Genomic DNA, 41,720 nt, shown 5'->3' with positions numbered 1-41,720 from the left:
GGGTGGGATACATCGCGTTGCATTGCAGGAGTGGCAAGGGTTTTGTTGGGTGTCTATCGGCTACAGACGATTGGGTTGAGGTTCAAAACCCAGATAGCCTCGTGGGGTGATCATCCAATCTGCATGGAAGCGGGTGCTTTGGTTGCCGATGATGACGGTTGTCAGCATGTCAATGGGTTCGTCTAGCAGGTTTGCCAGGGTTGTGAGGGTGATCTGTTCGTCGGCGCGGTAGGCGGCACGAACGAGCGCAACGGGTGTATTTGCAGGGCGATGGCTAAGAAAAATTTGTTGGGCGATCGCAATTTGTTGGGTGCGAGATTGCGATCGCGGATTATAGAGTGATGTAACAAAGTCGGCATGGGCGGCTGCATTCAGACGTTTTTCGATCACCTCCCACGGTGTGAGCAGATCGCTGAGGCTGATGGCGCAAAAGTCGTGCATTAATGGTGCACCCACGCGAGAAGCAGCAGCTTGCATCGCTGTAATTCCAGGGAAAACCTGGAGAGCAGGGGTTTTGCCATCCCACTGGAGGGCTTGCAGTTGCTCTAGCACTAGCCCTGCCATGCCGTAAATGCCGCAGTCGCCGGAGGAAATAACGGCGACGGTTAAACCCCACTGCGCCAGGGCGATCGCCCGTTCGGCTCGCTGCCGCTCTTGGGTGATGGGCAATGCTTCGATGATTTGTCCGGGGCGCAGCAGGGGTGCAATCAACTCAATATAGAGTGAATAGCCAATGACTATATCGGCCTGAGCGATCGCAGTTTGAGCCGCAGGTGTCATTTGCGCCAGTTGCCCCGGCCCGGTGCCCACCAGCCACAGGTTGCCGCTGCGTCCAGTAAATTCGTGCTGAGTCTGAGCTATGGCAACGGTTACAGCTCCGGGTTGTCCGTCCATTCGCACAATTTGCTTGGGCACTCGCAGATTAATTGCAGGTGTATCGCGTTGCTCTACCTGGGGCACCTCCAGTCCTGCTGCCAGTAAGGCGGCGGCTTCTGCCACGCTGGGGGTGCCCACTTCTGCCTCCACAACAGTGGATGGCGTAGGAACCGGAACCGAGCGTAAGCGGTCGGCGGGGAAACACCGCAGCGGCAGGTGGCGATCGCGGCAAAATTCCACAAGACCGACTTCATCGGCTTTGAGATCAATGGTGGCAATCCCGGCGATCGCCCCGTCTGCCAGGTGATGCGCCTGTAGCACTCGCTGAACGGCTGTTTCGATCACGAGTTGAGGCGTGCCGCGTTCGCACCCAATGCCAACCCACAGCACGCGAGGATGCCACTGCACCTTTGGAAAATCGGATTCTGGCGAGAATGTTCGCTGAAGTGGGCTAATCCAAACGCGAGCGGCAGGTGGGGTGGCAGCCGGTTGCACGGTTGCCGAATGCTCTGGAAAGCCAAACTCAAACGGATGGCCGCTGGGTAAACTGGACTGCCACAGGGTTGAACCCGCTTCTTGAATCACCTGCACTGTTCCCTGGCGAGCGATCGCGGCACTTACCCCCGTCCAATCACCCGTTCCCCGTTGCCACCCGAACGGCACTCCCAGTACGTCAATTCCCGGCAGTTGCAGATGGTTGGCGCTGCCAGTCAGTACGGCTGTTGCGTTCAGGTATAGGGCGATCGATCGGGTAAGGCGATCGGCTCCGGCCTGGTGCCCACCACACAGGCTGATCACAAACTGCCCTGCTGTATCTACCACCACCACGGCAGGGTCAGAGGATTTGTCGTGCAACAGGGGGGCAATCAGCCGCGTGACGGCTCCGGTCGCCAGGCCAAATACAAGGCTCTGGTGCGTTGTCCACAACTCGGCCAGATGGGCTTTCAGCGGTTGGTTGAACGATTGCAAATTGGCAGAATGGGTAGAGTGAATTTGAGACACGATCGCCTCTGGCACCCATAGCGTCATGGCCTCGGACTGGCAGAGCGACAGGAGGGTTTGGGCTGCGGTTGGTGTTGTGGCAATGGCAGCGATCGGTTGAAACTCTTCGAACAGCAAAGGAAACTCGCACTACTAAACGATTCGTTTACAAGTGTACGACTTGCTCTTCGCTACCTTCAGGGGTCACGGGTGTATTGGTAAATGAGCGGCTTCTGCAATCGCTTATGGGCTGGCTTATTGCAGTGCGTATCAGCTAGGTGAACGAACTGACCCTATTTCTTGTTAAATATATTCATCAAACCGATGCGCTAGTAGCGTTTGGTCTCTGAAATGTGTTACCTGTATGGATGGTCAGTTGCACGATTGTAAGCCAGCAATTTAGCTTTGGAAATCTTGACGTTCGCTTCCATGCCAGTCCTACCCCACTGTGCTAATCCACTGCAAGATCAAAAGACGCTTTATCAATTTCTTCTAGTATGTCAACAGCAATCAATTGAGAAGAATCATCCCCAATTGGTGAGTATTGCTTTAAACATTGATCCGGTTGATCCGCTTGCTGCTTTACATGAATTAGCAAAGCCAGATCAACCGCATTTTTATTTAGAAAATCGTTTGCGTGGAGAAGCGATCGCTGCTCTCTCTTCCGCTAAACTTCTACAAACTGATGGAACTCAGCGGTTTGTCTCTGCCCAACATTTTATTCACAAGTATCATCCTCATTTCATTTCAAATGCTTCAATAAACGGAGCGGTTTCAACACCCCGTTTCTTTTGCAGTTTTACGTTTTTTGATGAACCGTTAGAGCCATGTTCAGTTTTTCCATCGGCTACTGTTTTCTTGCCCCAATGGCAAATTATTCGTCAGCAAAATCAGTGCATTAGCCAGACGAATCTATTCATTCATTCTGAGCTTAATTTAGAGTCTTTAACTGAAACCATTTGGCATCAATTTCAAACTATTCGTCTGGCAAAATATAGTTTGTTGGATTGGCCCGATCGCCTCAGAGATCACCTGAGCAAATGGACTATTACGGATACAAACGATTTTCAATCCGCCGTGGCTGCGGTACTCAGCGAAATTCAGCAACAGCACTACGACAAGCTGGTTTTGGCTCATGCGGTAGATGTAACCTCGCGCTTTCCGTTTCAGCCCCTTCAGTCTCTCCACCATTTGCGCCAGCGACACCCCGACTGTTACGTATTTTCCACCAGCAGTGGGCAAGGGCCTAGCTTTATTGGAGCCAGTCCCGAACGGCTGATTAGCATCAACGACGGGTTGCTAATTACGGATGCTCTGGCCGGTTCAGCTCCGCGCGGTAAAACGCTGGCCGACGATCAGACGTTTGCCCATCGGCTATTTAGCAGCCACAAAGAACGGCACGAACATCAGGTCGTGGTTGATTTTATTACAGAACGATTGGCACAGCTTGGCCTGATACCAGCCTTTGCTTCTACACCGGGATTGCTGCAACTGTCAAACATTCAGCATTTGCATACGCCAATTCAGGCTAAAGTCCCCGCTGATTTGCATCCGTTGGAGATTGTAGCCGAGCTGCACCCTACTCCTGCGGTGGCTGGTCTGCCCAGGGATATTGTCTGTGAGCAAATTCACCACCACGAAACCTTTGGGCGATCGCTTTACGCTGCACCCCTGGGATGGGTGGATGGTCACGGTAATGCTGAATTCATTGTCGGCATTCGCTCTGCTCTCATTTCGGGACATCACGCCCGTCTTTACGCAGGGGCAGGGATTGTAGCGGGTTCGCAACCAGAGCGCGAGTTGGCCGAGGTAAAGCTAAAACTGCAAGCGCTGCTGCAATCATTGGTTTAAGATGCTCTTTGCTGAATCAGTCTTATGGCGAGCGCTGGCAACCGTGCAACATCCTTCTGCGTGTCGCCGAACTGTTTCGGCCTACTGCTGAGTAAGTGCCTTTAACCCGACCAGTTGCGCTCGAACTCTTGACGTTGTTCGGCCAATTCTACTCGAAACTCCTGAAATCCCGTGTTATACCCTCAGTGAGCCGACCGATCTGGTCGATCAAAGTGTCGAGTTTGTCGTGTCTGGTCGGGTTAGTGCTGCTCGTTATATGTTCTTGGTGCGAGCAATCGAAACTGAGAGAGTCAGCAGGTCAATTGTTACATGCGCTTACGGAGTTGAGTATAGTGATTCGTTTCGAATTGAGCGCGCCCCTCCTGATGGAGCAATGTTGGTCAGTATCATAATCAGAAGCAGTGGGGAAGCAATATGGTAGACAAAGCACTTTTAGAACAATTTCGGCAAGCATATCGCGATCTCGAACTGTTTCCGTTGCTCACCGCTGAGCAAATTGAAGCCTTTCGGGTCGACTACAGCGGTGATACGGTGATTAGATTAGAACAGGCAGTTGAGAATGCTCCACCCAATGGCAAGGTAATTTTTGCAGGACATCGTGGTTGTGGCAAATCGACGCTGTTGGCAAAATTTGCTCGGCAGATGATGCAGCAGGGATATTTTGTTGTCTTTTTCTCGATCGCCGATCTGATTGAAATGTCAGCCGTTAACCATGTCAATATTTTGTACACAATCGCCCTTAGCTTGCTCAGCAAAGCCACTGAACGGCAGGTTGCTATTCCCGAGGAGACGCGCAAATCGTTGTTGGATTGGTTCACTACAACGCAAACCGACATTGTAACGAAAGAACTTAAACAAGAGGTTGGAGTGGGGGGCGACTTTTTTAAGCTGTTTACTGCCAAGCTCAAGAATGAGGACACCTTCCGTGAAGAAATTAGAAAAACATATCAAAACAGAATCGGAGATTTGGCCAAGAAAGCTGATGAAATTGCAGGATTCATTCAAGCTGCAACAAAAAAAGAAGTATTAGTTGTAATTGATGACCTGGATAAACTCGATCTAGAACTGGTTGAAAATATTTATAAAGACAACATCAATTCACTGTTTTTGCCCAAATTTCGGATTGTGTTTACAATTCCGATTTCGGCGATCCGCAATAATGACGTGCTGGCCGTGTTGCAATCGATTGGGCCACGAATTCAGTTGATGTCGGTTTCTAAGTTTTACAATAGAGTAGAGAGCCACAAGCCAGATTCTGTGCCACAAGAGAGCAAAGTTGACCTGTTTTTACAGGTGTTGTATAAGCGAATCCCGGATGATTTGATCGAGCCAGCTACTGCTCGAAACGTTGTACTAAAAAGTGGCGGTGTGATTCGAGAATTGGTACGGATTGCTAGGGAATGCTGTAACGAGTGTACATTTTTAATTCGAACGGAACCCGATCGACAGGATATCAAAATCAATGATGATGTGTTGACGGCAGCCCTCAAGAATTTGCGGAACGAATTTGCCCGTCCGTTGGGCATGAACCTCTACAATCTGCTAGCAGAAACCTACAAAAATTTAAAGCCTGCCGATGCCAAAAGTCCAGAGTTTTTGTCGCTACTGCACGGACTGTATGTGTTGGAATATGAAAATGATGATTTGTGGTATGACATTCATCCAATTGTGGTGGATTTGCTCAAGCGCGAGAACCTAATTTAAAGGTGGAATGACCTATGCAAGCGGTTGATGCTGAACCCGACAACTGGCGGAATTATCAGAAACTGATGGCTGCACTGGAGTCCAGTGAAGGCATTCTGAATTTGCTGATTGCCGTTTGCGACGATCGCAACTTACGAGAAGACTTAATTCAACAGTATGAGGCAGAGTTACAACAGCAGGGTATTCGTCCCTATCGGGTACGGTTGCCGTGGCAACAACCCAGCTTGCGGTCAACGCTACTGCAACTGGTGCAAAGCGATGACTATTTGCAGCAGGGCTATCCAGCAGCGATTACGGTGTTGGGTATAGATGACCTGATTACTGTGAAGCTAGATGCCGAACGATCAGAACAGGAACGTTTTTTCTTTTCGCTGCAATGGACGCGAGAATCACTACGAGAGTTTCGCTATCCCATTGTGCTGTGGCTTACCAATCCGGTGTTGGTGCGAATGGCGCAACGGGCACCCGATTTTTGGAGCTGGCGCGGTGGTGTGTTTTGGTTCACAGGACAGGTCAAGGCCAACGAACCCGTCGCCGCGATGCCATTGCCGACTTTCTCAATCACCAGTAGAGCGGATAGCGATGGTCTGCCACTGGAGGAGTTGAAGCAACTGATTGCCACCACCGAAGCGGAGCAGGGCAGCAATGCTCCCATTTTGGCGACGCTTTACGACAGTTTAGGGCGAACCTATGCAAGTCGATGGCTCAAAGGTCAAGCGATCGATCACCCTCAAGAACGTCAGCTCGGTATTCAAGCCCTTGAGAAAGCCATCGCGTTACAAACAGAACTGGGGTTAGAAGCCGATTTGGTTTCTAGCTTTGAGCGCTTAGGTGATTTGTACTTCAGGCTGAGAGATAATGTATCTAAGGCACTTGAACTGTATCAGCACGCTTATGATCTAGCCAAGAAGTTGGGCGATCGGCTGGGAGAAGCCCATGCTCTCAAAGCAATCGGCGATGTCTTAGAATTCCTTGATCGGCGTAGCGAGGCACTTGACAACTATGAGCAGGCGTTGAACTTCTATTGTGAGTTGGGTGATCGCCTGGGAGAAGCCTATACTCTTTTGGCGATCGGCGATGTCTTGCGATTCCTGAGACGAAGTGGCGAGGCATTGGCTAACTACGAACAGGCGCTGAGCCTCTATCGCGAGTTGGGCGATCGACTGGGAGAAGCTCATACCCTGAAAGAGATCGGCGGTGTCTTGCGATTCCTTGCTCGTCATACTGAGGCACTGGCCAACTATGAACAGGCGCTGAGCCTTTATCGCGAGTTGGGCGATCGACTGGGAGAAGCTCATACCCTAGCTGCGATCGGCGATATCTTGCGATTCCTTGCTCGTCATACTGAGGCGTTGGCTAACTATGAACAGGCGCTGAGCCTCTATCGCGAGATCAACTCTCGGTTTGATGAAGCCCATACCCTGCTGGCGATCGGCGATGTCTTGCAACGCCTAAAACGAAGTAATGAGGCGTTGGCCAACTATGAACAGGCGCTGAATCTTTATCGCGAGATCAACTCTCGACTGGGAGAAGCCAATACCTTGGCTGCGATTGGCGATGTCTTGCGATTCCTTAACCGAAATAGTAAGGCACTTTCTAACTATGAGCAGGCGCTGAGCTTCTATCGCGAGGTGGGTGACCGACTGGGAGAAGCCCGTACCTTGAAGGAGATAGGCCAGCTTTACTTTTCTCAAGGACATTATCAGCAGTCTATTGAGCTTTATCAACAGTCGCTAAATATTAGTCATCAAATTGGCGATCGCTACAATGAAGCTGTCACTTTATACATATTGGCGCACGCATTGGTACGAGTCGATCAAAAGTGGGAAGCTGTCAACGCTTATCAAGACGCTCGAAACTTATTCGACAGGCTTGGCTTTCAGAATGATGTCGAGAAGTGTAATGCAGTAATTCTGAACATTGGACAGAAGATTGTGGTTGAGCGTCACACAGCACCTCAAATTGGTGATGATTCCTTGCCCAAAAATCAAAAATGTCGCAGTGGTGGCTTTTTAAGGTGGTTAGTAGCCTGCTGGCAGATCTTTCGTCGTTGGTTCAGGTGACAGTAACTGAGAGACGATGTAGAGCGATCACCCTTTAGACTGGTTGTTGACGTTTGGGACAGAAACTCTCCGCCTTCATCATCAGACCATCAAGAATAATACGAAATCACAGGTGTACCCGGCTGATGGACGTGAGAACGGGCATCGATGCGAGTAAGGTGAGAAGAGGATTGAACCGTACTACTCTCATCGAATGCCGATCGACTTCCGCAACACCAACACCGTTTGGGCTTCTGTTTTAGTTGAAACACTATACCGCCTGGGGTTAACCACTGCCGTCATTTGTCCGGGGTCGCGATCGGCTCCATTGGCGATCGCTTTTGCCCAACATCCTACCGTTGAAGCTATTCCGGTATTGGATGAACGCTGCGCCGCGTTTTTTGCCCTGGGTCTTGCCCGCCAAACCAGACGACCAACCGCCTTGATCTGCACCTCTGGCACAGCCGGGGCAAACTTTTATCCCGCTGTCATTGAAGCCAGAGAAAGCCGCATACCGTTACTGGTCTTGACGGCCGATCGCCCCCCCGAACTGCGTGAGTGTAACGCAGGGCAAACCGTAGATCAACAAAAACTATACGGCAGCTACCCCAACTGGTACAGCGAACTTGCCGTTCCAGCGCTCGATCGGGCGCTGCTGGCGTATCTGCGACAAACGCTGGTTCATGCCTGGGAGCGATCGCAGTACCCTGTACCAGGAGTCGTTCACCTCAACCTTCCCTTCCGCGATCCGCTAATTCCCATACCGCAACCCGCCGCTCAAGCCTTTGCCGCAGACTTTGATTTAGACCATTTTTTTCACCCGGATATCAAACAGGCGGAACCTCGGTCTGCTGCTGTTCCTGATATAGCGGCATTCATTGCCCGTTTGAAGTCTCATAGCCCTTCGGGTAGCCCTGGTGACGGCATCATCATTGCCGGAGTAGCGCAACCCCGATCGCCCAGGGAGTATTGTGACGCGATCGCCTATCTTGCCAAAACCCTTGGCTTTCCGGTCTTAGCAGAAGGACTCTCGCCCGTTCGCAATTATGTTGAGCTGAATCCTTATATCATTACCACCTATGACCCACTGCTGCGCCATGCCGAAACGGCTGAACGGCTGGCTCCCAAATTGCTGATCCGTGTTGGTGAAATGCCAACCAGCAAGGAACTGCGGCAATGGTTAACCCACACACAGCCATTGCAGTGGATCATTGACGAGGGCGATCGCAATCTTGATCCGCTGTCATTAAAAACCGTTCATTGGCGATTGTCCATTGAGCAATTAGCGGCCGCATTGCAAAGCCATTTAAGCCATCAAGACCCGCCGTTTCTGCGTCCGCCTATCTCCACGGCCTATCTGGATGATTGGCTGACGGTTAATGCCACCATCAGACAACGTATGGATACTCAATTCCACAACACAGAGCGCTTATTTGAAGGGAAAGTGGTCTGGATGCTCTCACAATGCTTACCAGCCCAAACGCCCTTATTCATTGCCAACAGCACGCCAGTACGGGATATGGAATGGTTTTGGCAACCGGGCGATCGCCAAATTCAACCCTTTGTTAATCGTGGCGCAAACGGCATTGATGGCACACTGTCTACAGCCTTGGGACTGGCACACCGCAACCAGAGCAGCGTTTTACTTACGGGCGATTTAGCCTTGCTGCATGATACGAACGGTTTTTTGCTACGACACCATTTTCAAGGACATTTAACCATTGTGTTAATGAATAACAATGGAGGCGGCATCTTTGAACTGTTGCCGATCGCCCAATTTGATCCGCCGTTTGAGGAGTATTTTGCAACTCCACAATTCATTGATTTTGCCCAATTGTGTACAACCTACGGCGTTGAACATATCCGCATTCAATCGTGGCAAGAGTTAGCTCAACGGCTAAATCCCCTTCCGGTGAGTGGTATTCGCGTGTTGGAAATAGTGAGCGATCGCAAAATAGATGCACAGATGCGGCTGGAGATCTTAAATGAGATCTCCAGCCGCGACCGTCAATAATTCTGCTCGACTCGCAACGTCCAACCGTTAATGAACCGCTAAACTAAGCAGTGAGGTTACTCTATTGAGCAATTCTACACTCGAAAACCCTTTGGTTAGATAATCCGTTGCCCCCAACCGTTTGGCTTCATTAGACCATTCTTCTGATAACCGCGACGAAATGACAAGGATAGGGATACTAAGTCCAGATTGTCGGCAATGGTTAACCAGCGTAAAGCCGTCCATATTGGGCATTTCAATGTCTGTAATGACTAGATGAGGATTGGGATGATCTTGTAGCCAGTTCCAGGCATCTCGTCCATCCACACAGGTATGGGTAACATAACCGGAGGCATTAAGAGTGGCTTCCAACCGCCGCCGCATGAGTGCGGCATCATCAACAATTAAAATGGTTGGAGCAATACTGCGTTCCTCCAAAAAGTTCTCTGGAGGCTCTGGCTCTAGTGGGTCATGAGGCGCTGCTGCGATCGCTCTAGCAGGATCAGACAATACCCATTTTACTAAAGCACGAGATTCCAACACTGGAGTTAAAGCACCGTTCGTTTGCAGATTAACACCAATTAATCCCTCTGGTGCAATTAATGGTGCTGGCAATGGGCTGATGAGCAGGTCAGTTTGTTCTAACAGTTCGTCGGCCAGTAGCCAAACGCCCTGCCGCATGTCTTGATCGTCCACATAAATGCAAATCGTTGTTTCTACCACCGGACGACGAATAGAACGACATTGCCAATACTCCAATACATCTAACGCCGGTATTGGTTTGGTTTCCTGAATCGTCCATGAGTAAACACAATCAGGATCATTCACCGGGGTTGCCGTTAGATTGCTAAACAGGTTAATTGTTTTAACATCATCAACCGGAAGGGCAAAGGTGTGGTCGCCCGATCGCACCACAAGACAGGAAACGAGCAAACGAGGCACCGGAAAGTGGAAGGAAAAAATGGTTCCTTTACCAATACTGGTGTAGAGGTTAAGCCGTCCTCCCAGGCGAGCCACCTGAGCGGCCACCACATCCATGCCGATTCCCCGCCCAGACAAATCATTAACATTGGTTTCAGAACTAAAGCCCGGTTGGCAAATGACAGCCAGCAAGTCGGCAGAGGTCTGTGTACTGGTTAGCGGTAACCCCAGGTTGGTTGCTCTCGCTTGAATGAGTTCAGCCTCAATACCCCGACCATCATCACTAAACTCAAGCAGAAAGGCATTGCCCTGTCGCCGTAAGGACAATGCGATCGTACCTTGCTCTGGCTTTCCCTGAGCCACTCGCTCAGCGGCAGTCTCCAACCCGTGACCGTACGCATTGCGAATTAGATGAAGTATCGCAGGTTCCAGATCTCGTACAATACGAACATCAAGCTCAGTTTTTTCGCCTTGAATCACCAGTTGCGCTGGTTTGCCATAGCGGGTAATTAAGTCGCGAAGTACAGCCTTGGCTCGAAACATTAAACTCTGAAACGGCACAAGACGGCTATCTTCAACCGTGTTTTGTAGTTTAAGAATATTGTTATCAAGGCTACGTAAATTATCCCCAACTTGTTGAGTTGTCCTTCCGGCTTCTGCTCCAACTTCAGACAAGCGCAGATTTGTTTCTAACAGGCGATTAATGACCGTATATCCCTGACGATAGCGTTCCGGGCTGGGACCTTGCGAGGCAATCTGTGCATCGTTCTTCAACTGATCCAAAAGAGCATAGTCATCTTGAATCTGTCGTAGATGAGCAATGTATTGAACGCCCTCCTGAGCAAGCGCTACAAGTTGGGCAACTTGAGTTTGCAGCGTTTGATAAAAGCCTTGAGCGGTACGAAGCGCCAGCAGGGTTTCTACTAAATGTTGAGAGGATTGATTGAGCTTGTCTAAAGGAACCGGAATCTGCACCTTCTCGATATCGGACACAGAATTTGGTTTTGGTGAACTGACGTTTGCCAGAACAGGAGCCGCCAAACTATCTGGAACCCTGTTTAGGCTAAAAGGCAATTCCTGCGTGTGGTGTGGCAGAGCAGCATCTCCATTGGGAGGAGTGGATTGTTTTAACCAGCTTTGGTCGCTCAAATCCACGGTCTGCTTTTCCTGACTCTCCGATGCAAGAGGGGAAACAACTGCTTCAAGATCAACCAATTCTTCGTCCTGAACGTGTTCCTCTAGCTCATGTTCCTCTGACTCGTATTCTTCCTCATGTTCATCAAAGAAGCTAGCCGCTTCTGCCAACTCTGCCAGTTCTGCTAGTTCTGGTGATTCTATTAGTTCTGGTAATTCTATTAGTTCGGGTGATTCTGTTAATTCTGCTGATTCTGTATGATGGGGTTCCTCGGCCTCATATTCTGCTTCACGTTCATCAAAGAAACTAATCGTTTCTGTTAATTCTGCTGGTTCTGTATGATGGGGTTCCTCGGCCTCGTATTCTGCTTCACGTTCATCAAAGAAACTAATCGTTTCTGCTAACTCTGCCAGCTCTGTTGGTTCTGTATGATGGGGTTCCTCGGCCTCGTATTCTGCTTCACGTTCATCAAAGAAGCTAACCGTTTCTGCTAACTCTGCCAGCTCTGTTGGTTCTGGTGATTCTATTGGTTCTGATGACTCTATCTGCTCGTGTTCCTCGGCCTCGTATTCTGCCTCATGTTCATCAAAGAAGCTAACCGTTTCTGCTAACTCTGCTAGTTCTGGTGATTCTATTGGTTCTGATGACTCTATCTGCTCGTGTTCCTCGGCCTCATATTCTGTCTCATATTCATCAAAGAAGCTAACCGTTTCTGCCAACTCTGCCAGCTCTGTTGGTTCTGGTGATTCTATTGGTTCTGATGACTCTATCTGCTCGTGTTCCTCGGCCTCGTATTCTGCCTCATGTTCATCAAAGAAGCTAACCGTTTCTGCTAACTCTGCTAGTTCTGTTAGTTCTACTGATTCTGTTGGTTCTGATGACTCTATCTGCTCGTGTTCCTCGGCCTCGTATTCTGCTTCACTTTCATCAAAGAAGCTAACCGTTTCTGCTAACTCTGCTAGTTCTGTTAGTTCTACTGATTCTGTTAGTTCTACTGACTCTACTGATTCTGTATGATGGGGTTCCTCGGCCTCATATTCTGCTTCACTTTCATCAAAGAAGCTAACCGTTTCTGCTAACTCTGTTAGTTCTGGTGATTCTGTTTGATGGGGTTCCTCGGCTCCGAATTCTGCTTCACGTTCATCAAAGAAGCTAACCGTTTCTGCCAACTCTGCCAGCTCTGTTAGTTCTGCTGATTCTGTTAGTTCTGATGACTCTATCTGCTCGTGTTCTTCGGCCTCGTATTCTGCTTCATGTTCATCAAAGAAACTAATCGTTTCTGCCAGTTCTGCCAGTTCTGTTAGTTCTGGTGATTCTGTTAGTTCTACTGATTCTGTTTGATGGTGTTCTTTGGCCTCATGTTCATCAAAGAAGCTAACCGTTTCTACCAATTCTGCTAGTTCTGGTGACTCTATCTGCTCGTGTTCTTTGGTTTCGTATTCTGCTTCATGTTCATCAAAGAAACTAATCGTTTCTGCCAGTTCTGCCAGTTCTGCCAGTTCTGTTAGTTCTGCTGATTCTGTTAATTCTAGTGACTCTATCTGCTCGTGTTCTTTGGTTTCGTATTGTGCCTCACGTTCATCAGAGAAACCAACCGTTTCTGCTAACTCTGCTAACTCTGCTAACTCTGCTAATTCTGCCAGTTCTGCTAGTTTTGTTTGATCGTGTTCGTCAGACTCGAATTCTGCTTCACGTTCATCAAATGAACTAACCGTTTCTGTCAGCTCTACCAATTCTTCTGGTTCTGTTAATTCTGCTGGTTCTGTTAATTCTGTTTGCTGGTATTCTTCGGCCTCATATTCTGCTTCATGTTCATCAAAGAAACTAATTGCTTCTGCCAGTTCTGCCAGTTCTGTTAGTTCTACTAATTCTATCTGCTCGTGTTCGTCAGACTCGAATTCTGCTTCACGTTCATCAGAGAAACTAACCGTTTCTGCTAGTTCTGTTAATTCTGCTGATTCTGCTGATTCTGTCGGATGGTGTTCTTCGGCCTCATGTTCATCAAAGAAACTAATCGTTTCTGCTAGTTCTGTTAATTCTGCTGATTCTGTTGGATGGTGTTCTTCGGCCTCATGTTCATCAAAGAAACTAATCGTTTCTGCTAGTTCTGCTGATTCTATTGGGTCATCCCAGATAGACGAGAGATCCAGACCTTCAATTTCAAATCCTGCTGAAGCTGGCTGATTCAATTCCTCTAAGAACGCACCTTCCTTAAAGATTTCTTCCTGGACAAAATCATCTGACCAAATATCATCCGGTTCAAATTCAACGAAGGATTCAACAGCAGGCTCAGAGGCTATTAACGGTTGGTCTGGGGCTAATGGCTCAGTGGCGATCGCCTCTACATCATCATCTGGATCATCCAACCAGACATCAAATTGCTCCTGTTCAATGAATAAGGGAGCGGCAGAAATAGAGGGATCTAACGATAGCGCATCTAATTGCTCAATCCCCATATCCGACAGAATACTCAAAGCATCTTGAATCTCCAGAGCCGCTTTCTGCTCCTCATCGTATTGCTGGCTGGGGTCTTCATCGGTTAGATCAAAGGATTGGAAAGCAAAGAAAACAGGACTACCATTCCGCTGGGCACAACTTTTGAGCGCCTGAAATAACCGAATCCACTGCGATCGCCACACAGCATTTTCGGGGTGGGTAAACAACTGCTGTGCCTGGTTCAGCAGGTCTTCCCAACCAGAGGCAAACCCCAACTCTTGGCCAATCTGTTGGAGTTGAGTTAGAGTCTGTCGGGCTTCAATGATCGTGGTAGCCGGTACGCTCCCAGTACGGGGCAGCCGTTCCAGAGCAATTTCTAGCTCCAGCACCACCAAATCAAGCCCTTGTTCTGCAAACTCCTTTTGAATTTGTCGTTGTTCATTCCATTGCGGCAGGTATCGCTCACGAATCTCTTGATGAATGGCGCGAATGCGGCTGAGAATAGGTTCAACATCAGCCGTTGGCTGGAAGCTTAGCGTTCCACTCAACAGTTCTCCTGCTTCTAGCAGAGCTAAATTCAAATACTGATCGGTTGTGGGTGGAGGCAGGTCTAGAAAGCGCAAATCAGACAGGACATCTTCTAACGCACTGGCACAATACAACATGGGTTCAGCCGCAACAGTAACAGCACCCCCCTTAATTGTGTGAACACAACGATAGAGTTCCTGAATATCGGCCTTCCAGGAGTGCGGGCAGAGCTGCTGAACAATATCGCTATATCTTTGCAGGTAGGTCTGCGTATCCAGGATAAACAGGCCAGATAGCTCTTGTTGCAGTTGAGCATCAGCGATCGCCTCTACTCCATTAGCTGGATCAATTTCTGGACTCGACATAATCAGAGATTCAAAGACAGCATTGAACGAACCGAGAGGCTAATCATCAGGCTGGCTAGCCGTGATATCAACCGTAAGATGATGATCTGAGTCAGTAGGAGCCAATCCAGTGGTAGAACTTGGAATCAATGCCAGCACTGGACGGTCGATCAACTCTGGCTTAGGCTGATTTTGAGGCTGTAGCTGAAAGAAATTCACATTTTGCAGCAAGGTTTTGGCTAACTGCTCAATCTGCCTTGCCTGCCGTTGGGTGAGGTCAACCCGGCTGAGCGTTTCATCTGAAATTGTAGAAATTTCCAGAACGGACTGTAATGTGGTTTGAGCCGAACCAGCGATCGCCTGACTCGATTGAGACACTTGCTCTCCCAGTTGCATGACCTGTTCATTAACAGAACGAACAGTGTCAAACGCCTGCTGGGATTGATGTACCCCAGCGGTAAAACTTGTTATTTGATGGCTCATTCCCTGCACATCGTGGCTAAGACCAGACACCACCGTGTGGATTTGATCGGTTCGCTGTTGCAGCATTACCAAACTTTGATTAGTCTGGGTTGCTAGAGTGTTAACCTGAGCGGCGATCGTCTCAAACTCGCGAGTAATAACCGAAAGTTGCGCCGGGTCTTGCTGTGCCGCAGCACGGCTAGCCAGCATCGATGCATTCACCGCCAGAATTCGGGTCATGGCTGCAATCCGCTTTTGGTCTTTGGCAAATTGACCCGCCAGCTCAATGTAGTTGGTCAAAGTATGCGTGCGCTTCACGATTTGATCCATACCTTGCTGCAACACATCAATGCCTTTCGTCATACCAACAATTTCGTGCTGCCCTTGATCGATCGCCACCTGCGCCAATTGCACCGCTTGATTAGTTTGCACTGCTCGTTTGGCTGCATCTTGAGAAAGGAGATTAACGTTTTCCATCAAGTGTTGCACCCGAGCCACCGAGTGAGTTTGCGACTGAGCATTCTCTGCTACTGCGATCGACAATCGTTCCAGATTTCCGGCTCCTCTCACAACCCGTTCCGATGCCGTGGCAATGGTTGCCAAAATCCGTTCCAGCCGTTCAATTAAGCGGTTTAGCGTATCAGCAATGGCTCCAGTGACATGGGGGTTAACCTGTGCAGATACCGTCAAATTGCCATGCTCAACGGCAGACACAACATCAAGAATATCTTCAATTTCAGCCTGTAAAGCTCGGCTCTCTTCCTCAGTTAATGCCGCCTGCTGCAATCGCTCTTCTGCACGAACCAGGTAAGCCACCTCCTGACGAATTCGCTCCTCATTTGCTTTGAGTTGCTTTAACAGGTGAAAGAATGAAGTGGTGACTCGCCCAATCTCATCTTGATTTTGTTGCAATGTCACAATGTCTGCATCTGCCTCGGCCAACCGATTGCATTCATCTAAAATGGGTCGCAGACGGCGATTTAAATATCGCACGGAGAGAGCCACCGTCAACGCGAGCAACACCGCAACGACAAGCGTTCCTACAACTGTAACGACAGCTACACGGTTAAACACCACATCGTAAGGCACAAACGCCACGGCAATCCAGTTACTGCCTGCAACGGGAGCATAGGCCCAATAGCCTTGTTCGCTCTCAACCAAACCAGATCTTGCAGCATTGACTTTAGGCCAGATGGACGCTAAATCAGGAATCGACTGATAGGTTTGCGGTTGATCAACACTCTCCGAACCGGATGGGTTAACGATCACCTCACCGGACTCTGTGAGGAGAGCAATGAACCCATTGTCGTATAGAACCGGAGTTTCAATTGCCGTAGTGAGCGAGGTTCGGTCAATATCCACAAACACCGTTCCCAACCATTTACCCTGACCATCAAAAATGGGAGTGTAATGGGTAGCTTGAACCCGATCGCCAGAGGTATAGGGTTTCGTCCACAGATCCCGTTGAGCTAAAAAGTAGGTTTGATAGCGATCGGTTTCAGGATAAAAACTGCCTGCCTGGTTGCCACTCACAAATCGAATCGTATCATTGGGTGCTGCCAGCAACTGACCAGCCTCCTCAGACTCACCTGAATCGGTATGGAAGTATGAGAAGAACCACGGTTCTGCGGGTAAAACCCCATTCAGGCTTTGACCAAACCCCAAACCCATGACAAAGTCAGGTCTGGATTTAAACAGCTCTAACGTGAGCCGATGAAACGTGTCTGGCGTTTGTGCTTTACGAACATGCAGGGTTAAAAGGCTCGCTTGCAGCGATTTTGCTAAAAGTTCAGCTTGCCCCAGGGTATTTTCAACCACATGAACTCTATCAGTTAGCGTCTGCTGAATCTCTTGCTCAGCCTGAAATTTCACAATTTCGCCAAAGAGAAATGCAATACCAACAATTCCGACCAACGCCGACCCCATGATTGGGATAAACAATTTAGTGCCGATGGAACCACGCCGCAATTGATTAACGACCGGATTGTACAGCACTCTGGTTGTAAAACGAGAGGCACCAAATGGTGTGGGACGAGCTTTAGAGGGCTTGGAGGAGGTAAATTGCATAGATTCAATCGAAGTGGATATAGATCAGGAGAAGCAAGCGATCGCAGCACAAACGCACCTTTAGCACCCAAAACCTGTTCATTTCTTAAACCAAATCAGCCAGCACTAACCAGGCTCAATGCCGTCATTGAAACAGAGATGGCGTTGGTGAGAATGGAAATTCCATAGAGGCACCGTTCAACCCATGATTTAATTCGTCGTCTGGTTCATTATTCAATTCATTACCTGGTTCATCATCTATATCAATTGGTTCATCACTCAATTCATCATCCAATTCATCACTCAATTCATCATCCAATTCATCACTCAATTTGCCATTTAGCTCATTCCTTGGCTTCACATCGAGCGTAATTGTTTCAGTTAGAGAGAGATCCACTCGTTCTTGCGGCACTAGCAACGACGCATGGGCAGATGGTACCTGGAAGAACTGCACACTTTGAAGGAGTTGAGTCGATAAAACATCAATTCGATCCGATTGCATTTGAGAGGTTTGAGTCAGGTCGGCGGTTTTAGCAGCAAGCCCTGCAATATCCTGCATCACCTGTGCTGTGGCTTCAGCCGCTTTAACAATCCGCTGGTTAAAATGCGCCACCGATCGCCCCGCTTGCACAGCTTCACCTGTCACAGTCTGCACTCGGCTAAACACCTGGCTAGATTGTTCAACCCCTTGCGTAAACTGGCTGACCAACTTACCCATGCTTTGCACATCGGCATCTACAGATGAAACTACGCTGTGAATTTGGGCACTACTTTGTTCGAGAGCCGTTAATCCTTCATTGGTTTGCTGAGCCAACTTGTTTACCTGTTCAGCAATGGAATCAAACTCGCGGGCTACCACAATAAACTGTCTGGGATCACGCTGTTCAGACGCTCTTGCCGCCACCAATGAAGCATTCAGCGCCAAGGTTTGGGTAATAAAAGCAATCTGGCTTTGATCTTGGACAAATTGATCGGCTAATCCCACAAACTCTCCCAGGGTCTTCATCCGCTGTACCATGCGGTTTGTGCCGTCCTGTAACACGTTAATTCCCTGTATCAACTCGGCGATCGCCTCTTGTCCAGAAGCCACGGTTTTAGATACTGTCTGCAACGACTTGCTAGATAGATTCACTTTCTCAACCGATCCTCGGGCAGATTGCTCGACCTGCTTGGTCAACTGTATGACCTGATTTACCCCCTCAGATTGCTGCTGAGCATTGCTGGCAACCGTCCTCGTCAGTTCTTTTTGCTGATTAGCATTCTGTGACACCTGATGCGCGGCCTCTAACACCTGGTTCAAAACTTGTCCTAACCGCTCAATTAACTGGTTAAAAACATCCGCCAGCACCCCTGTAACGCGATCGCTAACCTGAGCTTGAACCGTTAAGTCGCCCTCTCCTGCCTGCGAAACCACATCCAGCAGATGCCCCACTTCGCTTTGCAACGTCTCGCTTTCTACCGCCAATGAAATTAAACTGGCGATTGAATAGACAAAGGTTTGCTCTCCAGGCTGCCAGACTCGCGTTTCTTCTACCTGATCACACCGGATAATGCCAATGGTGCGATCGCCAATCTGAATCGGCACGATCAAGATAGCCTGTGTGTTGGGTGGTATTAACTTGGCGGCTAACAATTCCTGGCTGGCTGAGTCGGTTTCAACATCATCGATCGCCACCAACGCATCCGCTCTTAAGGAGTGAAAATAGTTGGGCAAGTATGCCGCCTGATATTGGCTTCCGCCAGAGTGCCGTTGCGAACTCTGATCAAACTGATCCAGGCTGGTTAGCTCACTGCGATCGCTATTGTAGAGCCAGACACTCACCCTCTCTATGTTCAGGGTTTTGGCAATTACTTCTGTAAACGTTTTAGCGGCTGCTTTAGTGTTTCCTTGAATTAAGGCTTCATCCCTGGACAGGTTAAACAATACCTCATTCTCTCGCCTGAGCTGAGCTGCATTTTGCCGTAACGTTATCAGCAACATCTGGATCTGATCGGCCATCAGGTTAAGGTTGGCACCCAGAGTTGCCACTTCATCATTGCCGCGAAATGACAGACGAGTCTCAAAATCGCCCTGGCTAAATTGCTCCACGGCGATCGCTGCATCTTCAATGGGTTTAAGTCCCCGGTTGGCAATAATAGCCGCGACAGTGCCCACCACCGCCACACTCAGCAAGCTTCCCAATCCAATTGTTCGGAGGAGGACATTTTGAATGGCAAACGCTTTGTCAAACTCAACTTCGAGCAGCACAGTCCAGCCTGTATCCGGTACATCGTCGAACGCTGGGAGGGGAGCATAGCCAAGGAGTTCCTTCTCGTCATCCAGCGCATCTACCGTTTGCAAGACACCCACCGTACCCGCTTGCCGAACGTCACTTAAACCAGGGAAAATCTCGTCTGCATTTTTGCCAATATGAAGGCTTTCTCCCTCGCTGGCGGCCTCTTCATTCTCAGCCAGTTGTTCAGCCGACGGTGGAGCATCGGCTCCTAACTCTTCTTCCGTTTCATCCGAAGCAAAGATGGTACCGTTGGCATCCACCAGGTGAAACTGAAAGGGTTGTTCTAAGTCTTCCTGCCCTTGCTGTCCCGACTTTAGCGCAGTCACCTCTAGAAATGTTGTCACCGGAATCCGAGTCCGCACCACTCCAATAATGTCATTGCTGTCACTATCCCGTACGGGCGCTGCAAAGAATACAACCTCCTGTCCAGCCGACTCTGAGAAGCGGGGTTGAGAAATGAAGGTTTGCCCCTGGATAGCAGCCTGGAAGTAATCATCATCAGCGTGTGAGCCAAGCGGACTTGCTCCGCCTGAGATTGCAATATCGTCACCGTTGGCATCCAGAAAGGCAACGCTTTCATAGGTTTTCTTAGTTTCAACGAAGTCGTTGAGAAAGGCTTTCATCTCCGCAGTCGATACGGTTGTACGCACCCCCGCGTTTGCAAAGATGGGTTCTTTCGCTAACGTATTGACATCTCTAAACCGATCCGCGAGAAAGTAGCCTAACTCATTGGAAATAATTCGGACTTGAGTTCGTTGCGTGTCTTCAATCCAGGTTGAAACTGTACGGCCAACCGCCACATAGCCAATGGTACCGATCAACAGAACCGGGAGCGTGCCAATGGCCATAGCAACCAGCATGGACTTAAACCGAAGGCTAGACCATATAGAACGCTGAGGAGCCTCAAACTGAGAAGCCACCGGCTCAGAAAGATCGGGCGTGGGGGGTGAGGTAGACCTGGTAAGCGATGTCATCATGGAATTACCTGTAATAAACCTAGTTGATGGCGTTAGACCAACGTTGAGCAGGCTGCCAGTCTTGCTGTGGAATGTCTTCAACGTCAAAGCGACGAATGGTGGGTTGGGCCGTTAGTAGTTCTTCGGCTGAAATATTGCCTACTACTTGCTCAACCACCAGCCCTACCCCTGAAAGGGACTTAACCGATTGGTTCAAACGAATGACTTGCAGGATCTCTTTTGTTACCAGCGGACGAAATACTGGATCGACGTTGTTGGTCAAACTGGCCTGGTAGGAAAACAAAGGAACAATCTCACCGCGATGATGAAACACTCCCAAAATGGTCGAGGTATAGAACGGCAAAGATAACACTTGCGATCGCTCAACCCTAATAATTTCAGCAACCCACTGGGATGGAAAGGCAATCTGCTGTTGGCCTACTTTCGTCAGCAGGTAACGTTCCTGCCACGACGTTGTGGCAGACAGCAAATCTGATTCAACCTCCATTGGTTTTAAACTGTCCATAAGCCCTTCAGATTTTCTGCAACACTTGTTCCAGGCGCTCACGGGTGAGTGGCTTGGCTAAATAATCATTAGCTCCGGTTCGCTTTAGCCCGTAATTGATCTCTACCGTCGTTTTTTTACTGGAATAAAGAACAACATGCTGATTGGCTGTACGGTTATTCGATCGCACTTCTCGAAGAAACTTGTAGCCATCTTTATCGGGCATCACAATGTCTAGAAACACAGAGGAATAGTTTCCGGTTGCCAGTTTTTCCAGGATTCCGGCGGTACTCTCGTAGGCTTCAACTTGATGCCCTAACCGTTCCAATAAAGACGATAAAAAATGGCGATCGACCGCACTGTCATCAACTACTAAAAACTGCATACGTCCTCCTATGCTAGATTGTCGCCAAGCCGATAACTGCGTTCAAATGGCTGAACTGCTTTATCTGCCTGTTGCTGCTTGTGGAGCGGCACCAGTTCGGTCAATATCATCTGTAGCTCCAGTTGAAATTGCGGTACTTCTTCCGGGGTCAAGGGTTTAGAGAGAAACTTGCAGCCACTCCACCGGGCACGCCAGTTATTAGAAAGCGTTTTTTCAGCCGTTAATATAATGAGTGGAACGGAAGCCAGTTCTGGCTGCCGCCGAATTTGCTTAACCAACACAAACCCATTAATGACGGGCATATTGACATCTAGAAAAATAATGCCAGGGTTGCTACAAGTTAGAGTTTGCAGCGCAACAACCGGATTCTCGAAGGAACGCACTGAATATCCCCAACCGCTAACTAACCGCTCAAACTGTTTCAGTAAAAGCGGTGAATCATCTACAACAAAAACGGTAGGAGTTTCAGTCCGAGCAGGAGGCTCCAGAGCAACTAATCCCTGACGAATCAGTTTGGTGAACACCTTGGCAATGTCCAGCGGATCTTGCGCCAGGGTTACTGCAATTTCACTTAAGGGTTGGTTGTCTGATACTAATGACTCTAACCGCTGTCTTTGTGCGGTTGTTAAATTGATATGATCCATGACCTTCATATTCAGGCTTGGAATATGATCCATCGATGGAATGTGAGACTGCAAGCTGTGCCAGGATGTTTGTCGTTCGATCGCTTCCGTTAGCAGTTCTTCGACGCCAAACCCCACAATGGGCACTTGCAGATCTAGCGGGGAAACGGGCAAAAATTGGGCATCGCCTGCTGTATCAAACAAATATTGATCGAAATCAGACAGCAGTTGTAGCCGCAATGCTCTACGCATCTCCTCTGCACTAATCAACTTCTGCTGATGTAAGCTGACCAACAGTTTCCGCAACAGTGCTGGATGCGTGTCCCTGTGGTCTACGCTGAATTGTTTTTCTAAATCTTGAACGGCCTGTTTAACGGTATCGCGACGTAAATGAGAACTATACCGTCGAAACAGTTTCAGAAGGCCATCGCAGGAAAGCGGTTGAGTGCCAGAGCAAACCACGCGTCCCTGAAACACGGTGAGATACCATGTCTCAATTGGATTGGTTTTGCAGGATGAGAACGTACATAGCCAGTATCCAGTCAGTGTTTCCTTGGTTAATTGAACCAGTTTTTGGGGCAACTCCTGCGTTTGAAAGGCAAAACAATAGGATGCCGATATCGTCATAAAACTATCAACAGGTGGAGGGAATATGGCGGACGTTCGCGCCTACTTATAGTTAGGCCGCAGCATTCCTCACTCGGCTGCACGCTATAGCCAGCCTGGGAAGAATGGTCGAAACGGCATAATCACCCTGAATTGAAATCAAACGCTTGCGATTCGCTTGGAGAAAAAGATGCAGTGCGATCGCGTTATTCAAATTGGTCTAATGATTTGCGAGGTTCTAATCAGTCCAAAATCGGAAAACCTCAGACTAATTAGCTTAGTGCACCAATACTCGAAATTAGCAGTACACCCCAGTACTCGAAGTATATATCATACTCTTTAAATCGATATTCACATCAGTAAACACCACTTTTCTTAGGAATCAGCCTTATTCTGCTTTTGCAAACAAGGCAAACTTAAGAGGGAATTCAGAGGGGCTAAGTGATACTAAAGCCGCACCCGCACGGGTACGACGGTTCAAACACCCCTGACCTAACAGCACTTAAAGAATTACATTCAAACAAAAAATATCCAAAAGAGTTACTAATCATCCTTACTCCAGCGACCTGTGTTCGACAGGAGGTTTGCAAAATCTTTAAGATCGGATACTAAACTATCGAGTGCTTACTGCTAAATAGTGCATTAGATTACTGTGAGAGTGGCTAGATCGTGCCAACCTCACGACCGAGTCGCTCACTTGTTCGTTATGCGGCTATAGGGTTCAATTGGTGCTGCCAAACCCAGGTGAAGGAACTTACGACCAACCGAGTCGTCACCTTCGTTTGTTTCCACACCTTAACCAAACTCGTTTTTATTGTCGTTTGCGTAGCTGCTGTAGACTTAGCTATCTTTCCGGTTATTGTTGGATTGTGCCATTCGTGCGCTCTAATCGCTGTGTCCTGTCGTTGTCAATGCGAGGCTGCTCAGGACGAGACTGGCTCATACCCGCTCCAATCGACGGTGTTAAGCTGCTGACAGGCTGTTTTCCTTCAGTGTTGATGGTCAACGGTTCGCTTGAGGGGCTACCAGCGATCTTCGCTATTCACCAAGATTTTTTGGCAGTCCGCTCCAGGCGAATTGTTATGCTGCCTATGCTGTAACCCTTGCAGTTGTTGAATTAGGAGCAATTGGCTCAAAATGTAATACCATAATTTGCTCTGGACGTAGCCCAAGAGACTCATATGTGCGTCCGCTACGATCGCTGAACTCTATTTCAAATGCTGTCCCACCAGCCAAAATCTCAACAACTGTACCTACCTGCCCCCGCCACAAATTGTATTGAGGGAAATCGACTATCAAAGCGACCACATCAAGTAACTTGACTGTATCAGTTGTCATTTCATATCACCTCCAAGAGCTACAGAGGGGCTGAATAACCGTTTTGAGCAGTCTAACAACCTCAAATAGCGTCTGCTGCTACTTCAAATTTAATTGCGGTTAATTGAGTAAACATCACGATCCCAGAGACTATGCCTGGGTCAACTCATTGAAACTATGGAAAAGGGTTACGGGAATACGTAAGGGCTCTCAGCCTTGATGTGTTGCGATCGCCGACCCCCTAACTCAAATACAGGGTTCCTTATTGCTCACCGATACAGTTGGTTTTATTAAAGTAACTGAAGCAGATGCCCTGTTACACATTATGGACTTATCATATCCTGCGTGGGAAAGCCATATTCATTCAGTAGCAGAAGTATTAGCAGCTTTACCGACTCTTCCTGATCCAGATTTAGCAATATCTACCCTACTCGTATTTAACAAACGAGATCGAGTCAAGAGTGAAGTATTGGCGATCGCCCGCTATCTTCAAGAGCGGTTGTCAGTTTAGTGGTTGCATAAGATGCAGATTGAGCGGAGCCGAAATCTGCATCTTGGGAATGTTTTAGTTAGTTCAAGTCTGTGTACTTCTGAAGTTAGAGTCACAAAATGATTAACCAAGAATTAGCAACAACTACAACCGTTTATTGCTGAGTGTGATTTAATGCTGGAACCAGAATGTGCCCTGAGTAACCTAAACTGGTGTATTGTTCGAGGACGTGGTGGGCGATCGCCTCTCCTCTCCCAGCCCTTACCAGAGCCACACACGCACCGCCGAATCCGGCTCCAGTTAGCCGTGCTCCCAATACATCAGGTGTTTTTTGCAGAATGTCCACCAGATGATCAAGTCCAGCCACAGATACTTCATAATCATCTCGGAGGCTGGCGTGAGAAGCATTCATCAACTCACCAAATCGTTCTGCTGAAACACCTTGGCGCACTTCCAATACTCGATTGTTTTCAGTCACGACATGCCGCGCGCGTCGTCGCCAGGGTTCGGGTAAAGTTTCTACGGCTTCCGGGTCGGTTACATCTCTGAGTGCTTTGATCTTTAGCAGTCGGGATGCTTCCTCACATTCGGCTCGACGCTGGTTGTAGCCACTCGTTGCTAGCTTTCGAGGAATGCCGCTATCAATTACAACAACTTCCGTATCCTGAGGGAGCGGAATCTTTTGGCGTTCAAGCGTTCGAGTATCTAAAAACAGTAGATGTTGCGGATCGGCCAGACTGGATGCCATCTGATCCATAATGCCGCAGTTAACCCCGGCATACTGAATTTCTGCCTGCTGTCCCAGTTGGGCAATTTTCACATCATCCAAATCAAGCTGAAGGAGCGATCGCAACCCTCGTAACATCGCAACTTCCAATGCGGCACTGCTCGACAACCCAGAACCAATCGGCACAGCCGAGGTCACAAACACATTCATCGGTGGAATTGAGTGTCTCATCTGCTCCAACAGGCGTATGCAGCCCCAAACATAGCTAGCAAATCCCTGTAGCTTTGAGGAAGAATCCATGTTGGAATCGGTAATGTCAACCCGCTCCTCTAATTCTGCGGAATAAAAGTGATGTTGATTGGTTGAGCTGAAACCGAGAAAAACAGTTGTTTCTTGGGGAATAGCGGTAGGCAGAACAAAGCCATCATTGTAATCTGTGTGTTCACCCAGCAAATTTACTCGTCCTGGAGCGCTGGACTGAACCGTAGGGGCTGCGTCAAAGATCTGTTGAAAATCCATAAGCCGTAATCATCTGCCTGATCTTGACTGTCTAAGCTTGACCCTCAGGCAAGCCTTTTGCTTGCCATCGTGGGTTCCTCACCTTTCTAGCGGTAGAGGTCTGGCGCGTCCACTTACATCAACGCTTTGCCAGTTGGGGTCAAAGGTAAGATTTTCTGAACCGCCACTGGTCAGCACAAAGGTATCTTCAACTTTTGCTCCTGGCAGGCTGGGGTTCCAGGCTAAGACCATGTTTTCAGCTAGAGGCTCGGTGGTGGTTGGTGTGGCAATCACCTCTCGTGCCAGATAGCCTGCGGTGCCGCCCTGATGATGTTCCTGAATGGCATGGGAATAGCCTCGCTGTGTGTAGGCTTGGGCGATCGCCCCATACACTTCACTCAAAGGCACACCTGGTTTAGACGCATCCAGGGTTGCTGCTTCGACTTCTCGCACTTGTTGATGCAACTTAGCCTGCTCTGGTGACAATCCACCAAAGTAAACAAAGCGGGTGAGGCTGGCAACCAATCCATACCCCCGCGCACAAAAGACCAGCATGGCAATTTGCCCAAGTGTTTCGTGAGTAGGCACAGGATGGCGATAGAGCGGCAATCGTTTTTCCCCGGCTGCTAGCGTTAGTGCGGGATGTAACCCTCTTGCCCACATTGCTTCGGCTCCGGCTCCGGCAAGCTGACATTCCGTCCAGGTGGGTTGAGCTTCAAACAACACTTCTGTCATCGCTTCACTCGCTAAGCGCCCAACCAGACGGTATCGCTCCAATTCACTGGGCAACATGGTTCGCTTATGGGCCATTAACGATGCTGGAAGAGGCAGTTCTGTGAGGGAGGGGCGATCGCCCAATGACGAAGAAGGCTTATCACTAAGAATCTTGCCGCCTTTAGTCACTTCTTGCACAAAAGTCTCTCGTACGGTTGCATCCGCCCAGGGATAGGTAAAAAGTTTGTAGCCTCCGGCTGACTCATTACGCCCTGGAAGCTCCTCATCAATGAATCGTTGTGCCTCGATTTCATCTGCCAACAACCACGCATCATCAGCCGTTACCAGAACCTCTGCGGCTCCGGTTTCCGCTGCCAGCAATACGGTGTGTGTTGCTCCAGCAGTTGCCCAGGAAAACCAATCGGTGCCGCGTAACCGTAGCCCCATCACACCATCACCCAAAGCCGTTCGCATCAGCTTCAATTTGTGAGCGATTTCAGCAGCATAGTGAGTTTTGAACAATGCGTTTTGAACTGAGGCAGAGATCATAATTTTAGATGAGTGTTGAGTACAACCTGATGAAAAGCGAGTTCGTCTTATTTCGTCTTATACGGTGTGTAATTTCTCCAAGTTGATGTGTACAGCCTGTAATTCTTTCGCCTTTTCCTCCGGTAGCGCATCATTGGCAAACATTCCGGCTGCTAGTTCGGTGCCAGCCAGATGTTTAAGCCGTTCTGAAGTGCGATAAGGAGGATAGAATTCGGCGTGGAGATGCCATTCTGGATGAAGTTGACCATCCGTAGGAGCCTGAAACCATGCCATTAAATAGGGGAACGGTCGATTCCACAGTCCATCATATTTTAAAGTGATAGTTTTCAAAGCTCTAGCCAGCCCGTGACGCTGTTCTGGAGTGAGTTCGAGAAAGGTTGGCACGGGTTGAATGGGAGCCAACCAAACTTCGTAGGGATAACGGGCGCAAACTGGGACAAAGGCGATCGCCCACTCATCCTGGTACAAAATTCGCTGATTGTCCTTTATTTCCTGCTGAATCAGATCTTGCAACAGTCCCCGCTGATGCTGTTCGTAGTACGCCTGCTGGCAGGATTGCATCCGCGCAGGGACAGGCGGCACAAACGGATAAGCATAAATTTGTCCATGCGGATGATGAAGCGTTACACCAACTTCCACGCCTTTGTTTTCAAAGGGCAGCACATACTGGATTTGAGCCATGCTTCCTAAGCGACGAGTGCGATCGCCCCACACCTGCAACAGCAATTCCAAATGATCCAGTTCTAAAGAACCGAGATAAGCTTGCGGGTCTTGGGTAAACACCACTACTTCACAAGCTCCATTTGCAGGCAATGTCTCAACAATCTGAGTGGGCGCATCGTGAACATCTGGGGTCATTGACGGAAAACGGTTTTCAAACACCGCCACGTCATAATGACCCTGGGGAAGTTCAGTCGGAAACTGGGAATTATGAGTAGGAGCCAGTGGATTGTACTCTGGCGGCGGCATAAACGTCCGTCCCTGACGATGACTGGCATAGGCAACCCACTCACCTCGTAGCGGATGCCAGCGCAAGTGAGGACTTGCTCGCACCGATTCATTGCTTGGACTGGGAGCCTGAAGGGTCGTGGCAATAGGAGTGCGGCTGTACAAAGTCAGCGTTCGTCCATCTGGCTTTAATAACTCCTGAGAATGCATCTCTGGACACAAGTATGGGATGGATCAAGCTTGCTGCCTCGCGCTGTTTCAAACATTCCCTTAAAGGCTGGTTCTTTCAATAGAAAACCATATCAGAGGACACAAATTTTTGTGGTTCGAACCGAGCAATTTTACGGCTGAGTTTCTGATTGTTCACTCCACAGGGAGAAGGAATTCAAACTTTTTTATAACCTAAGCAGGAAACTCTCCGCCACCTCTATCTAAAGGAATCAATTTAAAGGAATAACAAAAGCGCTCCTTCTTTGTTCGCTTCTTGTAAAGGCAGCATTTGAATTTATGCCTGAGTTGCAGCAACAGTGAAATGATTCAAGCTACAAGTGCTGCCAACTTTTTTCAAATGGCTCGTGGCACTCGTGTCCTTTCAACCCTCGTTATGGTTTCAACAAGACTTTAATGCAGTTATCTTGCTTGTGTTTGAAGATCTCATAACCCTGTTTAGCTTCCGCTAACGGCAAGTGATGAGTAAACACAACCGACGGATCAATTTCTCCCTGCACAACGCGATCGACCAGCATAGGAATGTACTTTTGGCCAAACATCTGTCCCATGCGGAAGGTTAGCCCTTTGTTCATTGCTGCTCCCATGGGCATCTTGTCAAGGAAGCCTGCATAAACTCCCATAATCGACAGGGTGCCTCCCTTGGCACAAGACACAATCATTTGCCGCAGTACGTGGGGGCGATCGGTTTCCAGCCGCACAGATTGCTTAGCTTTATCATAAAACCCTTCTAAACCCATGCCGTGCGCTTCCATGCCAACCGCATCAATGCAGGCATCGGGGCCGCGCCCGCCCGTCATCTCCTTGAGTGCTTCCCCTGCGTCTACTTCTTCATAGTTGATGACCTCGGCGTTACCAAACTCTTGCGCCATTTTTAGCCGTTCAGGGATGCGATCGATCGCAATTACTCTTTCTGCTCCCAGCATGTAAGCGCTGCGAATCGTAAATAGCCCTACCGGGCCACATCCCCAGACAGCCACAATCTCTCCTGGCTGAATGTTACACAAGTCTGCTCCCATAAACCCCGTTGGGAAGGCATCAGAAATGGGCAACAACTGCTCGTCAGTGAGTTCTTTAGGAACGGGAATTGCCCCGTGGTCGGCAAAGGGAACCCGTACATATTCTGCTTGTGCGCCCGCATAACCACCAAACAAATGAGAATAGCCGAAAATGCCTGCTGTGCCAAAGCCAAACAACGGTTCTTGCATCCAGCTATTGGGGTTAGAGTTATCGCAAAGCGACCACTTTTGATGCTGACAATAACGACATTGACCACAACCAATGATCGAAGAAACAACAACGCGATCGCCCACCTTCAGTTTCCTGACCTCTGAGCCAATCTCAACCACTTCCCCCATGAACTCGTGTCCGATGATATCTCCTGCCTGCATGGAGGGGATATAGCCATCATAAATATGCAAATCGGAACCACAAATAGTAGTGGCTGTCACCTTCAAAATGGCATCACGGGGGTTAAGAATCTTAGGATCGGGAACCGTCTCAACCCGAACATCATTGGCACCGTGCCAGCATACTGCTTTCATTGGCTCACAAAAAATAAGTTAGATTTTGATACCTGCCAAGGTAACAGCGCTGATTAAGGCTATCCCGTAGGAAAGAGAGTCTTGCTCGGTCAGGGTAAGCTGGGTCACGCTCGTCAATCGGTCAGTCATACAAGTAACGTTCGTCTACATCGTGTTGCTGCAACGCCGGGAGGAGTGTATCGCCAAAAGGGGCTAATGGTAAAACGATAAAGCCAGCAACCTGACTGGTTGTATTCTTTTCTAAATTAATTTTCTAGATGCGGTATTTTCGGCTCGAAGTCCTCCTGCTCAATCGCTGATACGATCGCTTATCAATCGCTGCGTAGCGAAGATACTGTTGGCAAACCATGACTTAACACCTTGAAAGCCTTCAATCTTCATTTCCCTGCTGAAATTAATTGAGTTTTGTAAGTCAGACAATGACAGAATTGCAGCTCAATTATGAAGAAATGATTCACCAACAGTGTCTATGCTCTAATTAACCTCAGTGAGCGGTTGAAGTGACGCTTAGAACCCCCTCGCAGCGCTTTTCTCTAAGACTTTGCGAAGGTCATAGCGATCGAGGTTCATCACTTTATCCCACGCTGCCACAAAGTCGCGCACAAACTTAGGCTGCGAGTCCACACATCCGTAGACTTCCGCCAGGGCTCGTAACTGAGCGTTTGAACCAAAGATGAGATCGACACGGGTGCCGGTCCACTTAAGTTCGCCCGTTTTGCGATCGCGTCCCTCAAACACTTCTTCTGCCTCCGAGACGGCCTTCCAGCCCGTGCCCAGGTCGAGCAGGTTCACAAAGAAGTCATTGGTCAACGTCTCTGGCCGATCGGTAAAGACACCATGCTTAGCCCCTTCAACGTTCGCACCCAGGACGCGCAAGCCGCCCAAGAGAACCGTCATCTGCGGGGCTGACAGGCTCAACAACTGTGCCCGATCAACCAGCACCTCCTCGAGCGATTCGCTGTGTTTGCCGCTGGAGTAGTTGCGGAACCCGTCTGCGGTTGGCTCAAGAGGAGCAAAGGACTCAACATCCGTTTTCTCCTGCGATGCATCCATACGTCCCGGCGTGAAGGGAACCGTCACGTCATGACCCGCGTTCTTCGCCGCCTGTTCAATGGCCGCACATCCGCCCAGAACAATCAAGTCGGCCAGCGAAACCCGCTTTCCGCCCGATTGTGAACGGTTAAACTCCTGCTGGATCGTCTCCAGGGTTTGCAGCACCGTTGCCAGTTGAGTCGGCTGGTTGACTTCCCAATCCTTCTGCGGTGCAAGACGAATACGTGCCCCATTCGCGCCACCGCGCATATCGGAACAGCGGAACGTTGATGCCGATGCCCAGGCCGTCGAAACCAGTTGGGAAACAGACAGTCCCGAAGCGAGAATCTTACCTTTGAGAGCGGTAATATCCTGCTCATCAATCAATTCATGATCGACTGGAGGAATAGGATCTTGCCACAGGAACTCTTCCTGGGGAACCTCGGAGCCAAGATAGCGCGATCGCGGCCCCATATCGCGGTGCGTTAGCTTGAACCATGCCTTGGCGAACTTATCTGCGAACTCATCCGGATTATCGCGGTAACGCCGCGCAATTTGCTCGTAGATGGGGTCCATCTTCATGGCCATATCCGCCGTGGTCATCATGGGGGCGTGCCGTTTCGACGGATCGTGTGCGTCGGGCACCGTATCCGCACCCGCGTCGCCCTTGGGCTTCCACTGCCACGCGCCAGCCGGACTCTTTGTTAACTCCCAATCATATTGGAACAGGGTTTCGAGATAGCTATTGTCCCACTGCGTCGGAGTGGGTGTCCATGCGCCTTCAATCCCGCTGGTGATCGCATCAACGCCAACCCCCGTGTTGAAGGTGTTCTTCCAGCCAAGACCCTGATCCACAATGGTGGCTCCCCCAGGTTCAGCCCCAACGTGCGTTGCCTCACCCGCACCGTGGCATTTGCCAAAGGTGTGCCCTCCGGCGGTGAGCGCAACGGTCTCCTCGTCGTTCATCGCCATCCGACCAAAGGTCTCGCGAATATCGCGTCCCGAGCCAACCGGGTCAGGTTCGCCATCTGGCCCTTCCGGGTTCACGTAGATTAGCCCCATCTGAACGGCAGCGAGAGGGTTCAGAAGCACTCGATCTTCTTCGTAACGCTCATTGCCAAGCCAGGTTTTCTCAGAACCCCAGTAGATGTCTTCCTCTGGCTCCCAGACATCCACACGCCCACCGGCAAAGCCAATCGTCTTAAAGCCCATCGACTCCAGGGCACAGTTGCCCGCAAAGATCATGAGGTCGGCCCACGAAATTTTGTTGCCGTATTTCTGCTTGATAGGCCAAAGCAACATGCGCGCCTTATCAAGGTTGGCATTGTCAGGCCAACTGTTGAGGGGCTCAAACCGCTGGCTACCCGAACCTGCGCCGCCGCGACCGTCGCCAATCCGATATGTGCCTGCGCTGTGCCAGGCCATCCGGATAAACAGCGGCCCATAATGGCCGTAGTCGGCTGGCCACCATTCCTGAGAGGTGGTCATCAGCTCGAAGATATCTGCCCTGAGGGCAGCTAAGTCGAGGCTCTTAAACTCCTCAGCGTAATTGAATTCCTCACCCATAGGATTAGCTTTGGCTGAGTGCTGGTGGAGGACGCTCAGATTTAGATAGTTCGGCCACCAGTCCCGGTTCCCCGTCACATGACGAGCCTGACGTTTCTGACCTGCGCCCGTAAACGGGCATCCGCTTTCGCTGCTCATAGTGTCTCCTGTTGAGTGTCGCGGTATAGATTTTTGATGTACTGCGGGTTATTGCAAACAGATAACACATGAGCAATTATGAGGATCATTGATGAGAAATATAATCGAAGAAAAATATAATTAACGTTAGGATTCGAAACAATGAACTTGTAATTCGAAACAATCGGTTATACCGCTAGCCAAAGAGTAATCTGATACAAGCATACCTATCTATAAAAACGCCAACTCCAGCTCACAAGTTGGTATTCACCTGGAGGATCTCTAGAGGATCTATATAAGCATTGAAGGGTAGCTTATTGCTCAGACTTTTTCAGTGACTAAAAGTTGGTGGCGATCGCTGTAAAAGATTTCAAAGTTATTTGCTCTCTTAATCTTCGCTTCTACTTTCAGTAGATCTGAATCTCAAATAGGCCAAAACGGTCAGAGGATGTTTTAAAGGTCTGATCTGTTACCCGGTAGGTGTAGGGGCGAAGCATTCGGTAGATAATGTCTCGGTTGTTCCAGCCATCCTGATTCGCAGCTTGCTTCATCGCAGAGTATGCTTCGCCCCTACCGAGACGTAAAAGATACGTTTCAAACACCCTCTCGATGGTTTCCGACTCAGGCTTTAGAACGCTGCAAGCATCATGGAATGCCACCGACATGGAAAAAGACAGGAGCGTATTCTAAAGTGCTAGGGCGTGTTTTAAATCCCGGAAGTCCCAACTTTATAGATTTTTGAACGATTCAAAGTCCCCCAAAATTGGGGGATTTAGGGGGCAAAAAGCACAATGTAACCGAGCAATCAGGAGTTTTAAAACACGCCCTAGAACTACCAGTGCAAACGGGTTTTAGAATTTGAATAAAGTTGCGCTAAGGGTAGCCAAAGAGAGCCGCCGTCGAGAGGACTCTCAACTAGAAGGCTGTATCCCTCCCTTCATCGCTGAATTCTTTTTACATGAAGTGCGACCATTGGCAGATAAATAGAATTGGTAATCGTGATCTGCATTTTGACGAGATTCCGTGTAGGTTGAGCACTACGAGCGCTATTTGGAAGTTCTCCGACTCTAGATAGTTGGAAGAAGGGTAAACCCTGGTGAGAGTGATAGATAACTCTATATATCTTGTTCCTTGAGATGCCCCTCAACCCTGGATCTCGACCAATACAGCGGTCTAAAAGTCCCCAACTGGCAGGGGAACTGCGCGATACAATGCGGCGATCGCAGGAAACGTTCGCCGACGAATCAGGCATGACTGCCATAATGAACCCCTGGGAAACTCGCATTTTGCGAGGAAAGCTCAATCTTAATGTCAGTTCCATTGACTTAGCCGTTACCATTCAAGGCGCGATCGAAACCGTGCGACTCGCGGCCGAAGCCAAATCTATTACGGTAGAAGCCAACCTGGATTCTGAAGTCGGCTCTGTTGCTGGCGACTCAACCCGGTTACAGCAAGTGGTGTGGAATTTGCTCTCCAATGCGGTGAAGTTCACCCCCTCAGGTGGACGAGTAGAGGTGCGATTATAGCAGGTTGATCATCAGGCGCAAATCACCGTTAGCGACAACGGCAAAGGCATTGCAGCCGATTTCCTCTCCAGTGTATTTGATTATTTTCGCCAGGAGAATGGCGCAACCACTCGTCAATTTGGCGGTTTGGGGTTAGGGTTGGCGATCGTCCGTCACTTAGTCGAGCTACACGGTGGCACCGTGACCGCCGCCAGTGCAGGCGAAGGGTTGGGAGCTACGTTTACAGTCAAACTGCCGCTACTGGAGCGACCCAAGGATAGAGAGACGGAAGGACAGGGAGAGCCTCACCGACTCACCCACTCATCGACCCTGTCACTCTCTTTACAAATCCTGGTGATTGATGATGAACCCGATTCGCGTGATTTTGTGGCGTTTGTCCTGGAGCAGGCAGGAGCGACCGTAATCACTGCTACAACCGCAACTGAGGGATTGGTAGCCTTGACGCAATTTCTGCCCGATGTGCTTGTAAGCGACGTTGGTATGCTCGATATCAATGGCTATATGCTGATGCAGCAAGTCCGAGCATTGCCAGCAGACCAGGGAGGACAGGTAAAAGCGATCGCGCTCACTGCGTATGCCGGAGATTTCAACCGACAACGGGCATTGCAATCCGGATTTCAGCAGCATGTGAGTAAACCTGTGGAGCCAGAAGAGTTAGTCAGAGCCATTCATGCTCTGCTCACGGGCTAGAACCCGACTCGCCTAAATCCACAACCGTCTCTCCTAGTTCATCCGAGGTAGACCGATCCCAAGCTAACCGAGAGGAATTGGTTGATCGCATCTCACAGATCAGTCCCATGGATGAGATGATCGATCTGCCAAGGATCGCGAATTAAATAACCTATCAATGGCAACATTTACCGATACGGGCGTGGCATTCGGCCAATAGTTCTGGAACAAGGGTAAGGGCTTTTGACCGAATGCCACGCCCCTACACAAGGAATTACACCTTAATAAATTCGCGTTCCTCAGCTAGATCTAAGCACCTTGGCGGAGCTAAACCAAGCCATATGTTGCTTGTGCTGTTAAAACCATCACATTACTATTTGTGAGTCTATGTGACTCAAAGCGAGACAGACGAGCGGTACTAGTAATTTGAAATTACTAACCAGATCGTTTATATACTTCAAATGCCTGAAACTACCGCAGAGTAGTTCATGCCAAGCAGGGTGCAATCACCAAACGAACACTTGTTCTGCAATACTTCATACAGGTGATTGACTGTGATAGCTCAACATAATTTCCTTTTAGTTATTTTCTCCATTTTCATTGCTGTTGTTGCTTCTTATACAACCATAGAGTTGATGAAAAGAATTTCATTCAGCCAAACTGACAGTGCGGTTCTTCTGAGTTGGCTGGTCATCAGCGCTTTTACGATAGGAACAGGGATTTGGTCAATGCATTTTGTTGCAATGCTGGCCTATCAATTGCCTTTTTCGGTCAGTTACGATTATTCCATCGTCATCCTCTCCTGGATTGCAGCAATTATTGCTTCTGGCATTGCCGTTTATAGTTTGAAGCAGGGATTTACCGATTGGGTTTCAGTTGCAATTCCTGGACTGCTGATGGGAGCAGGCATTGGAGCCATGCATTACATCGGCATGGCGGCCATGGAGGTTGCTGGAGCACGGATGAAATACAACTATTGGATTGTGGCACTTTCGGTCTTGGTTGCGGTTACGGTTGCCAGTTTTGCACTGTTGCTGGTCAATTACATCCGCAACGGTGACAGGCGTAAGGAATTAAAACTGGGTGCTGCATTGATTATGGGAACAGCCATTAGTGGATTGCACTATACCGGAATGGCCGCTGTTCAATTTACCAGGATAGAAAGTGCCTTATCGGCTGCCAACAGGCCGGGAGTAAACTCTTTAGATGCTACCTCAATGGCATTTACGATTGGAATTGTCACCCTGGCGATTTTAGGAACGGCTTCTCTTGCATCACAAGTTGATTGACGGTTGAAGCCTCATTAAAGGATGTTTAATGTCCTGTATGGGTTTCCTTTCCTGATCGGTTCAAAGCGTTTTAAGCCCTAACCCTGAGATGTACTGGCACCACTTAGATAAAAGTCCCCCAATTTTGCAGGCTTACGCCTGCGGTACGCCAGAAAAGGGGACAGTTTGGCCAGCTACTCGCACATTTCAGCCATCCTCTCAACCTAATGCGATCGCTCCTTTTCATTATCAATGAGAATGGAGCGATCGCATTTATGTAACCATACCAACGGTGAGCCAAAACGAGTGGGGGTGCGTTACCTTCAATGATGTTGCTGCCCTGACTGGGGTTTCAAATGAGGCGATCGTCTACCACGATCGCCAATCATGTTGTAATTCTCACAATGGCTTGGTAAGACATGCCCTTCTTTGAGACACTGCGTTTTTGATCGTGGCCGCTTCTGGTATTGAACCAGAATTTAATGTCTCGTGGACGCGATCGCCTCAAACCCCAGCAATTCTCAGTATGGCAATTCAACTGGTGTTTGGCGGGATGTCCAACTCTAGCAAATGAGGGGTTCGGGGAGCTATAGTCCCCGCGCTCTGGCGAAGCCGAGCGTCGGGGTACATGGACTCCCCGCGTCAGACAGAGCGACGAGCGGAGTCTGACACACAACCTTTTTGGCTCTGCACATAGCGTCTAAGCACATCAAGCGGTGCATCTCCGCAAGAGTCCAACGAGTAGGCTTCTGTCCAAAAGACTTTTTTACCTCCATAGACAGCACTAACTTCCTCTGAAAACTCTTCTCGGATTCTGCGACTGGTAACACTTTTGAGATTGTTCACAAACTTGCTCAGTTGGATTTGAGGAAAGAACCTGAAAACAATGTGAACGTGGTCAGGCTCTCCGCCGAACTCCATGAGTTCACACTGCCATTTTTGGCACAAGTTGCCAACTATCTCTTTTAGCCTCTCCAGCATTGCTTGGGTGATGACCCTGCGACGATATTTAGGAGTAAGCACCAAATGAGCGTAGAGTCTTGAAACTCCTCTTGAGCGAGGCTTATAGTCCATATTGTATCTATCAGTGTGTAAACTATAATTCTATTATGAGACTCGCATACCAATACCGACTACTGCCAACCGCTCAACAGTCTGCCGAAATGGATCGGTGGCTGGATATGTTGCGCCATGCCTATAACTGGCTGCTGGCAGATCGGTTTGATTGGTATGAGCAGAATCGGTGTCCCATCAACGCCTGTCCACTGATTTGCAGCATTGCAGAACCCAGAGAACAGCCTGACTACTACAGTCAAAAAAGAGGGTTGGTTCTGCTAAAACGTGAGCGCCCTTGGTATGCAGATATCAACGCTCAGGTGCTGCAAGACATGGTGAAGCGGGTGAAGCTAACGTTTGACCGCTATCTCAAGGGAGATAGCAATGGGCAGCGTAGCGGCAAGCCACGATTCAAAGGCAAGGGGAGATATCGCTCATTTACCTACCCTCAAGTTGAGGCTAATCCCATTCAGGGCAATCGCGTAAATTTGTCTAAAATTGGCGCGCTCAGGTTGATTCAACATCGCCCACTGCCTGATGGTTTTGATATCAAAACTGCCATCATCAGCAAGAAGGCAGACGGTTGGTATGTGACTCTAACGCTCGAAGACAAGGCGGTTCCCGTATTCTCGTCTGAAGTAGAGCCAAACTGGGACAACTCGGTTGGAATTGATGTGGGATTAGAAAAGTTTGCCTCTACTTCAGATGGCAACTTTGAGCCTATCCCTCAACACTTCCGCTCATCTGAAGAAAAGCTTGCTCGGTTGCAGCAAAAGGTATCAGTTGCTAAGAAAGGGAGTCGCGCCCGAAAGCTGCTGATTCGCAAGGTTGCCAAGTTGCATCAAAAAATTGCACGGCAGCGCAAACAGTTTCACTTTGAAGTGGCTGGAAGAATTCTCAACAAAGCCGACATGGTTTTTGTCGAGGATCTGAACGTCAAAAATATGTCTAGACGTGCTAAGCCTAAGCAGGATGAAGCTGGAAAGTTTCTTCCCAATGGGCAAGCAGCAAAGTCTGGTCTGAACAAGAGCATTGCTGATGCAGGTTGGAGTCAGTTTATTGATATTCTCACTTTCAAAGCTGAAAAAGCTGGTCAGCGAGTTGTCAGGGTTGACCCCAAAGGAACCTCCCAGCATTGCAGTGCATGTCTAAACAAAGTTCCTAAAGAACTGTCAGAGCGTTGGCATTCCTGCTCTTATTGCGGAAATGAGATGGACAGGGATACCAACGCTGCAATTCTGATTAAAAAAGTGGGGTTGGGAATCGCCACACTCAAAAATGCTCAACGGACTTCGGTTCGAAGAGAAGCCCGCGCTGTCTCGTAAGAGCAGCGTCGGGAGTATTTCACAAGAACTTGAAACCGATGAAGCTCAGCCCATCTGCTACACAAGGGAGTGAGCGTACGGCGAATTTTTTCAGGCTCAGCAGCACTGGAAGAAAAATTGCTAATTCAGACCTGTTAGAATTTTGACGCAGTTGACTATCTCCTTACCGTCCTAAATTGAAGCAAAAACGTTCAAAGTCCTTGCTACTAAACTTACTAAATTCCCTAGCTGATTTTGATGGAGAACTATCCCAGGAAGCCATACGGCTATTGAATGAGTTGAAAACACGACCGGATCGACTCCCCCCTCTTTATGCCGATGTGTTTGCCCTACCTCATTCAGCAACCTGCTCAGATCTGGTCGATCGCATCTTGTCTCTTTCCCAGGAGCAGGTTGCGGTCGTTAGCTATGCGTTTCAAATCTTTCGCTATTATGAGCAAATTTTGAGAGCGAACCCCAGTGATGGGTCACCGCAGCAAAAGGCAGCTTATGAGTCACAGATGGAGCGGGTTCGCCTTTCGGTAGCTCGAACCAAAGCAGCGTTGGCGGAATCCATTGGATAGGTGTAGAAGAAACCCTACGATGAATAGCGAGCAAGCATCAGGAAACAACAATTGCTATGTCTTCCCTCAACCGTCAGCAATCCAATCACCTGGTTCAACACATTATGGGAGTTGAGCAGCTATTAACCGAGGTAGATGAGCAGGGAGCGGAGGAAATCTTAGATGAACTCTACCTGCTCATTACCAAACTCCTTGAGCAGTTTCCGCAGCTAGATCAGGATGAAGATTAGAAAGTAGCGATACGGCTTTCCCTTGGTCGTCTTCACCTCGATATAGCCCCATCCACCTCGTTTGCCCTCATACTGATTGGCAGTGACTGCATTAGCCTGTTCGAACACTACCAAGACGAGTACTTATCCCAGTGGCGATCGCTTCCAAAAATTCCTAAATCTCAAACTGTGTCTTAACCGGTGCATGATCAGAACCTGGTTCGCCGCGCCGTTTACTAGGATTGTTATCGAGCGAGGGGACAGCGCCCACCAAGTCAACGTGACTGTCCACTTGTGGTCGGCAGCGCGGTTGTCCTAGCAACGGTTCTTCACTCACTAGCTTAGTCGCTGCAATGGTGGCGTTGCACAGTGGGCTTAATCTTAAGCTAAACAAGACGATCGCAGTTTGCACGTTGGGTTGGGTTGTGGTGCAGGTGGCGATCGGAATTATTCAAATTGGCGTTCAAAGAATTTTAGAGTAACTGGATGCCAAGTCTAGAAGAAACCCACTTATGAAATCTGCGATCGCGGCTGTAGATCATCAGATTGAAACGTGTCTTCTGCAAGTGTCGAGTTCGTCGCTTTTTGTCGTTGATCCGCCCACGGGATGTGCAACGAGGTTAAGAGGGAGAGGCTAAAAGGGTTAGTGGGAGAGGGATCGAGGGGAGGATTGTTGAGAGAATGAGTTCTAAAGCGAGAGAAATAGGAGTATTACAGATGGGTTGGGGGTCTTCAAGAGGGATGCAGCGATCGCCCAAGCTATGGGAGGTTGCTGAGCGAGTGATTGAGGCTTGAGCAGAGCAATGGGGCGTTGATCCCAAAGCTGGGTCAGTGAGGCGATCGAACTTCGGTTTGGTTTGTTTCTAGGGGTGCAGTTGAGCATCGAGCCAGGTATCGAACTCTCTTTGAGCTGAAGTAGTTGATGCGATCGCCCGTAGTTTTGTCGTCGTTCGTCGAGGGAGCGATCGCTGTTGTACTGATTGATGGTGGGTTCAATCTGGTGCCAGAAGGGTTTGACAGTGAGGATGATATTGCTTCCGGTCAAGGTGCCGATGAGCGATTGGGTGATGGCCCACTGCTGTTCATGGTCAACCTGCTCGTTGGGGTTTGTTTAGCATTGGAATTAAACTGTACGCTAAGCTGTCCAGTTGTCTGGACAAATCAAGGCAATACCCTTTCGCCTTGGGAGATGCAGGATATGGAATCTACTATCTAGACAGTGGTTATGCAGTCATCACTGACTTCAATCGGTATGAGGGAGATAGGCTGACGATGAAAGGGAGTGACCTGTATTATACGTGGGATCTGAACTTAAACGTTGGAACAGGGGCGCTAGACAAGGGTATCTACCACAATGGCAACCTGATTGCTGTTCTACAGGACGTATCTGGTACTGGTTATATCATGAGTCAAGATACTAACTGGGTGTGATTCTAAGTCTTGAGCAGATCAGTTGAGTTGCTTTCTTTCGTGTTGTCCCTGATTGCTTCTCCAAGCGCTGCGATCGCTATAGAGCCTATTTGAGATCTTGAGGAGAGGTTGCAAGCCTCTTAATCATTGGCCGAATGAAGCAAAGGTTGAGTTTTGTCGTGGCATTAGCAAGCGTCCGCTCGAAGTTCTTGACCAGGATTTTACATCGCTCCATCCAGGCATTCGACCGCTCAATCACCCACCTCGCAATCGCTGGAACAAATCCAGATTTTCCTTGTTCTGCTGCTACCGCCTTAGATTCCTTCCAGGGGACGTAGCGCAGACAATTACGAATCAGATGCACGATACACAATTGAACCTGGGTTTTGGGATACAGTGCCTCGATCGCCTGGGGAAAGCCCACTAACCCATCGCAGCAGGCAATCAAGATGTCCTTTAATCCTCTGTTCTTCAAATCTGTCAGCACTTTGAGCCAGAACTTGGCTCCTTCGGCTTCCGCCTCTCCAATCCACAAACCCAACAGTTCCTTGTTGCCCTCACGGTTGATGCCTAAAACCACGTACACGGCTCGTTTGCTGACGCGCCCGGAGACCTTGATGTTGACGTACAGGGCATCCAGGTAAAGGATGGGGTATACCTCATCTAAAGGACGCACCTGCCAGGCTTTTACCTCGTCGCTGACGCTATCAGTTACCTCGCTGATGAGGGAGGCTGAGATGTTGACGCCATAGAGTTCTTCCAACTGAGCGCTGATGTCGCGAGTGCTCAATCCCTGTGCATACAGCACCAAAATCTTCTCATCGAGGCCGGCTAAGCGGCGTTGGTGCTTGGGCACCAGAACAGGTTCAAACTTGCCCTTGCGCTCACGTGGAATTGCTAAGTCCATCTCGCCGTGGTTCGACTGAAGCGTCTTTTTAGAGTAGCCATTGCGGCTATTGCCACGGGTCAGCCTCTCTGAGTCCGGGTTGTCAAGCTCTATCTCCTGTTCAGCTTTGAGATGGTGGTTCAACTCCCCGGCCAAAGCTCGTTCAATCAACCGTTTGCTCAGTTGTTTGAGTAGACCCGATTCGCCCAGGATATCCTCTGGACTCTGGCAATCGCCCAACAGCTTATCGAGCATCTCATCTACGGGGTTGGTCTCTTTTTTCGTAACTGTTCAAGGGGTTGAAAAAGGGAATTGAGAAAATCGAGAGGTGCTGCTAGGCTAACAAGATGGAAGAGAACCCTGTCCCCTCCATCAATGATGTTAGCCAATCGGACTGGGACAAGACCC

At 49.1% G+C, this 41,720-nt stretch carries 28 protein-coding genes and 2 pseudogenes; 12 read left to right on the top strand and 18 right to left on the bottom strand.

Annotated elements, in window-relative coordinates:
* Positions 1 to 60: 60 nt before the first annotated feature.
* Complete coding sequence (gene cobJ / locus IQ268_RS25365) at positions 61 to 1,992, bottom strand: precorrin-3B C(17)-methyltransferase (RefSeq protein ID WP_370584702.1); 1,932 nt, start codon at positions 1,990 to 1,992, stop codon at positions 61 to 63.
* Between the two features lie 294 nt (positions 1,993 to 2,286).
* Here cobJ and IQ268_RS25360 point away from each other — a divergent pair, with 294 nt between their 5' ends.
* The 4 genes from IQ268_RS25360 to menD all read left to right on the top strand — a co-directional run bounded on the left by IQ268_RS25360 (position 2,287) and on the right by menD (position 9,468).
* Complete coding sequence (locus IQ268_RS25360; RefSeq protein WP_193885084.1) at positions 2,287 to 3,708, top strand: isochorismate synthase MenF; 1,422 nt, start codon at positions 2,287 to 2,289, stop codon at positions 3,706 to 3,708.
* 414 nt (positions 3,709 to 4,122) lie between these two features.
* A complete protein-coding gene (locus IQ268_RS25355) occupies positions 4,123 to 5,412 on the top strand; it encodes an ATP-binding protein (protein ID WP_193885082.1) in 1,290 nt (429 codons plus the stop codon).
* Between the two features lie 14 nt (positions 5,413 to 5,426).
* The gene (locus tag IQ268_RS25350) at positions 5,427 to 7,475 is read left to right on the top strand and encodes a tetratricopeptide repeat protein (protein ID WP_193885080.1); all 2,049 of its coding nucleotides are present in this window, start codon (positions 5,427 to 5,429) and stop codon (positions 7,473 to 7,475) included.
* Positions 7,476 to 7,668: 193 nt separating this feature from the next.
* A complete protein-coding gene (menD, locus tag IQ268_RS25345; RefSeq protein ID WP_193885078.1) occupies positions 7,669 to 9,468 on the top strand; it encodes a 2-succinyl-5-enolpyruvyl-6-hydroxy-3-cyclohexene-1-carboxylic-acid synthase in 1,800 nt (599 codons plus the stop codon).
* Between the two features lie 27 nt (positions 9,469 to 9,495).
* Here the strand turns inward: menD and IQ268_RS25340 are convergent, their stop codons facing one another.
* The 8 genes from IQ268_RS25340 to IQ268_RS25305 form a co-directional block, all read right to left on the bottom strand.
* Complete coding sequence (locus tag IQ268_RS25340; protein ID WP_193885076.1) at positions 9,496 to 14,832, bottom strand: response regulator; 5,337 nt, start codon at positions 14,830 to 14,832, stop codon at positions 9,496 to 9,498.
* A 39-nt stretch (positions 14,833 to 14,871) separates the two neighbouring features.
* Positions 14,872 to 17,340, bottom strand: coding sequence for a methyl-accepting chemotaxis protein (locus IQ268_RS25335; protein ID WP_193885074.1), 2,469 nt, complete (start codon positions 17,338 to 17,340; stop codon positions 14,872 to 14,874).
* A gap of 124 nt (positions 17,341 to 17,464) precedes the next feature.
* Positions 17,465 to 20,572: a cache domain-containing protein gene (locus tag IQ268_RS25330; protein ID WP_193885071.1), complete on the bottom strand. Its 3,108-nt coding sequence runs from the start codon at positions 20,570 to 20,572 to the stop codon at positions 17,465 to 17,467.
* 19 nt (positions 20,573 to 20,591) lie between these two features.
* Positions 20,592 to 21,077: a chemotaxis protein CheW gene (locus IQ268_RS25325; protein ID WP_193885069.1), complete on the bottom strand. Its 486-nt coding sequence runs from the start codon at positions 21,075 to 21,077 to the stop codon at positions 20,592 to 20,594.
* A 7-nt stretch (positions 21,078 to 21,084) separates the two neighbouring features.
* Positions 21,085 to 21,441 carry a response regulator gene (locus IQ268_RS25320; RefSeq protein WP_193885067.1) on the bottom strand — a complete coding sequence of 119 codons (357 nt, stop codon included), beginning with the start codon at positions 21,439 to 21,441 and terminating at the stop codon, positions 21,085 to 21,087.
* 8 nt (positions 21,442 to 21,449) lie between these two features.
* Entirely contained in the window at positions 21,450 to 22,691 is a 1,242-nt protein-coding gene (locus IQ268_RS25315) for a response regulator (RefSeq protein ID WP_193885064.1), read from the bottom strand.
* An 835-nt stretch (positions 22,692 to 23,526) separates the two neighbouring features.
* Positions 23,527 to 23,676, bottom strand: coding sequence for a hypothetical protein (locus IQ268_RS25310; RefSeq protein WP_193885062.1), 150 nt, complete (start codon positions 23,674 to 23,676; stop codon positions 23,527 to 23,529).
* A gap of 83 nt (positions 23,677 to 23,759) precedes the next feature.
* Positions 23,760 to 24,008, bottom strand: a complete 249-nt coding sequence (locus tag IQ268_RS25305; RefSeq protein ID WP_193885059.1) for a DUF4926 domain-containing protein — start codon at positions 24,006 to 24,008, stop codon at positions 23,760 to 23,762.
* A gap of 304 nt (positions 24,009 to 24,312) precedes the next feature.
* Between IQ268_RS25305 and IQ268_RS25300 the strand changes: the two genes are divergently transcribed.
* Positions 24,313 to 24,498 (top strand): hypothetical protein, encoded by a 186-nt coding sequence (locus IQ268_RS25300; protein ID WP_193885057.1) that lies wholly within the window; start codon positions 24,313 to 24,315, stop codon positions 24,496 to 24,498.
* A gap of 133 nt (positions 24,499 to 24,631) precedes the next feature.
* Here IQ268_RS25300 and galK read toward each other — a convergent pair whose 3' ends face one another.
* The 6 genes from galK to IQ268_RS32425 all read right to left on the bottom strand — a co-directional run bounded on the left by galK (position 24,632) and on the right by IQ268_RS32425 (position 32,951).
* Positions 24,632 to 25,723, bottom strand: coding sequence for a galactokinase (gene galK / locus IQ268_RS25295; RefSeq protein ID WP_193885055.1), 1,092 nt, complete (start codon positions 25,721 to 25,723; stop codon positions 24,632 to 24,634).
* Positions 25,724 to 25,801: 78 nt separating this feature from the next.
* On the bottom strand, positions 25,802 to 26,965 hold the full coding sequence (locus IQ268_RS25290) for a Xaa-Pro peptidase family protein (RefSeq protein ID WP_193885053.1): 1,164 nt from the start codon (positions 26,963 to 26,965) through the stop codon (positions 25,802 to 25,804).
* A gap of 57 nt (positions 26,966 to 27,022) precedes the next feature.
* Positions 27,023 to 28,123 carry a galactose-1-phosphate uridylyltransferase gene (gene galT / locus IQ268_RS25285; RefSeq protein ID WP_193885051.1) on the bottom strand — a complete coding sequence of 367 codons (1,101 nt, stop codon included), beginning with the start codon at positions 28,121 to 28,123 and terminating at the stop codon, positions 27,023 to 27,025.
* Positions 28,124 to 28,515: 392 nt separating this feature from the next.
* A complete protein-coding gene (locus IQ268_RS25280) occupies positions 28,516 to 29,685 on the bottom strand; it encodes a zinc-dependent alcohol dehydrogenase (protein ID WP_193885049.1) in 1,170 nt (389 codons plus the stop codon).
* 507 nt (positions 29,686 to 30,192) lie between these two features.
* Positions 30,193 to 32,421, bottom strand: a complete 2,229-nt coding sequence (gene katG / locus IQ268_RS25275; protein WP_193885047.1) for a catalase/peroxidase HPI — start codon at positions 32,419 to 32,421, stop codon at positions 30,193 to 30,195.
* 386 nt (positions 32,422 to 32,807) lie between these two features.
* Positions 32,808 to 32,951: a hypothetical protein gene (locus IQ268_RS32425; protein WP_228035711.1), complete on the bottom strand. Its 144-nt coding sequence runs from the start codon at positions 32,949 to 32,951 to the stop codon at positions 32,808 to 32,810.
* Between the two features lie 726 nt (positions 32,952 to 33,677).
* Here IQ268_RS32425 and IQ268_RS33545 point away from each other — a divergent pair.
* From IQ268_RS33545 to IQ268_RS33100, 3 genes and pseudogenes are all read left to right on the top strand, one after another.
* Positions 33,678 to 34,616, top strand: a pseudogene (locus IQ268_RS33545) (ATP-binding protein); the annotation flags it as partial.
* Between the two features lie 533 nt (positions 34,617 to 35,149).
* Entirely contained in the window at positions 35,150 to 35,884 is a 735-nt protein-coding gene (locus tag IQ268_RS25260; RefSeq protein ID WP_193885044.1) for an MHYT domain-containing protein, read from the top strand.
* Between the two features lie 430 nt (positions 35,885 to 36,314).
* Positions 36,315 to 36,437 carry a hypothetical protein gene (locus IQ268_RS33100; RefSeq protein WP_255527269.1) on the top strand — a complete coding sequence of 41 codons (123 nt, stop codon included), beginning with the start codon at positions 36,315 to 36,317 and terminating at the stop codon, positions 36,435 to 36,437.
* A 68-nt stretch (positions 36,438 to 36,505) separates the two neighbouring features.
* Here the strand turns inward: IQ268_RS33100 and tnpA are convergent, their stop codons facing one another.
* Positions 36,506 to 36,937, bottom strand: a complete 432-nt coding sequence (tnpA, locus tag IQ268_RS25255) for an IS200/IS605 family transposase (RefSeq protein ID WP_193885042.1) — start codon at positions 36,935 to 36,937, stop codon at positions 36,506 to 36,508.
* Positions 36,938 to 36,972: 35 nt separating this feature from the next.
* Between tnpA and IQ268_RS25250 the strand changes: the two genes are divergently transcribed.
* From IQ268_RS25250 to IQ268_RS33095, 4 genes are all read left to right on the top strand, one after another.
* Positions 36,973 to 38,244 carry an RNA-guided endonuclease TnpB family protein gene (locus IQ268_RS25250; protein WP_193885040.1) on the top strand — a complete coding sequence of 424 codons (1,272 nt, stop codon included), beginning with the start codon at positions 36,973 to 36,975 and terminating at the stop codon, positions 38,242 to 38,244.
* A gap of 278 nt (positions 38,245 to 38,522) precedes the next feature.
* The gene (locus IQ268_RS25245; RefSeq protein ID WP_193885038.1) at positions 38,523 to 38,807 is read left to right on the top strand and encodes a hypothetical protein; all 285 of its coding nucleotides are present in this window, start codon (positions 38,523 to 38,525) and stop codon (positions 38,805 to 38,807) included.
* Between the two features lie 56 nt (positions 38,808 to 38,863).
* Complete coding sequence (locus IQ268_RS25240; protein ID WP_193885036.1) at positions 38,864 to 39,037, top strand: hypothetical protein; 174 nt, start codon at positions 38,864 to 38,866, stop codon at positions 39,035 to 39,037.
* A 332-nt stretch (positions 39,038 to 39,369) separates the two neighbouring features.
* Positions 39,370 to 39,498, top strand: a complete 129-nt coding sequence (locus tag IQ268_RS33095) for a hypothetical protein (protein ID WP_255527268.1) — start codon at positions 39,370 to 39,372, stop codon at positions 39,496 to 39,498.
* 206 nt (positions 39,499 to 39,704) lie between these two features.
* On the opposite strand, the gene IQ268_RS32405 is transcribed toward IQ268_RS33095, so the two are convergent.
* Entirely contained in the window at positions 39,705 to 40,061 is a 357-nt protein-coding gene (locus tag IQ268_RS32405) for a hypothetical protein (RefSeq protein WP_228035709.1), read from the bottom strand.
* Between the two features lie 471 nt (positions 40,062 to 40,532).
* Positions 40,533 to 41,582: pseudogene (locus IQ268_RS25230) on the bottom strand (IS256 family transposase); the annotation flags it as partial.
* Positions 41,583 to 41,720: the final 138 nt, after the last annotated feature.

This window comes from Oculatella sp. LEGE 06141, assembly GCF_015207605.1.
GTDB lineage: Bacteria > Cyanobacteriota > Cyanobacteriia > Elainellales > Elainellaceae > Oculatella.
This window is presented reverse-complemented; position numbering and strand designations above follow the sequence as displayed.

Coding starts and splice junctions, on each gene's coding strand:
- galT (WP_193885051.1), bottom strand. CDS start 28,123: ATGCATTCTCAGGAGTTATTAAAGCCAGATGGACGAACGCTGACTTTG.
- katG (WP_193885047.1), bottom strand. CDS start 32,421: ATGAGCAGCGAAAGCGGATGCCCGTTTACGGGCGCAGGTCAGAAACGT.
- tnpA (WP_193885042.1), bottom strand. CDS start 36,937: ATGGACTATAAGCCTCGCTCAAGAGGAGTTTCAAGACTCTACGCTCAT.
- IQ268_RS25250 (WP_193885040.1), top strand. CDS start 36,973: ATGAGACTCGCATACCAATACCGACTACTGCCAACCGCTCAACAGTCT.
- IQ268_RS32425 (WP_228035711.1), bottom strand. CDS start 32,951: ATGAAGCAAGCTGCGAATCAGGATGGCTGGAACAACCGAGACATTATC.
- IQ268_RS25350 (WP_193885080.1), top strand. CDS start 5,427: ATGCAAGCGGTTGATGCTGAACCCGACAACTGGCGGAATTATCAGAAA.
- galK (WP_193885055.1), bottom strand. CDS start 25,723: ATGGATTTTCAACAGATCTTTGACGCAGCCCCTACGGTTCAGTCCAGC.
- IQ268_RS25335 (WP_193885074.1), bottom strand. CDS start 17,340: ATGCAATTTACCTCCTCCAAGCCCTCTAAAGCTCGTCCCACACCATTT.
- IQ268_RS25280 (WP_193885049.1), bottom strand. CDS start 29,685: ATGAAAGCAGTATGCTGGCACGGTGCCAATGATGTTCGGGTTGAGACG.
- IQ268_RS25355 (WP_193885082.1), top strand. CDS start 4,123: ATGGTAGACAAAGCACTTTTAGAACAATTTCGGCAAGCATATCGCGAT.
- IQ268_RS25305 (WP_193885059.1), bottom strand. CDS start 24,008: ATGACAACTGATACAGTCAAGTTACTTGATGTGGTCGCTTTGATAGTC.
- IQ268_RS25325 (WP_193885069.1), bottom strand. CDS start 21,077: ATGGACAGTTTAAAACCAATGGAGGTTGAATCAGATTTGCTGTCTGCC.
- IQ268_RS25240 (WP_193885036.1), top strand. CDS start 38,864: ATGTCTTCCCTCAACCGTCAGCAATCCAATCACCTGGTTCAACACATT.
- IQ268_RS25320 (WP_193885067.1), bottom strand. CDS start 21,441: ATGCAGTTTTTAGTAGTTGATGACAGTGCGGTCGATCGCCATTTTTTA.
- IQ268_RS25340 (WP_193885076.1), bottom strand. CDS start 14,832: ATGTCGAGTCCAGAAATTGATCCAGCTAATGGAGTAGAGGCGATCGCT.
- menD (WP_193885078.1), top strand. CDS start 7,669: ATGCCGATCGACTTCCGCAACACCAACACCGTTTGGGCTTCTGTTTTA.
- IQ268_RS33095 (WP_255527268.1), top strand. CDS start 39,370: ATGGTGGCGTTGCACAGTGGGCTTAATCTTAAGCTAAACAAGACGATC.
- IQ268_RS25300 (WP_193885057.1), top strand. CDS start 24,313: ATGGACTTATCATATCCTGCGTGGGAAAGCCATATTCATTCAGTAGCA.
- IQ268_RS25360 (WP_193885084.1), top strand. CDS start 2,287: ATGCCAGTCCTACCCCACTGTGCTAATCCACTGCAAGATCAAAAGACG.
- IQ268_RS25315 (WP_193885064.1), bottom strand. CDS start 22,691: ATGACGATATCGGCATCCTATTGTTTTGCCTTTCAAACGCAGGAGTTG.
- IQ268_RS25330 (WP_193885071.1), bottom strand. CDS start 20,572: ATGATGACATCGCTTACCAGGTCTACCTCACCCCCCACGCCCGATCTT.
- IQ268_RS25290 (WP_193885053.1), bottom strand. CDS start 26,965: ATGATCTCTGCCTCAGTTCAAAACGCATTGTTCAAAACTCACTATGCT.